The sequence below is a fragment of the Streptomyces sp. NBC_01546 genome (assembly GCF_045208355.1).
Lineage (GTDB): Bacteria > Actinomycetota > Actinomycetes > Streptomycetales > Streptomycetaceae > Streptomyces.
On record NZ_CP109379.1, the window covers coordinates 6,565,618 to 6,621,745 of the forward strand.

General features: G+C 72.6%; 54 protein-coding genes, 1 pseudogene and 1 riboswitch (2 of these 56 running past the window's edge). Of the genes and pseudogenes, 35 read left to right on the top strand and 20 right to left on the bottom strand.

Annotation, left to right across the window (positions count from 1 at the left end):
• From OHA89_RS30165 to OHA89_RS30175, 3 genes are all read left to right on the top strand, one after another.
• Positions 1-92, top strand: the final stretch of a protein-coding gene (locus OHA89_RS30165; protein WP_266610845.1) for a carbon-nitrogen hydrolase family protein. It extends 709 nt beyond the left edge of the window; only the last 92 of its 801 coding nucleotides appear in the window; the start codon falls outside the window, past its left edge; its stop codon occupies positions 90-92.
• 53 nt (positions 93-145) lie between these two features.
• A complete protein-coding gene (locus OHA89_RS30170) occupies positions 146-1,843 on the top strand; it encodes an NAD(P)/FAD-dependent oxidoreductase (RefSeq protein WP_266610846.1) in 1,698 nt (565 codons plus the stop codon).
• 169 nt (positions 1,844-2,012) lie between these two features.
• A complete protein-coding gene (locus OHA89_RS30175; RefSeq protein ID WP_406367520.1) occupies positions 2,013-3,206 on the top strand; it encodes a GDSL-type esterase/lipase family protein in 1,194 nt (397 codons plus the stop codon).
• Here OHA89_RS30175 and OHA89_RS30180 read toward each other — a convergent pair.
• The 3 genes from OHA89_RS30180 to OHA89_RS30190 form a co-directional block, all read right to left on the bottom strand.
• Entirely contained in the window at positions 3,193-3,846 is a 654-nt protein-coding gene (locus OHA89_RS30180) for a DUF5995 family protein (protein WP_215145344.1), read from the bottom strand. The genes OHA89_RS30175 and OHA89_RS30180 overlap by 14 nt on opposite strands.
• 76 nt (positions 3,847-3,922) lie before the next feature.
• On the bottom strand, positions 3,923-5,314 hold the full coding sequence (locus tag OHA89_RS30185; protein ID WP_406368641.1) for a uracil-xanthine permease family protein: 1,392 nt from the start codon (positions 5,312-5,314) through the stop codon (positions 3,923-3,925).
• Between the two features lie 59 nt (positions 5,315-5,373).
• A complete protein-coding gene (locus OHA89_RS30190) occupies positions 5,374-6,588 on the bottom strand; it encodes an MFS transporter (RefSeq protein WP_266610850.1) in 1,215 nt (404 codons plus the stop codon).
• Positions 6,589-6,643: 55 nt separating this feature from the next.
• On the opposite strand from OHA89_RS30190, the gene OHA89_RS30195 reads away from it, so the two are divergent.
• Positions 6,644-7,810: an ROK family transcriptional regulator gene (locus tag OHA89_RS30195; RefSeq protein ID WP_266610852.1), complete on the top strand. Its 1,167-nt coding sequence runs from the start codon at positions 6,644-6,646 to the stop codon at positions 7,808-7,810.
• Positions 7,811-7,819: 9 nt separating this feature from the next.
• Here the strand turns inward: OHA89_RS30195 and OHA89_RS30200 are convergent, their stop codons facing one another.
• Entirely contained in the window at positions 7,820-8,569 is a 750-nt protein-coding gene (locus OHA89_RS30200; protein ID WP_215145350.1) for an SDR family oxidoreductase, read from the bottom strand.
• 170 nt (positions 8,570-8,739) lie between these two features.
• Positions 8,740-11,100 (bottom strand): chitinase C-terminal domain-containing protein, encoded by a 2,361-nt coding sequence (locus OHA89_RS30205; RefSeq protein WP_406367523.1) that lies wholly within the window; start codon positions 11,098-11,100, stop codon positions 8,740-8,742.
• 279 nt (positions 11,101-11,379) lie between these two features.
• Positions 11,380-11,510: riboswitch (FMN riboswitch) on the top strand.
• Between the two features lie 150 nt (positions 11,511-11,660).
• Between OHA89_RS30205 and ribD the strand changes: the two genes are divergently transcribed.
• From ribD to OHA89_RS30255, 10 genes are all read left to right on the top strand, one after another.
• A complete protein-coding gene (gene ribD / locus OHA89_RS30210) occupies positions 11,661-12,815 on the top strand; it encodes a bifunctional diaminohydroxyphosphoribosylaminopyrimidine deaminase/5-amino-6-(5-phosphoribosylamino)uracil reductase RibD (RefSeq protein WP_406367524.1) in 1,155 nt (384 codons plus the stop codon).
• A 1-nt stretch (position 12,816) separates the two neighbouring features.
• Complete coding sequence (locus tag OHA89_RS30215; RefSeq protein ID WP_215145356.1) at positions 12,817-13,440, top strand: riboflavin synthase; 624 nt, start codon at positions 12,817-12,819, stop codon at positions 13,438-13,440.
• Complete coding sequence (locus tag OHA89_RS30220; protein WP_257557292.1) at positions 13,437-14,090, top strand: nicotinamide mononucleotide transporter family protein; 654 nt, start codon at positions 13,437-13,439, stop codon at positions 14,088-14,090. Before OHA89_RS30215 ends, OHA89_RS30220 begins: the two co-directional genes overlap by 4 nt.
• The gene (locus tag OHA89_RS30225; RefSeq protein ID WP_406367527.1) at positions 14,087-15,400 is read left to right on the top strand and encodes a bifunctional 3,4-dihydroxy-2-butanone-4-phosphate synthase/GTP cyclohydrolase II; all 1,314 of its coding nucleotides are present in this window, start codon (positions 14,087-14,089) and stop codon (positions 15,398-15,400) included. The genes OHA89_RS30220 and OHA89_RS30225 overlap by 4 nt, the downstream gene beginning before the upstream one ends.
• Positions 15,401-15,482: 82 nt before the next feature.
• Positions 15,483-15,968 (top strand): 6,7-dimethyl-8-ribityllumazine synthase, encoded by a 486-nt coding sequence (ribH, locus tag OHA89_RS30230; protein WP_007262951.1) that lies wholly within the window; start codon positions 15,483-15,485, stop codon positions 15,966-15,968.
• A 35-nt stretch (positions 15,969-16,003) separates the two neighbouring features.
• Positions 16,004-16,285, top strand: a complete 282-nt coding sequence (locus OHA89_RS30235) for a phosphoribosyl-ATP diphosphatase (RefSeq protein WP_215145359.1) — start codon at positions 16,004-16,006, stop codon at positions 16,283-16,285.
• 65 nt (positions 16,286-16,350) lie between these two features.
• On the top strand, positions 16,351-17,199 hold the full coding sequence (hisG, locus tag OHA89_RS30240) for an ATP phosphoribosyltransferase (RefSeq protein WP_215145361.1): 849 nt from the start codon (positions 16,351-16,353) through the stop codon (positions 17,197-17,199).
• A gap of 28 nt (positions 17,200-17,227) precedes the next feature.
• Positions 17,228-17,692 carry a PH domain-containing protein gene (locus tag OHA89_RS30245; protein WP_257557300.1) on the top strand — a complete coding sequence of 155 codons (465 nt, stop codon included), beginning with the start codon at positions 17,228-17,230 and terminating at the stop codon, positions 17,690-17,692.
• 205 nt (positions 17,693-17,897) lie between these two features.
• Positions 17,898-19,328 carry a hemolysin family protein gene (locus tag OHA89_RS30250; RefSeq protein WP_266610861.1) on the top strand — a complete coding sequence of 477 codons (1,431 nt, stop codon included), beginning with the start codon at positions 17,898-17,900 and terminating at the stop codon, positions 19,326-19,328.
• Entirely contained in the window at positions 19,325-20,368 is a 1,044-nt protein-coding gene (locus OHA89_RS30255; RefSeq protein ID WP_215145366.1) for a hemolysin family protein, read from the top strand. Before OHA89_RS30250 ends, OHA89_RS30255 begins: the two co-directional genes overlap by 4 nt.
• A 64-nt stretch (positions 20,369-20,432) precedes the next feature.
• On the opposite strand, the gene OHA89_RS30260 is transcribed toward OHA89_RS30255, so the two are convergent.
• Both OHA89_RS30260 and OHA89_RS30265 read right to left on the bottom strand, forming a co-directional pair.
• On the bottom strand, positions 20,433-22,343 hold the full coding sequence (locus OHA89_RS30260) for an AAA family ATPase (protein WP_406367529.1): 1,911 nt from the start codon (positions 22,341-22,343) through the stop codon (positions 20,433-20,435).
• Between the two features lie 345 nt (positions 22,344-22,688).
• On the bottom strand, positions 22,689-23,324 hold the full coding sequence (locus OHA89_RS30265; protein WP_215145371.1) for a uridine kinase: 636 nt from the start codon (positions 23,322-23,324) through the stop codon (positions 22,689-22,691).
• Between the two features lie 109 nt (positions 23,325-23,433).
• On the opposite strand from OHA89_RS30265, the gene OHA89_RS30270 reads away from it, so the two are divergent.
• The 7 genes from OHA89_RS30270 to OHA89_RS30300 all read left to right on the top strand — a co-directional run bounded on the left by OHA89_RS30270 (position 23,434) and on the right by OHA89_RS30300 (position 28,931).
• Positions 23,434-24,795 (top strand): peptidase C39 family protein, encoded by a 1,362-nt coding sequence (locus tag OHA89_RS30270; protein WP_406367531.1) that lies wholly within the window; start codon positions 23,434-23,436, stop codon positions 24,793-24,795.
• Between the two features lie 108 nt (positions 24,796-24,903).
• Positions 24,904-25,335 carry an SPW repeat protein gene (locus tag OHA89_RS30275; RefSeq protein ID WP_215145375.1) on the top strand — a complete coding sequence of 144 codons (432 nt, stop codon included), beginning with the start codon at positions 24,904-24,906 and terminating at the stop codon, positions 25,333-25,335.
• Positions 25,336-25,477: 142 nt separating this feature from the next.
• Positions 25,478-25,630, top strand: a complete 153-nt coding sequence (locus tag OHA89_RS30280; RefSeq protein ID WP_266610868.1) for an SCO1431 family membrane protein — start codon at positions 25,478-25,480, stop codon at positions 25,628-25,630.
• A 154-nt stretch (positions 25,631-25,784) separates the two neighbouring features.
• Complete coding sequence (locus OHA89_RS30285) at positions 25,785-26,174, top strand: GntR family transcriptional regulator (RefSeq protein ID WP_257557307.1); 390 nt, start codon at positions 25,785-25,787, stop codon at positions 26,172-26,174.
• Positions 26,171-27,085, top strand: a complete 915-nt coding sequence (locus tag OHA89_RS30290) for an ABC transporter ATP-binding protein (protein ID WP_406367532.1) — start codon at positions 26,171-26,173, stop codon at positions 27,083-27,085. Before OHA89_RS30285 ends, OHA89_RS30290 begins: the two co-directional genes overlap by 4 nt.
• Positions 27,082-28,122: a transporter gene (locus OHA89_RS30295; RefSeq protein WP_406367533.1), complete on the top strand. Its 1,041-nt coding sequence runs from the start codon at positions 27,082-27,084 to the stop codon at positions 28,120-28,122. Before OHA89_RS30290 ends, OHA89_RS30295 begins: the two co-directional genes overlap by 4 nt.
• A gap of 32 nt (positions 28,123-28,154) precedes the next feature.
• Positions 28,155-28,931: a class I SAM-dependent methyltransferase gene (locus tag OHA89_RS30300; protein ID WP_266610874.1), complete on the top strand. Its 777-nt coding sequence runs from the start codon at positions 28,155-28,157 to the stop codon at positions 28,929-28,931.
• Between the two features lie 327 nt (positions 28,932-29,258).
• Here the strand turns inward: OHA89_RS30300 and OHA89_RS30305 are convergent, their stop codons facing one another.
• Positions 29,259-30,197, bottom strand: coding sequence for a DUF6114 domain-containing protein (locus OHA89_RS30305; protein ID WP_266610876.1), 939 nt, complete (start codon positions 30,195-30,197; stop codon positions 29,259-29,261).
• Positions 30,188-30,802: a DUF6230 family protein gene (locus OHA89_RS30310; protein ID WP_266610877.1), complete on the bottom strand. Its 615-nt coding sequence runs from the start codon at positions 30,800-30,802 to the stop codon at positions 30,188-30,190. The genes OHA89_RS30305 and OHA89_RS30310 overlap by 10 nt, the downstream gene beginning before the upstream one ends.
• 98 nt (positions 30,803-30,900) lie before the next feature.
• Here OHA89_RS30310 and OHA89_RS30315 point away from each other — a divergent pair, with 98 nt between their 5' ends.
• The 4 genes from OHA89_RS30315 to OHA89_RS30330 all read left to right on the top strand — a co-directional run bounded on the left by OHA89_RS30315 (position 30,901) and on the right by OHA89_RS30330 (position 36,770).
• The gene (locus tag OHA89_RS30315; protein WP_406367534.1) at positions 30,901-31,596 is read left to right on the top strand and encodes a TetR/AcrR family transcriptional regulator; all 696 of its coding nucleotides are present in this window, start codon (positions 30,901-30,903) and stop codon (positions 31,594-31,596) included.
• A 147-nt stretch (positions 31,597-31,743) separates the two neighbouring features.
• On the top strand, positions 31,744-32,916 hold the full coding sequence (locus tag OHA89_RS30320) for an acyl-CoA dehydrogenase family protein (RefSeq protein WP_257557317.1): 1,173 nt from the start codon (positions 31,744-31,746) through the stop codon (positions 32,914-32,916).
• A 1,586-nt stretch (positions 32,917-34,502) separates the two neighbouring features.
• Positions 34,503-35,636, top strand: coding sequence for a hypothetical protein (locus OHA89_RS30325; RefSeq protein WP_406368643.1), 1,134 nt, complete (start codon positions 34,503-34,505; stop codon positions 35,634-35,636).
• Between the two features lie 42 nt (positions 35,637-35,678).
• On the top strand, positions 35,679-36,770 hold the full coding sequence (locus OHA89_RS30330; RefSeq protein WP_257557318.1) for a phosphotransferase family protein: 1,092 nt from the start codon (positions 35,679-35,681) through the stop codon (positions 36,768-36,770).
• 55 nt (positions 36,771-36,825) lie between these two features.
• On the opposite strand, the gene OHA89_RS30335 is transcribed toward OHA89_RS30330, so the two are convergent.
• A complete protein-coding gene (locus tag OHA89_RS30335) occupies positions 36,826-37,284 on the bottom strand; it encodes a hypothetical protein (RefSeq protein WP_266610882.1) in 459 nt (152 codons plus the stop codon).
• Positions 37,285-37,501: 217 nt separating this feature from the next.
• Here OHA89_RS30335 and OHA89_RS30340 point away from each other — a divergent pair, with 217 nt between their 5' ends.
• The 4 genes from OHA89_RS30340 to fxsA all read left to right on the top strand — a co-directional run bounded on the left by OHA89_RS30340 (position 37,502) and on the right by fxsA (position 41,443).
• Complete coding sequence (locus tag OHA89_RS30340) at positions 37,502-37,942, top strand: Lrp/AsnC family transcriptional regulator (protein WP_030011705.1); 441 nt, start codon at positions 37,502-37,504, stop codon at positions 37,940-37,942.
• A gap of 58 nt (positions 37,943-38,000) precedes the next feature.
• The gene (locus OHA89_RS30345) at positions 38,001-39,629 is read left to right on the top strand and encodes an amidohydrolase (RefSeq protein WP_266610883.1); all 1,629 of its coding nucleotides are present in this window, start codon (positions 38,001-38,003) and stop codon (positions 39,627-39,629) included.
• A 328-nt stretch (positions 39,630-39,957) separates the two neighbouring features.
• Positions 39,958-40,779, top strand: coding sequence for a polyprenol monophosphomannose synthase (locus OHA89_RS30350; protein WP_406367535.1), 822 nt, complete (start codon positions 39,958-39,960; stop codon positions 40,777-40,779).
• A gap of 79 nt (positions 40,780-40,858) precedes the next feature.
• The gene (gene fxsA, locus OHA89_RS30355) at positions 40,859-41,443 is read left to right on the top strand and encodes an FxsA family membrane protein (protein WP_266610885.1); all 585 of its coding nucleotides are present in this window, start codon (positions 40,859-40,861) and stop codon (positions 41,441-41,443) included.
• Positions 41,444-41,522: 79 nt separating this feature from the next.
• On the opposite strand, the gene OHA89_RS30360 is transcribed toward fxsA, so the two are convergent.
• From OHA89_RS30360 to OHA89_RS30370, 3 genes are all read right to left on the bottom strand, one after another.
• Positions 41,523-41,897, bottom strand: a complete 375-nt coding sequence (locus tag OHA89_RS30360; protein WP_031146696.1) for an RNA polymerase-binding protein RbpA — start codon at positions 41,895-41,897, stop codon at positions 41,523-41,525.
• Between the two features lie 313 nt (positions 41,898-42,210).
• Positions 42,211-43,602 carry an MFS transporter gene (locus tag OHA89_RS30365; protein ID WP_266610887.1) on the bottom strand — a complete coding sequence of 464 codons (1,392 nt, stop codon included), beginning with the start codon at positions 43,600-43,602 and terminating at the stop codon, positions 42,211-42,213.
• A gap of 68 nt (positions 43,603-43,670) precedes the next feature.
• Positions 43,671-44,441, bottom strand: coding sequence for a glycerophosphodiester phosphodiesterase (locus tag OHA89_RS30370; RefSeq protein ID WP_266610888.1), 771 nt, complete (start codon positions 44,439-44,441; stop codon positions 43,671-43,673).
• A gap of 192 nt (positions 44,442-44,633) precedes the next feature.
• Between OHA89_RS30370 and OHA89_RS30375 the strand changes: the two genes are divergently transcribed.
• Positions 44,634-46,136, top strand: coding sequence for a PLP-dependent aminotransferase family protein (locus OHA89_RS30375; protein WP_266610890.1), 1,503 nt, complete (start codon positions 44,634-44,636; stop codon positions 46,134-46,136).
• Between the two features lie 6 nt (positions 46,137-46,142).
• On the opposite strand, the gene OHA89_RS30380 is transcribed toward OHA89_RS30375, so the two are convergent.
• On the bottom strand, positions 46,143-47,732 hold the full coding sequence (locus OHA89_RS30380) for an ATP-binding protein (RefSeq protein WP_266610892.1): 1,590 nt from the start codon (positions 47,730-47,732) through the stop codon (positions 46,143-46,145).
• 70 nt (positions 47,733-47,802) lie between these two features.
• Positions 47,803-47,997, bottom strand: a complete 195-nt coding sequence (locus OHA89_RS30385; protein WP_030031218.1) for a hypothetical protein — start codon at positions 47,995-47,997, stop codon at positions 47,803-47,805.
• A 261-nt stretch (positions 47,998-48,258) separates the two neighbouring features.
• Between OHA89_RS30385 and OHA89_RS30390 the strand changes: the two genes are divergently transcribed.
• A complete protein-coding gene (locus tag OHA89_RS30390) occupies positions 48,259-48,681 on the top strand; it encodes an ankyrin repeat domain-containing protein (RefSeq protein WP_215150569.1) in 423 nt (140 codons plus the stop codon).
• Positions 48,682-49,024: 343 nt separating this feature from the next.
• Positions 49,025-50,422, top strand: coding sequence for a HEAT repeat domain-containing protein (locus OHA89_RS30395; protein ID WP_266610896.1), 1,398 nt, complete (start codon positions 49,025-49,027; stop codon positions 50,420-50,422).
• Positions 50,423-50,516: 94 nt separating this feature from the next.
• On the opposite strand, the gene OHA89_RS30400 is transcribed toward OHA89_RS30395, so the two are convergent.
• From OHA89_RS30400 to OHA89_RS30420, 5 genes and pseudogenes are all read right to left on the bottom strand, one after another.
• Positions 50,517-51,230, bottom strand: a complete 714-nt coding sequence (locus OHA89_RS30400; RefSeq protein ID WP_266610898.1) for a hypothetical protein — start codon at positions 51,228-51,230, stop codon at positions 50,517-50,519.
• Entirely contained in the window at positions 51,227-51,811 is a 585-nt protein-coding gene (locus OHA89_RS30405) for an RNA polymerase sigma factor (protein ID WP_266610900.1), read from the bottom strand. The genes OHA89_RS30400 and OHA89_RS30405 overlap by 4 nt, the downstream gene beginning before the upstream one ends.
• Positions 51,812-51,883: 72 nt before the next feature.
• Positions 51,884-52,750, bottom strand: coding sequence for a biotin-dependent carboxyltransferase family protein (locus OHA89_RS30410; protein WP_257557343.1), 867 nt, complete (start codon positions 52,748-52,750; stop codon positions 51,884-51,886).
• Complete coding sequence (locus tag OHA89_RS30415; RefSeq protein ID WP_266610902.1) at positions 52,747-53,364, bottom strand: allophanate hydrolase subunit 1; 618 nt, start codon at positions 53,362-53,364, stop codon at positions 52,747-52,749. Before OHA89_RS30415 ends, OHA89_RS30410 begins: the two co-directional genes overlap by 4 nt.
• Positions 53,361-54,133 (bottom strand): annotated as a pseudogene (locus OHA89_RS30420) (LamB/YcsF family protein). Before OHA89_RS30420 ends, OHA89_RS30415 begins: the two are co-directional and overlap by 4 nt.
• Positions 54,134-54,260: 127 nt before the next feature.
• Here OHA89_RS30420 and OHA89_RS30425 point away from each other — a divergent pair.
• The 3 genes in view from OHA89_RS30425 to OHA89_RS30435 are tightly spaced (each overlapping or abutting the next) and all read left to right on the top strand, a layout consistent with a single transcriptional unit that may run on beyond the window.
• Entirely contained in the window at positions 54,261-55,766 is a 1,506-nt protein-coding gene (locus tag OHA89_RS30425) for a hypothetical protein (protein ID WP_266610904.1), read from the top strand.
• Positions 55,763-55,939, top strand: a complete 177-nt coding sequence (locus OHA89_RS30430; protein WP_266610906.1) for a hypothetical protein — start codon at positions 55,763-55,765, stop codon at positions 55,937-55,939. Before OHA89_RS30425 ends, OHA89_RS30430 begins: the two co-directional genes overlap by 4 nt.
• Positions 55,936-56,128, top strand: partial view of a hypothetical protein gene (locus tag OHA89_RS30435; protein WP_215150585.1) — the beginning only. Its footprint extends 710 nt past the window's final position; only the first 193 of its 903 coding nucleotides appear in the window; the start codon lies at positions 55,936-55,938; its stop codon lies off the right edge, out of view. The genes OHA89_RS30430 and OHA89_RS30435 overlap by 4 nt, the downstream gene beginning before the upstream one ends.

Consider the following 56,128-nt stretch of genomic DNA (forward strand, 5'->3'; position numbering starts at 1 on the left):
GCGAGGCCGACCCCGAGCTGCTGAGCGCGTCGCGCGCGAACAACCCGTACCTGCGCGACCGCCGCCCCGGGCTCTACGCCTCCCTCGTCTAAGCACCCTCCGCTCCTCCGCTTCCCCCAGCCCTGCCGCAAGGAGACGTACCCCCATGACGTCCACGGTGCCCACCACCGCCGTCCCGCACAGCGACGGACAGCCGCCGATCACCATGTTCGGCCCGGACTTCCCTTACGCGTACGACGACTTCCTCGCCCACCCGGCGGGTCTGGGTCAGATACCGGCGACCGAGCTCGGCACCGAGGTCGCCGTCATCGGCGGCGGGCTGTCCGGCATCATCTCGGCCTACGAGCTGATGAAGATGGGCCTCAAGCCCGTCGTCTACGAGGCCGACCAGATCGGCGGCCGGCTGCGCACCGTGGGCTTCGAGGGCGCCGGCACCGAGGAGCTGACCGCGGAGATGGGCGCGATGCGCTTCCCGCCGTCCTCCACGGCGCTCCAGCACTACATCGACCTCGTCGGCCTGGTCACGGAGCCCTTCCCGAACCCGCTCGCCGAGGCCACCCCCTCGACGGTCGTCGACCTCAAGGGCGAGACCCACTACGCCGAGACCATCGCCGACCTCCCGCAGGTCTACCGCGACGTCGCCGCCGCGTGGAACGCCTGCCTGGACGAGGGCGCCGACTTCTCCGACATGAACACCGCGATGCGCGAGCGGGACGTCCCGCGCATCCGCGAGATCTGGGCGAAGCTCGTCGAGAAGCTCGACGACGAGACCTTCTACGGCTTCCTCTGCAAGTCCGAGGCCTTCCAGTCCTTCCGCAAGCGCGAGATCTTCGGCCAGGTCGGCTTCGGCACGGGCGGCTGGGACACCGACTTCCCGAACTCCATCCTGGAGATCCTGCGCGTCGTCTACACCGAGGCCGACGACCACCACCGCGGCATCGTGGGCGGCTCGCAGCAGCTCCCGCTGCGCCTGTGGGAGCGCGAGCCCGAGAAGATCGTCCACTGGGCCCAGGGCACCTCGCTGTCCACCCTGCACGGGGGCACCCCGCGCCCGGCGGTCACCCGCCTGCACCGCACGGCGGGCAACCGCATCACGGTCACGGACGCCTCCGGCGACATCCGCACGTACCGTGCCGCGATCTTCACCGCCCAGTCCTGGATGCTCCTGTCCAAGATCGAGTGCGACGACACGCTGTTCCCGATCGACCATTGGACGGCGATCGAGCGCACCCACTACATGGAGTCCAGCAAGCTCTTCATCCCGGTCGACCGCCCGTTCTGGCTGGAAAAGGACGAGGAGACCGGCCGCGACGTCATGTCGATGACGCTCACGGACCGCATGACCCGCGGCACGTACCTGCTGGACAACGGCCCGGACAAGCCCGCCGTCATCTGCCTCTCGTACACCTGGTGCGACGACAGCCTCAAGTGGCTGCCGCTGTCCGCGAACGAGCGGATGGAGGTCATGCTGAAGTCCCTCGGCGAGATCTACCCGAAGGTCGACATCCGCCGCCACATCATCGGCAACCCGGTGACCGTGTCCTGGGAGAACGAGCCCTACTTCATGGGCGCGTTCAAGGCCAACCTCCCGGGCCACTACCGCTACCAGCGCCGCCTGTTCACGCACTTCATGCAGGACCGCCTCCCCGAGGACAAGCGCGGCATCTTCCTCGCGGGCGACGACATCTCCTGGACGGCCGGCTGGGCCGAGGGCGCCGTCCAGACCGCCCTGAACGCGGTCTGGGGCGTCATGCACCACCTGGGCGGCACGACCGACTCCACCAACCCGGGCCCCGGCGACGTCTACGACGACATCGCCCCGGTCGAGCTCCCGGAGGACTGACCTCCGCCTCCCCCCCCGAGTCCGTCGGTGGTACCCCCACCCGGACCCCGTGACCACGGGCCGCCCCCGCGCAAACATCGCGGCGGCGGCCCGTACTCATACCCGGCGGGACCGCCCGCCTGCGCAAATGCGGGTGCGGACCGGGCCCGAGGGCGGCAGGGTGGTGGGCATGACTGCCCCGTTCGACCAAGCCCGCCCGGCCCCGTGGATCACCACCCCCGTCGAGGCGCACCTGCTGCGCGGCGCCCTCGACGTGGAACGCACCGCGCACGGCGTGCTCCCGCACCGGCTGCCCGCCCGCGCGCGCGAGCAGTTCCCCGACGCGAGCCTGGCCGCGATGGAGGCCCAGCCCTCCGGGGTGCGGCTGGCCTTCCGGACCGGGGCCACGGCCGTCGAGCTGGACGCGCTCCCCACGAAGACGGGCTACGAGGGATTCCCGGCCCGCCCGGACGGCGTGTACGAGCTGCTCGTCGACGGCCACCCGGCCGGCCGGGGCAGCGTGGCGGGCGGCAACGTCCGCGTCGTCGACATGGCCACCGGGTCCGAGGTCATGCATCCCGGCCCGCCCGGCACCGTCCGGTTCACCGGGCTCCCCGCCGGGATGAAGGACATCGAGATCTGGCTGCCCCATACGGAGGTCACCGAGCTCATCGCCCTGCGCACCGACGCCCCGGTAGAGGAGCTCCCGGACCGCGGCCGCCGGGTGTGGCTGCACCACGGCAGTTCCATCAGCCACGGCTCCTCCGCCACCGCCCCGACCGGCACCTGGCCGGCGCTCGCGGCCGCCCTGGGCGGCGTGGAGCTGGTCAATCTGGGATTCGGCGGCAACGCCCTGCTCGACCCGTTCACCGCGCGCGCCATCCGCGACGCTCCCGCGGACCTGATCAGCCTCAAGATCGGCATCAATCTGGTCAACCTCGACGTGATGCGCCTGCGCGCCTTCGTCCCGGCCGTGCACGGATTCCTCGACACCGTCCGCGAGGGGCACCCCACCACCCCGCTGCTGATCGTCTCTCCCGTCCTGTGCCCCATCCACGAGGACACCCCGGGCCCCACCGCGCCGGACTTCGAGGGTGGGGAACTGCGCTTCAAGGCCCTCGGCGACCCGGCGGACCGCGCCGCCGGGTCGCTGACGCTCGGCGTCATCCGGGAGGAGCTCGCCCGCATCGCCGCGCAGCGGGCGGACGGCGACCCGAACCTGCACTACCTCGACGGCCGCGCCCTCTACGGCGAGGCGGACTTCGCCGAACTGCCCCTGCCCGACCGGCTCCACCCGGACCCGGCCGGCCACCGCCGCATCGGCGAGCGCTTCGCGGAACTGGCCTTCGGCGAACGCGGCCCGTTCGCCGTCACAGGCGGCTGAGCCGGCCCGGGGTCAGCAGGCAGCGGCCCACCAGGCCGACGCCCGCGTCGAGGGATTCGCGGAACTCCTCGGCAAGCTCGGGGGAGCGGCGCAGGGTCCACAGCAGGCGGGCCGAGGCCCAGGCACCCGTGCGGGCGCGCTCCAGGCTCCACGAGCCGATCAGGTGGGTCAGCGGGTCGGCGATCTCCAGGAGGTCGGGGCCCGGCATCAGGTCCTCGCGGATGTGCTCCTCGAGGGAGACCAGGGTGTCGCCGACCCGGTCGAAGTCGGCTTCGAGGGCGCCCGGGTCGCAGTCCAGGGCGCGGCACGTGGACACCACCGCCACCGCCAGGTCGTGGCCGATGTGGGCGTTGATCCCCGCCAGCGCGTGCTGGAGCGGGCGGATGCCGGGATGGCGCCGGTACTGGAACAGGGGGCGCCAGCAGGCCGGGGCCCGGTCCGCGTCCACCGCCGCCAGGTACCGCTCCGCGAACCGCACGCTGAGCGTCTGCGCCCGCCTCGGCGCCGGGAACCCGCCGTGCTCGATCCGACGGTGCAGGGTCTCGGTCACCGTCAGGTAGACCCGGTTGAAGACGGCGACACCGTCCTGCGGCGGGAGCCGCTCGTCCAGGGCGCGCATCCGCGCCAGCACCGCTTCCATGGGAGGCAGAGTCGCAGGCACCGGCACGGATCCGGGGAACTTGGCCGTACGCTTCCCCGGTTCGGGCGAAACCCCGTCAACGCGGCGTGTCCCGGCCGCCCTGATCATCGTAGGCGGAGGTGCCCTCGTCGAGCAGGGGCTCCTGCTGCTTCAGGTGTGCCGGGGCGAGGTACCGCAGCGCGTGGTAGCCGGTGATCACCACGATCGTGCCCAGCGCGATACCGCCGAGCTCGAAGGTGTCGCTGATCTGCAGCGTGACCCCGCCGATGCCGATGATGATGCCCGCCGCGGCCGGCACCAGGTTCAGCGGATTGCGCAGGTCCACCCCGCCGTTGATCCAGATCTGGGCGCCGAGCAGGCCGATCATGCCGTACAGGATGACCGTGATGCCGCCCAGCACCCCGCCCGGGATCGCGGCGACGATCGCCCCGAACTTGGGGCACAGGCCGAAGAGCAGCGCGAAGCCCGCCGCGGCCCAGTACGCGGCCGTGGAGTAGACCCGGGTGGCCGCCATGACCCCGATGTTCTCGGAGTACGTGGTGTTCGGGGGGCCGCCGACCGCCGTGGACAGCATCGACGCGGCGCCGTCGGCCGCGATCGCGGTGCCGAGCTTGTCGTCCAGAGGGTCGCCGGTCATCTCGCCGACGGCCTTGACGTGACCGGCGTTCTCGGCGATCAGCGCGATCACCACGGGCAGGGCGACCAGGATCGCCGACCACTCGAACTGCGGCGCGTGGAAGGACGGCAGCCCGATCCAGTCGGCCGCGCCGACCCCGGAGAGGTCCAGGCGCCAGTGGTCCGTGACCTCGCCGCCCACCGTGGAGTGGATCTTGCCGAAGAGGCGGTCGAGGATCCAGGAGAGCCCGTACCCGAAGACCAGTCCCAGGAAGATCGCGATCCGCGACCAGAACCCGCGCAGGCAGACCACGGCGAACCCCGTGACCAGCATGGTCAGCAGCGCCGTCCACTGGTCCTGCGGCCAGTACGTCGAAGCCGTCACCGGCGCCAGGTTGAAGCCGATCAGCATCACCACCGCGCCCGTCACCACCGGCGGCATCGCCGCGTGGATGATCCGCGCCCCGAAGCGCTGCACGGCGAGGCCGGACAGGAACAGCGCCACACCGACGACGAAGACGGCGCCGGTCACCACCGCGCTGTCCCCGCCCGAGGCCCGGATCGCCGCCGCCACACCGACGAACGAGAGCGAGCAGCCCAGGTACGAGGGGACCCGGCCGCGCGTGGCGAGGAGGAAGATCACCGTCGCGACGCCGGACATCATGATGGCCAGGTTCGGGTCCAGGCCCATCAGGACCGGAGCGACGAAACTCGCGCCGAACATCGCCACGACGTGCTGGGCGCCGAGCCCCGCGGTCCGCGGCCACGACAGCCGCTCGTCCGGCCGCACCACCGCTCCGGGGGCGGGGGTCCGCCCGTCACCGTGCAGGGTCCAGCGCACGCCGAGGCCCATGTCCACCACTTCCGATCCGCCACTGATCAAGCATCAAGGCCGCTAGGGCCCCCGACATGTTACGGGCGGATACCGGCGGTTTCGTCCCGATTGACTGCGGAGGCCCCGGGCGCGGCCGGCGTCTGCCGCAGTACGGCGGCCCCCACCACCAGCGCGAAGGCCAGCAGGGTGACCAGCCCGAAGGAGACCACGAGCGAGGTCGCGTCCGCCACCGCACCGATCGCCGACGGGGCGATCAGTCCCGATGTGTACGTGATCGTCGCGACACCCGCGATGGCCTGCGCCGGGGCCGGTCCGCTGCGCGCCGCGGCCGCGAAGGCCAGCGGGACCACCACGGCTATGCCCAGCCCGATCAGCCCGAAGCCGGCCATGGCCGCCGCGGGTTCGCGGACCGAGACCACGATCAGCCCGCCCGCGGTGGCCAGTACGCCTCCCGCACGGACGGTGCGCACGGCCCCGAACCGGTCCACCACCCGGTCCCCGGCCAGCCGCGCGACGGCCATCGTGAGCGCGAAGGCGGTGGTCGACGCCGCCGCCAGACCGGCGTTCGTGTCCAGGACGTCCCGCAGGTAGACCGCGGACCAGTCCAGGCTCGCGCCCTCGGCGAAGACCGCGCAGAAGCCGATGGCGCCGATGAGCAGGGCCGACTTCGGAGGCAGCGCGAAGTGCGGCGGAGCCCCCGCCTCCTGGTCGCTCCTGAGGTCCAGCACCCCGCGTACGGCGACCAGTCCGGCCGCGGTGAGCGCCAGTGCGGCGATCAGGTGGTGCAGCCGGGCGTCGGCCCCGGCGTGCGCGGCGACCGTACCGGCGGCCGAACCGAGCAGCGCGCCCACGCTCCACATGCCGTGCAGCGAGGACATGACCGAGCGGCCCAGCCGGTTCTCCGTCTCCACGCCGAGCGCGTTCATCGCCACGTCCGACATGCCGGAGGTGGCTCCGTAGACGAAGAGCGCGAAGCAGAGGGCGGGCAGGTTCGGGGCGAGGCTCGGGAGGATGAGGGAGAGGGTCCACAGCGCCAGCAGCGCCCGCAGCGCGGCGCGGGCGCCGAAACGGTGGTTGACCCGCCCCGCCAGCGGCATCGCGAGCGCCGCGCCCAGGGCGGGGAAGGCGAGGGCCAGACCCAGGGTGCCCGCGCTGAGCTCGGCGTGCTCCTGGATCCAGGGGATGCGGGTGGCGAATGAGCCGGTCACGGCGCCGTGGGCGCAGAAGACGGCGGCGATCGCGAAACGGGCATGGCGCAGCCGCGCCGGGCTGAGGTCGGTTTCCCCGGTCATGGGAGCTAAACTATCAGGGACCCTGCCTGATAGTTAACTGCTTTGACTGCCTAGGATGGGCGCCGTGACTCCTGCCCTCACTTCGACCACTTCGGCGCCGGTACCGTCCCCCGCCTCACCCAGCACGGCGCGGGCCATCAACGACCGCCTCGCCCTGCAACTCCTCCAGGAGGCGGGGCCGCTGACGGCCACCCAGCTCAAGGCCAGGACCGGCCTCTCCCGCCCCTCGGTCGCCGACCTCGTCGAGCGGCTCACCGAAGCCGGGCTGATCGAGGTCGTCGGGGAGTCCGGGGAACAGCGGCGCGGCCCCAACGCCAAGCTCTACGGGATCGTCGCCCGCCGCGCCCACCTGGCCGCCCTCGACGTCCGGACCGACAGCGTGACCGCCGTGGTCACCGACCTCCTCGGCCACCCCCTGGCCGAGGCCGCCCTGCCGGTCGGCGCCCCCGAGGACGCGGTCGAGGCGCTGCTGCGCACCGCCCGCGAGGCCGGGGCCGGCGAACTGCACACCGTCGTCATCGGAGCCCCCGGCCTGGTCGGCCCGGCCACCGGTGAACTCCGCGACACCGAAGGCCTCCCGGCCTGGCACCGGGACCTGGTGGCGGCCCTGCAGCGGAGCCTGCCCGCCGTGGTGGTCGTCGAGAACGAGACCAACCTGGCCGCCCTCGCCGAACAGCGCCTGGGCGCGGCCCGCGACCTGGACTCCTTCGTCCTCCTGTGGCTCGGAGCGGGGGTGGGCGCGGCCGTGGTCCTGGACGGGCGGCTGCGCCGCGGCGCCTCCGGCGGGGCCGGCGAGATCGGCTTCCTCCCCGTCCCCGGCACCGGCGGCCTGCCCTCGGCCACCGACTGCGGGGGCGGCTTCCACGCCCTGGCCGGCCGGGAAGCCGTGACGGCGCTGGCCCGCGAACACGGCTTCGCCGGTCCGGCGGAGGAGGCCGTGGCGGGAGCCGCGGGGGAGGCCTTCCTCGACGCCCTGGCCGAACGACTGGCCCTGGGCGCGGCGGCGGTGACCGCGGTCCTGGACCCGGGATGCGTGGTCCTGGCGGGCGAACTGGGCCGCGCCGGCGGCCCCGCCCTGGCCTCCCGGGTCGCCCGCCGGCTGACCACCCTGACCCCGGTCCCCACGGAGGTCCGCGCCACTACCCTGGGCGGCCCGGCGGTCCTGGCGGGAGCCAGACTGGCGGCTAGGGAGGCGGCCCAGGAGGTGCTGTTCGGCGGGTAGGCCTGCGGTCTACCGCGCCCGTCGGGCCAGGAACTCCGCGAACGTGACGCGGCCCGCCGCGTGGGACGGGGCCAGGTGACCGCCGCGGCGGAAGCCCGCGTACGCCTTGCCCCACAGCGGCAGGGGGACCACCCGGCGGCGGCGTCCCGTCGCCGACAGGTAGGCGCGGCCCAGGTCGGGCAGCGTGCGGATCTCCGGGCCGCCCATGTCCGGGACGCGGCCCGACGGGGTCGGGACGGCCAGTTCCGCCAGGCGGTCCGCGACCTCCTCGACCGCGATCGGCTGCACCCGGACCCCGTACGGCAGAGGCACGACCGGCAGCTTCGCCGCCATGGCCACCACCTGCTCCACCAGGTCGTGGAACTGCGTCGTACGCAGGATCGTCACGCCCAGCCCGGACTCCTCCAGCAGCCGCTCCACCTTCAGCTTCACCTTGTAGTAGCCCAGGGGGACCACATCCACCCCGACGATCGAGATGTAGACCACGTTCGAGACGGTCCCCGCCCGCCGGGCCGCCTCGATCAGGTGCCCGGCAGCCACGTCGTCGCCCTTGCCCTGGGCCCGCGTGCTGCTCGCGCAGTGCACGACGACCTCCGCGCCCGCCATCGCCGCGTCCAGCCCGCTGCCGTCCCGCAGGTCGACGGGGTGGTCCGCGGAGTGCCGGCTCAGGACGCGGACCTCGTGGCCCGTGTCCCGGAGCCGGGTGACGACGAGCGAGCCGAGGGTTCCGGTGCCTCCGGTGACGAGGATGGTGCTCATGGGGTCCTGCCCTTCGCTGGACGCGTTTGCCTTCGCCAGCATGGACCGGACAGCCCCCGGAAACGTGACAACCCGGCGCCCGATGGATCTGCGCGCATGCGCCGCACGTGCGAGGACCCGGTGGCCGCCGGGCCACCGGATCCTCACGCCTTCAGCTCACCCAGGGGGTGTCAGCAGGCGCCCTGGTCCTTCCAGACGCCCCATTCGCCCGTGGTGCCGGGCTCCTCGTTCTGCGTCCACCACTGGGCCTTCCAGGTGTGGCCCTTGTGGGAGACGAGGCTGCCGCCCGCGTAGACCTGACCCGCCACGTACGCCGGGCCGGTGCACGCACCGCCCGTCGGCGGGGTCGTGGTGGGCGGGGGAGAGGTCGGCGGAGTCGTGGTCGGCGGCGGTGTGGTGGGCGGAGTCGTGGTGCCCGGCTGGACCACCGTGACACCGCGCGCCAGGTCACCGGCGAGCGCGTACGTCGTGCCGGAGATGTTCACCGTCCAGTTGGAGGGCGTGGAGACCGGCAGGTAGTAGTTGAACGCCAGGTCGACCGAGGCGCCCGGCGCCAGCGTCTGCCAGGCGGGGAGCTTCAGGGAGACCCGGTGGAAGTCGCCCTTCAGGCCGCCGACGTTGCTGCCGGTGTGGTCGCTGCTGATCACCTTCGTGCCGAAGCCGGACTGGTCGGAGGCGTTGTTCGGAGCGGCGGTGGAGTAGTCGAACTGGAACTCCGTGCCACCCGGCAGCGTCGCCTGGGTGTTGTTGGTGATCTTGAGCTTCGGGGTGATCGGGTAGTTGGAGTCGCCCAGCTTGAACTCGGTGAACTCCGTCTTGATGGCCACGGCCTGCGCCGGCAGCGCGGTGTTGGACTTCTTCGCGCCGTACGGGGCGGCCGCCTTGAACTTGTCGTACATCAGCGAGGTGAGCGTGTCGCCCATCTCGTACTGGCCCTTCGCGGCGTTCCAGGCGTAGTCACCGGCCATCTCCCAGACCATGGTGCCGCCGATGCCGCGGTCGACCACGTAGTCGGCCTTGGCCGCCACCGACTGCTCGTCCTCGGTGGACAGGAAGACCTTCTTCTGCGCGTTCCACAGCCACGGCGCGACCAGCGTCGCGTCGTACTTGCGGGCGTAGGTGCCGGTCAGCGTGGTGTTCGCCGGGAAGCCGTACTTGGTGACGTAGTCGCCGACGATCCCCTTCTCCAGGTTCTTCGCGTGCCACATCGGGTTGGAACCGGCCGGCGACTCGGCGCCGTTGGTGTCCTTGTCGTGCCACAGGTTGTCGATGCCGACGGCGCCGTCACCGCACTTGGTCAGGCCCGCGCCGGCCGGGCAGGCGGTCGCCGGGGCCTTGCCCCACAGGCCGTCCGTGCCGCCCTGCACGTTCTTGTGCCCGCGGGTGTAGTACGGCAGGCCGATGTTGATCCGGCCGGCCGGCATGGAGCCGCGGAAGTAGTGGTACGCCCAGTCGGTGTTGAGGTAGCCGATGTTCCCGTACTGGGAGCTGCCGTAGACGTTCGCGGCGGCCAGCTCGGCGTCCTTGCCGTCGTCGAAAAGCGAGGCGTTCGGCCCGACGAACTCGTTCCAGGCCCCGTGTAGGTCGTAGGACATGATGTTGACGTAGTCCAGATACTTCTGCATCTGGAAGGTCTCCATGCCGCGCAGCAGGTAGCCGGAGGAGGGCGCGGCGACGGTGAGCAGATAGTGCTTGCCGTCGGCGGCGCCGGCCCGGTCGAGCCTCTCGCGCAGGCTCTTCATCAGGGCGTCGTACCCCTGGACGAGTCCGGCCCGGCGGGCGTTGGACAGCTGCCAGTCCAGCGGATTGCCCGCGTCCTTCATGGTGGTCGGGTACTCGTAGTCGATGTCGACGCCGTTGAACCCGTACTTGCGGATGAACTCGACCGAGGAGTCCGCGAAGGTGTCGATGCCCGCCTGGTTGACCGATCCGTCGGCGTTGGTGGCCATCGAGTAGAAGCCGCCCGAGGCGACCCGGTTGCCGTCGTCCCCGAAGTAGCCGCCGGTCTCCGCCCAGCCGCCGACCGAGATCAGCGTCTTGACGTTCGGGTACTGCTTCTTGAATTTGGTCAGCTGGTTGAAGTGGCCCTTGTACGGGAGGGCCGGGTCCATCTCGGCGCCCGCGACGCCCGGCCAGGTCATACCGGTGGCGGCGTTGTTCGCGTTGTCCGCGCCGACGGAGATCTTGTTGTCGGCGCCCACGTGGGCGAAGGCGTAGTTCAGGTGGGTGACCTTGGACCACGGGATGTTGCCGGCGAGGTAGGCGGGGGCGCCGTCCTTGCCCGTGCGCCAGCCGGTGAAGTATCCGATGACCCGGCGCTGGTGGTCGGCGCCCATCTTCTCGCGGCCTTCGGTGTCGTACACCGAGCAGTACGGGACGTCGGCGCCGGCCGTCTTGTACAGCCCGTCGGGGCGACAGCTCTCGTTGTCGGCGGCGTGCGAGACGCCCGTCGAGAGCCCGGCCACCAGCAGTCCGGCGATTGCGGCGCCGGATGCCAGGAGCATCGCTCTCGTACGTGTGGGGGACAGCATTGTGCCTCCTGGGGAGGGGAGGATGGCATGACACAACAGGACACAACATGCGGAAATGTGAAGCGTGTTGGCCCGTGACGTGCGCACATCTGACGGGCTGTTCCCGGGGAAGATGAAGGGAACGTTAAGAGGACTAGACCACCCCGTCAATAGGTCTGGACCAACCCCGCGTCCACTGGGCCGGGTCCGCCCGTGCGGGCCTCCGTGTGAGCCAGGCCACACCCCCTCACCCGCATGGCCGCCGATCACCCGTGGCAAACTGGCTGGAGTACCAGTAAGCAGCGCACTCCGGGGTCGGTGTAATTCCGAACCGGCGGTTATAGTCCGCGACCCGTCCGCAGCCAGCGGCCGGTTGACCAGGTGAGATTCCTGGACCGACGGTTAAAGTCCGGATGGGAGGCAGTGCGCGGCGGGCCAGTGACCGGTACGCCGCCGTCGGCGGTTCCTCGCCACATCCCTGCGGATGTGGCGGAGCGGACCGTTTTTCCGGCCTCGGCGTCCCCGTGTGAGCTGTTCCGCTTCATCTGTCGTATCCCGACAGGCCCCGGAGTCCGTGCCCGATGAGGCAGGAGGACCCGGTGGCGACACACGCCGCGCACGCAGCACCCGACGCGGACACCCGCGCCATGCGCCGAGCCGTCGAGCTCGCCGCCCGCGGACTCGGCTCCACCAGCCCCAACCCCGTCGTCGGCTGCGTCATCACCGACGCCTCGGGCACCGTCGTCGGCGAGGGCTGGCACGAGCGGGCCGGCGGCCCGCACGCCGAGGTCCACGCCCTGCACGCGGCGGGCGGGGCAGCCCGCGGCGGCACCGCCTACGTCACCCTGGAACCCTGCAACCACACCGGCCGTACGGGGCCCTGCGCCCGCGCCCTCCTCGAAGCCGGGATCACCCGCGTGGTGTACGCCGTCTCCGACCCGAACCCGCAGGCCCGCGGCGGCGCCGACACCCTGCGCGACGCCGGGGTCACCGTGGAGGCCGGGCTGCTCGCGGACGAGGCCGAGGCGGGCAACGCCGCCTGGCTGACCTCCGTACGGCTGGGACGCCCCTACATCCTGTGGAAGTACGCCGCCACCCTCGACGGCCGCATCGCCGCCGCCGACGGCACCAGCCGCTGGATCAGCTCCCCGGAGTCCCGCGCCGACGTCCACCGGCTGCGCGCCGAGGCCGACGCCGTCGTCGTCGGCTCCGGCACCCTGCGCGCCGACGATCCGCACCTCGCCGTCCGCGGCATCGAGGGGGCCGTCCAGCCCCTGCGCGTCGTCCTGGACACCCACGCCACCATCCGGCCCACCGCCCGCGTCCTGGACGAGGCCGCCCCCACCCTGATCGTCGTTGCCGAGAGCCTCGAAGAGGCGGCCACCCGCCACCTGGAGGGCGTGGAGCTGGCCCGGCTCCCCTACGACAAGTACGGGATCTCCGTGGACGCCCTCCTCGGCGAGCTGCACCGGCGCGGGGTCCGCTCCGTCCTCCTCGAAGGCGGCCCGACCCTGGCCGGCGCCTTCGTCGCCGCGGGCGCCGTCGACAAGGTCGTCGGCTACCTCGCCCCCGTCCTCCTCGGCGCGGGCCCCGCCGCCCTCGCCGACGCCGGCATCGGCACCCTCACCGACGCGCTCCGGCTCCGGATCACCGAGACCGTCCGCATCGGTACGGACATCCGCATCACCGCCGTCCCCACGGCTCCCTCCGTCCCCGCAGCCCCCAAGGAGCACTGAAGTGTTCACCGGAATCGTCGAAGAACTGGGCGAGGTCGCCGCGGTCGAGCAGCTCGAGGAAGCCTCCCGCTTCCGCCTGCGCGGCCCCCTCGTCACCGAGGGCGCCAAGCACGGCGACTCCATCGCCGTCAACGGCGTCTGCCTGACCGTCGTGGACACCGCCGACGGAGAGTTCACCGCCGACGTCATGCAGGAGACCCTCAACCGCTCCAGCCTCGGCGCCCTGACCGAAGGCTCCCGGGTCAACCTGGAGCGCCCGATGGCCCTCGGCGGACGGCTCGGCGGCCACCTGGTCCAGGGCCACGTCGACGGCACCGGCGAGATCCTCTCCCGCACCCCCTCGGAGCACTGGGAGATCGTCAGGATCGCCCTCCCGGAGAACCTCTCCCGCTACGTCGTCGAGAAGGGCTCCATCACGGTCGACGGCGTCAGCCTCACCGTGGTCGAGGCCGCCGCCGACTGGTTCACCATCAGCCTCATCCCGACCACCCTCGCGCTGACCACGCTGGGCATCAAGCAGCCCGGCGACCCGGTCAACCTCGAGGTCGACGTCCTCGCCAAGTACGTCGAACGCCTGCTGGCCGCCGGCGTGAACCCGCTGCACGCGACGGGAGACGACCAGTGAGCGCCCTGACCTGGCTCAACGCCGAGGCCTTCACCGTCTTCGGCCAGAAGGTCATCTGGTCCGACATGATCGGCAACCTGATGGGCCTCGCCGCCCTCGCCCTCGGCTGGCGCCGCTCCCTGTGGACCTGGCCCGCCCAGCTCCTCTCCGGCCTGATCCTCATCGCCGCCTACGCCTCCGCCCACCTCTCCGGCGGCGTCGGCAAGCAGCTGCTCGTCATCGGCGTGGCCGTATGGGGCTGGCGTGCCTGGCAGCGCGGCCGGCAGCAGGCGCAGGACGGCTCCATCGCCGTGCGCACCGCCACCTGGAAGGAGCGCGGACTGCTCCTCGCCGGTGCGGCGCTGGGCACCCTCGCCGTCGGCGGCCTCTTCACGGCCTTCCCGCACCTGTCCTGGAGCCCGTGGGCGGACGCCTACATCTTCGTGGGCACCATCGTCGCGATGGTCGCCCAGGCCCGCGGTCTCGTCGAGTTCTGGTTCGCCTGGCTCCTCGTCGACCTGGTCGGCGTCCCCCTCGCCTTCAACAACGGCCTGGCCTTCTCCGGCCTCGTGTACGTCGTGTACTTCGCCCTCGTGCTGTGGGGCGCATACGACTGGTACCAGCGCTCGCGCACCACCACCGCCCCGGCCCTGGAAGGAGCAACGGCATGACCAGCCTCAAGCCCGTGCCCGCCATCCCCGAAGAGAACCTCGAAGGGGGCTTGGAGGAGACCTTCCGCCTCGACCCCGTCGAGCAGGCCATCCGCGACATCGCCGCAGGCCGGCCGATCGTCGTCGTCGACGACGAGGACCGCGAGAACGAGGGCGACCTCGTCATCGCCGCCGAGAAGGCCACCCCCGAGATCATCGCCTTCATGATGAGCGAGTGCCGCGGCCTGATCTGCGCCCCCATGGAGGGCACCGAGCTGGACCGGCTCGAGCTCCCCCAGATGGTCCAGAACAACACCGAGTCGATGAAGACCGCCTTCACCGTCTCCGTCGACGCGAGCGCCGCCCACGGCGTCAGCACCGGCATCTCGGCCGCCGACCGCGCCACCACCCTGCGGCTCCTCGCCGACGGGGCCAGTGAACCCGGCGACTTCGTCCGCCCCGGCCACATCTTCCCGCTGCGCGCCAAGCCCGGCGGCGTCCTGGTCCGCAACGGCCACACCGAGGCCGCCGTCGACCTCGCCCGCCTCGCGGGCCTGCGCCCGGCCGGCGCCATCGTGGAGATCGCCGGTGAGGACGGCGTCATGCTGCGCCTGCCCGAGCTGATCCCCTTCGCCCGCAAGCACGGCCTGACGATCATCTCCATCGAGGACCTGATCGCCTACCGCCGCTCCGCCGAGCCGACCGTGCGCCGCGAGGCCGAGGTCAGCCTGCCGACCGCCTTCGGCGACTTCACCGCCTACGGCTTCCGCTCCACCGTCGACGGGGTCGAGCACGTGGCCCTGGTCCACGGCGAGATCGGCGACGGCACGGACGTCCTGGTCCGGATGCACTCCGAATGCCTGACCGGCGACATCTTCGCCTCCCAGCGCTGCGACTGCGGCCCCCAGCTGCACGCCTCCATGGAGCGGATCCAGGCCGCCGGCCGCGGCGTCGTCGTCTACCTGCGCGGCCACGAGGGCCGCGGCATCGGACTGCTGTCCAAGCTGCGCGCGTACGAACTCCAGGAGCGCGGACGCGACACCCTCGACGCCAACCTGGAACTGGGCCTGCCCGCCGACGCCCGCGACTACGGGGCCGGCGCCCAGATCCTCGCCGACCTCGGCGTGCGCAGCGTCCGGCTGCTGACCAACAACCCCGACAAGTCCGCCGCCCTCGTACGACACGGCATCGCGGTCACCGGCCGGGAGCCGATGCCGGTGGAGGCGGGCGAGCACAATCTGCGGTACCTGCGCACCAAGCGGGACCGGATGGGCCACGACCTGCCCTGGCTGGACGGGGCCGTGACCACGTCCGCCTGCGGCAACCAGTAACACTGGCAACCCCGGCAATCCCCGTAACCCCAGTAACCCCAGTAACCACACACCCGAACACGAACCACCGAGGAGCAGAGCTGTGAGCGGCAAGGGCGCACCCGAACTGAGCGTGAAGAACTGCGGAGACCTGCGCGTCGCCGTCATCGCCGCCCAGTGGCACGAGAAGGTCATGGACGGACTGGTCGACGGCGCCCTGCGGGCCCTGCACGAACTGGGCATCGACGAGCCGACCCTGCTGCGCGTCCCCGGCAGCTTCGAGCTCCCGGTCGTGGCGAAGGTACTGGCCGGTCGCGGTTACGATGCCATCGTCGCCCTCGGTGTGGTCATCCGCGGCGGCACCCCGCACTTCGACTACGTCTGCCAGGGCGTCACCCAGGGCCTGGTACAGGTGTCGATCGACACCGGAGTCCCCGTCGGCTTCGGCGTACTGACCTGTGACAACGACGAGCAGGCGCTGGACCGCGCCGGGCTCGAAGGGTCGAACGAGGACAAGGGGCACGAAGCGGTCACCGCCGCCGTCTCCACCGCCATGACCCTGCGGACGGTCAGCGAACCCTGGCGCTGAGTGGCGTGGGGGAACCCCGTATTCTGAGGACCATCATGGCGAACGAATCCTCCAAGAGCTTCGAAGAGCTCTTCACCGAGCTCCAGCTCAAGGCCGCCAACGGCGACCCCAGCACCTCCCGTACCGCCGAGCTGGTCGCCAAGGGCGTCCATGCCATCGGCAAGAAGGTCGTCGAGGAGGCCGCCGAGGTCTGGATGGCCGCCGAGTACGAGAGCAAGGAAGCCGCCGCCGAGGAGATCTCCCAGCTGCTCTACCACGTCCAGGTGATGATGGTGGCGCGCGGGATCTCCCTCGACGACGTCTACTCCCACCTCTGATCTCCGGCACGAACACCCCACCCGCATCCCTGTATCCGCGTATCCCACGCACCAAAGGAAGCCCCATGCTGCGCATCGCCGTCCCCAACAAGGGTTCACTCTCCGGACCGGCGTCGGCGATGCTCCATGAGGCCGGCTACCGGATGCGCAAGGAGTCCAAGGAGCTCGTGGTCGTCGACCCCGAGAACGAGGTGGAGTTCTTCTACCTCCGCCCCAAGGACATCGCGATCTACGTCTCTTCGGGCCGGCTCGACATCGGCATCACCGGCCGTGACCTGCTGCTCGACTCCGGCGCCAGCGCCGAGGAGATCCTGGCGCTGAACTTCGGCCGCTCCACCTTCCGCTACGCGACCCTCCCCGGCACCGCGAAGGGCCCCGAGGACTTCCACGGGATGACCATCGCGACCTCGTACGAGGGAATCGTCGCCAAGCACCTCGCCGAGAAGGGCATCGACGCCTCCGTCGTCCACCTCGACGGCGCGGTCGAGACCGCCATCCAGCTCGGCGTCGCCCAGATCATCGCGGACGTCGTCGAGACCGGCACCAGCCTGCGCAACGCGGGCCTCGAGGTCATCGGCGAGCCGATCCTCACCTCCGAGGCCGTCGTCATCCGGAGCAACGGCACCGACGCCGACGACCCGCGCGCACAGCAGTTCCTGCGGCGTCTCCAGGGCGTCCTGGTGGCCCGCAGCTACGTGATGATGGACTACGACTGCCGCGCCGAGCACCTCGAGCGCGCGGTCGCCCTCACCCCGGGCCTGGAGTCGCCGACCGTCTCCCCGCTGCACAACGAGGGCTGGGTCGCGGTCCGTGCCATGGTCCCGGCCAAGGAGGCCCAGCGGATCATGGACGACCTGTACGAGCTCGGCGCGCGCGCGATCCTCACCACCTCGATCCACGCCTGCCGTCTCTGACCCCCTCTCGCAGAACCGAGCGCACACCATGACCGAGTCCGCCGCCCAGCCCGTACCGCCCGCCCTGCCGGTCACCTTCCGGCCGACCCGCACCCGGGCGGTCCTGCTGAGCGTCGGGCTCGCCATGTTCGCCACCATCACGGCGATCGCCCTCCTGCTGGAGACCCTCAGCACGGGCGAGCGGATCAGCTTCGTCTTCACCGCGGTCCTGCTGACCTCCGTCCTCGTCCTGCTCAGCCGCCCCAAGGTGGTCGCGGACGAGGCCGGCGTCACCGTCGTCAACCTGACCACCACCCGCCGCCTGGAGTGGGCGCAGATCCTGCGCGTCAACCTCCGCCCGGGCGACCCGTGGGTCTTCCTGGACCTCAGCGACGGCACCAGCCTGCCCGCCCTCGGCATCCAGCCCGGAGTCGCCCGGGCCCAGGCGATCGGCGACGCCCGCGCCCTGCGCGCCCTCGCCGAGACCAGGGGAACCGGCGCAACCGACCACTGAGCCCGCCGAACCTCGTGGCTGCGTACCGTTGCGGCCGCGATCTCAATGACTACCCTGGTGGCGGGGCGCAGCTGTGCGCCCTCCCGCCTGCCCCGGGACCCCGGGGCCTGCCTGCGGGCACCCTGCGACTTGAGGAGTGACTCCCTCCAGCAATGGACGGATCGTCCGGTAATACCCGCGCCGCCCTCCCCACGGAGGCGGCGGCATGACCACCCCGCTACTCCTGCTCGGCGCGGCTTTCGTCCTGATCCTCGCCAACGGTTTCTTCGTGGCAGCCGAATTCGGGCTCGTCACCGTGGAGAAGCCCGAGGCCGAGCGCGCCGCAGCCGACGGTGACCGCCGTGCCCGCACGGTCGTCAAGGCCCTGCGGGAGCTGTCCTTCCAGCTCTCCGGCACCCAGCTCGGCATCACCATCACCTCCCTCGTGGTCGGCATGCTCGCCGAACCCGCCCTGGCCGCACTGCTGGCCGGGCCGCTCGCCGCGACCGGCATGTCCGGGGGCGCCGCCTCCGGCGTCGCCGTGGTCATCGGGATGCTGCTCGCCTCCGCCGTCCAGATGGTCGTCGGCGAGCTCGTCCCGAAGAACTGGGCCATCTCCCGGCCGCTCCAGGTCGCCCGCTTCGTCGCCGGCCCCCAGCACGCCTTCTCCCGCGCCTTCCGGCCGGTGATCGCCGGCCTCAACGCCGTCGCCAACCGGCTCGTACGGGCGCTCGGCGTGGAGCCGACCGAGGAGATGGCCTCCGCCCGCACCCCCGGCGAACTGGTCTCCCTGGTCCGTCATTCGGCCCAGGCCGGCGCCCTCGAACAGGACACCGCCGACCTCTTCGTACGGACCCTCTCGCTGGGCGAGCTCACGGCCCAGCACGTCATGACCCCCCGGGTGAAGGTCAGCGCCCTGATGCACACGGCCACCGCGGCCGACGTGCTCAACCTGACCCGCGCCACGGGCAAGTCCCGCTTCCCGGTCTACCGCGACCGCATCGACGAGATCACCGGCGTGGTCCACCTCAAGGACGCCCTCGCCGTGCCCGAGCCGGAGCGCGCCCGTACCACCGTGGGCCGGATCAGCGTCGCCCCGCTGCTGGTGCCCGGCTCCCTGCCGGTGCAGCCGCTGCTGGAGCGGCTGCGCAGCGAACAGCCGATGGCCGTGGTCGTCGACGAGTACGGCGGCACCGCCGGTGTGGTCACCCTGGAGGACATCGTCGAGGAACTCGTCGGCGAGGTCCGAGACGAGCACGACCTCGCCGAGGACGACGGACCCGAGCTGGCCGCCGTACCCGCCGAGGACGGCCGCCCCTCCTGGGAGGCCGACGGCAGCTGCCGGGTGCAGACCCTGCGCCGGATAGGCCTGGAGGTGCCCGAGGGCCCGTACGAGACCGTCGCCGGCCTCGTCGCGGACCTCCTCGGCCGGATCCCCGCCCCCGGGGACCGCGCGGAGCTTCCCGGCTGGCGGCTGTCCGTCCGTCAGGTCGGCCGCAACCGCGCGGAGCGGGTGCGGCTGGTCCGGCTCACGGCGGTCCCCGCGGCCGGTTCCTACGGGACCGCTCCCGAGGCCGGGCGCGCGGCACTGCGCGGCGCCGGCCGGCCCGACGCCCCGGCCCCGCAGCCGGCCGAGCTGGAGGGCGCTGCCCGATGAACGTGCTCCAGCTCCTCTTCGCCCTGCTGCTGGTCCTCGCCAACGGCTTCTTCGTCGGCGCCGAGTTCGCACTCGTCTCCGTACGGCGCAGCCAGATCGAGCCGCTCGCGGCGAACTCCAAGCGGGCCCGTCAGGTGCTCCACGGCCTGGAGAACCTGCCCCGCATGATGGCCGCCGCGCAGTTCGGCATCACCATCTGCTCGCTCACCCTCGGCGCGGTCGCCGAACCCACCGTGGCCCGGCTGCTGGAGCCCGTCTTCCACGCCGTCCACGTACCCCAGGGCCTGATCCACCCCCTCGGCTACGCCTTCGCGCTCGCCGCCGTGGTCTTCCTGCACCTGGTCATCGGCGAGATGGTCCCCAAGAACCTCGCGATGGCCGCCCCCGAGAAGACCGCCCTGTGGTTCAGCCCCGGCCTGGTGGCCTTCGCCCGTCTGTGCGGGCCGGTCACCAGGGCGCTGGGGGCCTGCGCGCACCTGGTCCTGAGGCTCTTCAAGGTCGAGCCGAAGGACGAGGTCGAGGCCGTCTACACCAGCGCCCAGCTGGGGCGGCTCGTGGAGGACTCCCGGCAGGCCGGGCTCCTGGAGCCCGGTGAGCAGGAGCGCCTGGAGGACGCGCTCGAGCTGGGCAGCCGTCCGGTCACCGACGTGCTCCTCTCGCCGGGCCGTCTGGTCACGGTCGGCCCCTCCGCCACCCCGCGGCAGATCGAGCAGCTGACGGTCCGCACCGGCTACTCCCGCTTCCCCGTCCGCTCCGAGAACGGCGCCTTCATGGGCTACCTGCACGTGAAGGACGTGCTGGACCTGGAGGACCGGGAGCGGGCCGTGCCGCAGCGGGTCTGGCGCCGGATGACCACCCTGTCCGCCACGCTCCCGCTGGACGACGCCCTCAGCGTCATGCGGAGGGACGCCACCCACCTGGCCCAGGTCGCCGATCCGGGGGGCCGGGTCCTGGGCCTGGTCGCCCTGGAGGACGTCCTGGAAATGCTGGTCGGCGAGGTCCGCGACCCGTCCCACCGAGTCCCGATGGCCCGCGCCTAGCCCGCGCGCCGGCGGGGCTGGATTGCCCAGAAGGGCGATTCCGGCCCCGCCGGCGTTCGAGCGGTCACAGCGGCGGCGGCTCCGGGCGGTCCTGGGGGCCGCGGCCCGACAGGACTTCCCCGTAGGCCTGCATCAGGTCCGGCAGCCGCAGCGTCGCCAGGTCGTCGCGGGACGGCTCGCCCGGGAAGCCGGCCAGCCGCAGATCCCGGTACGCGCAGCTCTTCTCGTACAGGGTGCGCAGGAACCGGCCGTTGCCGAGTTCGTCGATCCAGCCCTGCTCCACCACGTGCCCGCTGATGCTGCGCAGTTCCTCCAGGGCCTCCTCGTCCCAGCCGTCCCCGTTCGCCTCCGCCAGCACCCCGCCGATCGCGGTCAGTTCCAGCGGCCGGTAGCTGGGGAAGTCCACCCGGGAGGTGAACCGGGAGGACAGCCCCGGATTGGCGGACAGCAGCCGGTCCATCCCGGCCGGATAGCCCGCCAGGATCACCACCAGGTGGTCCCGGTTGTCCTCGGCCCGCTTCAGCAGCACCTGGAGGGCCTCGTCCCCGTACGCGTCACCCTTGCTGTAGCCCGAGTTGGAGAGGCTGTACGCCTCGTCCACGAACAGCACCCCGCCGATCGCCGAATCGATCAGCTCGTTCGCCTTCACGGCGGTCTGGCCGAGGAACTCACCCACCAGGTCGGCGCGTTGGGCCTCCACCAGATGATCGCCGCCCAGCAGGCCCAGCGCGTAGAACACCCGGCCCAGGATCCGGGCCACCGTCGTCTTGCCCGTGCCGGAGGGCCCGGAGAACACGAAGTGCCGTTTCGGCGGCTGCACCGGCAGCCCCTGCCCCGCCCGCAGCCGCGCCATGTGCAGCTGCGCGGAGAGCGCCTTCACCTGCCGCTTGACCGGCTCCAGCCCCACCATCCGCTCCAGCTCCGCCAGCGCCTCGGCGAGCGCCTCCGGGTCGGCCGGTCCGGCCGGCAGCCCCGTGGGCGCGCCCTGCGGCGGCACGGACACCTTGCGCCGTGCGCCCTCCACCCGGCCCGCGGGGGGCGGCGAGGTCAGCGGGTCGGGCTCCGCCTGGCCGTCCGCCGCGATGTCCTGGACGGGACCGCCGCCGCCCAGCGCCACCGCCGCGAAGTCCCCGCCCGCCGGGGGCGGGCCGTGCCCGCCGTAGCTCCCGAATCCGGAGTACCCGGTCATCCCGGCCATGCCGTCGGTGTCGTCGCCGTCCTCGATGGCCGTCAGCCGGGCCGCGGTGTCCATGAACGCCGGGTCCACCCGGTGCACCGCCCGGTACAGCGGCAGCGCCGCCGCACTGCGCCCGGTGCCCTCGTGCGCCCGCGCCAGCCAGTAGCGCAGCTCCTTGCGCTGCGGCTGCTCGCTGCGGCACCGCATCAGCGCCGCCGACAGCATCGGCTCCGCCTGCCCGTACATCTCCAGCCGGACCCGGGCCATCCCGCCGAACAGCCCCGCCTCGATGCCCAGCAGCGGATCGTCCACCAGCGGCTCGGTCTGCCGGACCAACTGCTCCCAGTCCTTGACCAGATAGGCCCGGCAGGCGTGCAGGAACCGCACCTGCGGATCGGTGTCCACCGGGGGCAGGGCGGCGAGTGCCTGGTCCAGCTCGGGCACGTGGCGGCCGTCCAGCCAGTGCGAGGCGTGGGCCAGCAGCAGGTCCCGCCGGCTCTCCAGCACCGGCTGCACCCACCAGCCCAGCCAGTACCAGGAGTTCAGGGTCCGCCGGTGCCGGGCCCGCTGTTCCCCGAAGCGGTCCCGGTGCGCGTACATGCGCAATAACGCGTTGGTGGTGTCGACCCGGAGCGCGTGCAGGCCCAGCCAGGCGTCGGCCATCGCGGGATCGAGTCCTACGGCCGCCCGGAACTCCTCCTCGGCCTGCGGATAGGCGCCCATGGTGCAGGCGTCGACCCCGCGCAGCCAGGCGAGTTCGGCCGGGGCGTGCGTGCTGCCCGGCGTGCCGAAATCCATCACGTCCCCCACAAGCGTGCCCCCGTGGTGCGCGGCAACCCCCGCTTCGAGTGCGTGAGTTGCCCATTGCGCCGATGAAATCAGGGCTGCATCGTACCTGCGGTTTCGCACCTTACGTAGGGTGCGACGGGCCCGGTTCGGGGGTGTGTCCCGGGCGTGCCCGGTGACTCTGTGTGAAGCTGTGGGTGATCGGGGGCAGCACGAAGCCCCCGATCACGGGGGAACGACCGGGGGCTTCGTGTGTGCGGCGGCCGGTAAAAGCCCCGCATTGAGAACGTAAGGCCGGTGCGGGCCCCAGGTCAAGCAGGTCGGTGGAGCCCCGGCGGAGCGGAATCCCGGGACCGCTCAGGCCCGGGGGAGCCCGTCGCTCTCGGTGACGGAAGCGGGTGTTCGGGCGGTCGCACTGGTCCCGGAAGACCACTCGTATCCCGTACCGCTCTGGCGTACCAGGGTGTCGGCGAAGGGGCGCGAAGGGTCGTCCGAGAAGTGCGCGAGCTCCGCGCGCTCCCATCCGTCCCAGAAATCGGAAAGTTCACGCCCGTCCCGGTTTCGCCCCCGCCCCCAGGACTTCTCGCGCGGCGTCTCCATCCACAGCAGCCGCGCCAGATGCGGGCGCAGCGCCCGCCGGCCGGCCCCGACCCCCTCGACGAGGAGCACCGGCGCCGGCTCCAGCACCCGCTCCGGGCCGAAGCGGCGCTCCACCCAGTCGTACGGGGCCCAGTGCGCGGGCCGCCCGGCCGCCAGCGGCTCCAGCACCTGCGTCCGCAGCCGCTCCTGCCAGCCGAAGAGCTCCTCGTGGGTGGCCACGTCATCCAGGTGCAGCACCGGGGCACCGGCCAGGGCTTCCGCCAGCCGCTCGGCGAAGGTGCTCTTCCCGGAGCCGGCGTGCCCGTCGATCCCGACGAGCCGTACCGGGCCGAGGGACGGAGGCAGCGCGGAGAGGTCCCGCGCGAGGGACTCGAGTGACAGGTGTGGCTCCACCCGACCAGCGTAGACAGGGCCGACACGAGGCGCGGCTTCGGCCCGCGGCTGCCGGGAACTGGAAGGGTGAAGCCACCGAAGCACCCACCCACCCTGGGGGAACCCCGCGATGACCGCACCCACGCCGCGCAGGGCCGTACTCGTCGCCGCACTCGCCGTCGCCACCGCGGCCACCGCGGCCACCGTCTCCGGCGGCGGTGCCTCCGCCGCCGCGGCGTCCGCCCCCCGGGGCCCGGGCCGGAATGTCGACAACCGGTTCTGGTTCTCGTACGAGCACTGGCTGGCCGGCGCACACGAGGGCACCGCCGCCGCCGGAGGCGCCCGCCCCGGCCTGGAGATCAGGACCGCGGCGGGCCGTACCGAGTACGCCGACCCGCACACCGGGAGGAAGAGCGTCTGGGAGTACGCCACCTGGACCTCCCCCGTGCACCGCTCGGCCGTCCCCGCCACGGAGGCCATCGCCTCCTGGAACGCCCGTACCCCCGCCGGGACCTGGATCCAGATCGAACTGCGGGGCACCTACGAAGACGGCACCGCCACCCCCTGGTACGTCATGGGCCGCTGGGCCTCCGGGGACGGCGACATCCGCCGCACCTCCCTGGACGGCCAGACCGACGGCCTGTCCACCGTCTGGACCGACACCCTGGCCGTCGACGCCCCCGCGGGCGGCCTGCGCCTCACCGACTGGCAGCTGCGCCTGACCCTGTACCGCAGGCCGGGCGCCGACCGCGGGCCCACCGTGTGGCTGGCCGGGGCCATGGTCTCCGACGTCCCGGACCGGTTCACCGTCCCCGCCTCCACCCCCTCCGGGCAGGCCCACGAGCTGAAGGTCCCGCGCTACTCGCAGGAGGTCCACACCGGGCGGTACCCCGAGTACGACAACGGGGGAGAGGCCTGGTGCAGCCCCACCTCCTCCCAGATGGTCATCGAGTTCTGGGGCCGCAGGGCCGACGCCGACTCCACGGCGTGGGTCGATCCGCGGTACTCCGACCCCCAGGTGTGCCACGCGGCCCGCTCCACCTACGACGCCGCCTACAAGGGCTGCGGCAACTGGCCCTTCAACGCCGCCTACGCCGCCACCTACCGCACGCTCGCCGGCGTCGTCACCCGCCTCGCCTCCCTCGCCGACCTGGAGGCCCTGGTCCGGGCCGGGATCCCGGTCATCACCTCGCAGTCGTTCCGCGCCGAGGAACTCACCGGCGCCGGCTACGGCACCGCGGGCCACCTGATGACCGTCATCGGGTTCACGGCCGCCGGGGACGTCGTCGTCAACGACCCCCACTCGCCCGACAACCCGTCCGTACGCCGTGTCTACAAGCGCCGCGAGTTCGAGAACGTCTGGCTGCGCACCAAGCGGCACAACGCGGCCGGGAAGGCCGTCTCGGGCGCCGGAGGGGTCTGCTACCTCTACGCTCCGGCCGTGCCGGGCCCGGCGCAGATCGTGGCGCTCCGGGCGGTCGGGGTGCTCTGACACATGCTTCGAAACTTCGAAAACACACCTTTGACCTGGCGGCTCGTATGGGTGGAACATATTGGGGTAAACGGCAGATAAAGGCTTCTCAAGGAGAGGCGGCCAGCCATGACCACCCATTCGAGCATCGAGCACCACCCCGACCTCGCCGAGATGCGCACGCGCTTCGAGCGGGTGACCAGCACTCCCGCTGCGCAAGCCGTGGAGGCGTTGTCCCTGGTCACCGGCCTGTACCTGGCGGCCTCTCCGTGGATCGCCGGGTTCAGCACCCTCACCCCGCTGGCTGTCAACAACCTGATCGCCGGCCTGGCGTTCTGCCTGTGCATGGGCGGTCTGGGTTCTGCCTACGAACGCACCCACGCCATGGCGTGGACCGCGGTCGCCCTCGGTGCGTGGACGATCATCGCCCCGTGGGCCATCGCAGGCGAGATGGACACCACCCGCACGGTGGTCAGCAACGTCATCACCGGAGCCGTCGCCCTGTGCCTCGGCCTCGCGATGGCGGGCATGGCCGGCCGCAACCGGGAGGCCCGCCTCTGACCGGGACGCCGTGAGGATCCTCATCGGCCGGGCCCCGGCCGCACTGGTACTCCAGGGCGGTCGGGGCCCGGCGGCGTGACGCGCGCCACCCGTGACCATCGTCTCTACCGCGAAGGCCGCGAACGCTGGCACATTGGACACCATGACCGCCAACAGCGCCGCACCCGACGCCCCCGCCCGAAGCCTCATCCGCACCGGGGGCCCCGAGGACGATTCCTCCTGGCTGGAGCACGTGCTCGGCTGGACGCTCGTCGTGGTGGTGGCCATGTTCGTCACCCAGGTCGGCTGGCTGTAACCCTCCCCGGCCCTCCCTGGCCGCCCCGCACCCGCGCGCCCGTCACGTTCCTCGTGGCGGGCGTTTTCACGTCCCCCGACGGCGTGCCTGTTTGACGGAAGTGGATCACGCCTGCACTATTCCACTAATCAGATAGTGGAATGAGGTGAAGGGCATGGAATTCCGGGTCGACCGGCGCAGCGGCGTCGCCACCTACCTACAGCTCGTCACCCAGGTCAAACAGGCGCTGCGACTCGGCGTACTGGAGCCCGGCGACAGGCTGCCCACGGCCCGGGAGGTGGTGGAGGCCACCGCGATCAACCCGAACACCGTGCTCAAGGCGTACCGGGAGCTGGAGCGCGAAGGACTCGTCGAACCACGCCCCGGCGCGGGCACCTTCGTACGGCGCTCCCTCTCCCGCCCCGAGGCCGCCGCGGACTCACCGCTGCGTCTCGAACTGTCGGCCTGGATGGCCCGGGCGCGCGAGGCGGGCCTGGACCGCGAGGACATCACGGCGCTGATCACGGCCGCCGTGGACGCAAACTTCAGAGAGGACACCACGTGAGCGACCCGACCGTCGCTACGGCACTGCGGGCGACACGGCTCGGAAGGGCGTTCCGGGGCCGCAGCGCCCTGAGCGACTGCGATCTCGCCCTGCCCGCCGGACGCGTCACCGCACTCGTCGGCCCCAACGGCGCCGGCAAGAGCACCCTGCTCCAGCTCGCGGCCGGCCTGCTGCGCCCCACCAGCGGGGAGATACGGGTCCTCGGCCACGTCCCCGGCTCCCGCGAGGCCCGTGAGCGCACGGCCTTCCTGGCCCAGGAGAAGCCGCTCCACCCGCGGTTCACCGTCGCGGACACCCTGCGCCTGGGCCGCGAGCTCAACCGCGGCTGGGACCAGGCCGTCGCCGAACGCCTCGTACGGGCCGGAGGCATCCCCCTCACCGCGCGCGTCGGCTCCCTCTCCGGCGGAAACCGCACCCGCGTGGCCCTGGCGCTCGCCGTGGGCAAACGAGCCCGACTCCTCCTCCTGGACGAGCCGCTCGCCGACCTCGACCCGGTGGCCCGGCACGACGTCACGGCCCTGCTCATGGCCGAGGCCGCCGAGCGCGGCGTCACCATCGTCATGTCCTCGCACGTCCTGTCCGAGCTGGAGGACGTCTGCGACCACGTCCTGCTCCTCAAGGACGGCGCCGTACGCCTGGCCGGCGACGCCCAGGAACTCTGCGCGGCGCACACCCGCCTCACCGGCCGCTCCGACCCGATGGAAACGGACGGCCTGCCCCGCGCATTCGACCGGAGCGGCGTCGTCCACGCCGTCACCGCCGGACGTCAGGTCACCGCCCTCGTACGCGGCCCCGCCGGAGCGGCCCTCGGGGACGAGGACCGCTGGATCAGCGAAACCCCCTCCCTGGAGGACCTGTTGCTCGCCCACCTGCGCGCTCCGCGCACCGACCGTACGGAGGCAGCCGCGTGAGGGGCGTCCTGTGGCTGGCCTGGCGCCAGCAGCGACTGATGATCACCACCGGCATCGTGCTGCTCGCGGCCACCGCGGCCTGGGCCGCGTACCGGCGCTCCGAGCTGATGACGCTGATCGACGACTACGGCTTCGTCCCCTGCAAGGGCTGGAACGGCGGCTGCGAGAGTCTGGGCTCCTTCCTCGTCCTGGACGCCAGCACCGGCTCGATCCGAGCCCTCGGCACCCTCGGACTCGCCCTCCCCGCCCTCATCGGCGTCTTCTGGGGCGCCCCGCTGCTGGGCCGCGAAATGGAGACCGGAACCTTCAAACTGGCGCTCACCCAGGGCGTCAGCGGCCGCCGCTGGTTCGCCGCCCGCTTCGGCCTCGCCGCGCTGTTCACCGTACTCGCCGCCGGCGTCGTCGCCGCCCTCGTCGCCTGGTGGTGGGCGCCCGTGTCCAACACCCTGAACGGCCTCTACTGGTACGACGCGTACATATACAACGCCACCGGACCCGCCTCCGTGGCCTGCGCCCTGTTCGGCCTCGCCACCGGTACGGCCGTTGGCCTGCTGGTCCGCCGCACCCTGCCCGCCATGGCCGTGACCTTCGCCGCGATCGGCACCGCGACCCTGCTCACCAGGATGCTGCGGAGCAGCTGGATCGCCCCGGAAATGCGCGTCACCCCGGGCATGACCCCCAAGACGATGGTCGGCAGCGCCTGGTCCACCGGCGAGTTCGGCTACCTCACGCCCGACGGGCGGCAGCACGACATCAACACCCCCGTCTGCCAGACCTCCGGCGAGGAGCTCAGGCAGTGCATGGCGGAGCACGGCTTCGTCGCCCGCTACCACAAGGTCTATCCCAGCAGCGACTTCTGGACCTTCCAGTGGATCGAGACCGCGATCTACCTGGGCGTCGCCGCCGTACTGGTGGCCCTGGTCCTGTTCGTCCTGCGCCGCCCCGCCGCGACGGTCCGGGCCGCGACGGTCCGGGCTGCGACGGAACGCGCCGCGACGGAACGCGCCGCGCGCGCCGCCACGACCACCGGAGTCTGAACTCCCTCCACACCACTCACAGGGGACCCCTCATGGCCACGAAGAAGAACCTTCAAGCCGACCGCACCAGCGTCACCCACAAGGTCCGCTACGCGCTGAGCAACCCGACCCGCATCGCCCCGTACGTCCGCCGCGCCGCGCGGGACGCCTGGCTGCGCCACAAGCACCCCGACCACGTGTCCTACTACCGGGCCGTCATGGCCTCCGACACCGGCCGCAACCCCGAGGCCGCCGTCGGCAGCCAGACCCACGACCGCTGGCTTGCCCTGGGCAAGATGCAGTTCGACTACCTGCTGGAACACGGCCTCACGCCCGCCCACCGCATGCTCGACATCGGCTGCGGCAACCTGCGGGCGGGCTGGCGCTTCATCGAGCACCTCGACGCCGGCCACTACTACGGCATCGACATCTCGCCCGACATCCTCATCTCCGCCAAGGAGACCCTCACCGGACAGCGACTGCAGCACAAGCTGCCGCACCTGACCATCACCCGGGACCTCACCCTGGACTTCCTCCCCGACCGCCACTTCGACGTCGTGCACGCCCACAGCGTCTTCTCCCACTCGCCGATCGAGGTCATCGACGAGTGCCTGGCGCACGTGGAGCGCGTACTGGCCCCGGGCGGCTGGTTCGACTTCACCTTCGACCGCACCGAGGGCACCGAACACCAGGTCCTGCGGGAGGACTTCTACTACCGCACCGAGACCCTGGTGGACCTCGCCGCCCGGCACGGCCTCACCGCCCGCTTCATGGACGACTGGGAGCGGCTCGGGCACGGCCAGTCCAAGATCCGCGTCACCGCCGGCTGACCCGCCGCCGACCGGGGAACCGTCAGGGGAACCGTCCGGACCGGCGCGTGACACTCACTGCGGCTCGACCCGCCAATGCCGGTCCGGGACCCCCACCAGCACGTACACCCCCGCCCCCGCGATCAGCACCGCGAGCACGCGGGGCACCTTGAGGTCCTCGGCCGCCCCGGGCAGCCGCCGGTACCCGGTACGGATCGGCCGCGCGGCTCCTCGTACGGACCCCCTCGCCCCGGACCGAGCGCTCCCACCACTGGAGCTGGCGCCCGGCCGCCACCGCGAAGGTCGCCCCGATGCCGTAGGCCCACAGCGGCGCCGCCTGGACGGGGATCATGAGGCTTCCAGCCGCAGTCCGTCGGTGACGATCACATCGGAGGTGACGAGCGCCTGCTCGGCCGTGACCCGGGTCATGAAGACGAACGGCGGGATCACCGGGGGAGCCGGCAGCCCGTCGGGGCTGAAGGTCACGCACAGCAGCCCCTCGATGCACCCGCTGAACCTCGTCAGGTAGAGGGTCACGTCGCCGCGCAGATCGAGGGACGTGGCGGCGAGCCCGTACTCGTCCCGCCCGTCGCGCGTGCGCAGCCGGTAGTCGCGGAGCGAGGCAGCGCGCATCTTCAGCACGAGCACCTTGAGCGGGCCGTCCACCGTAGGCACGTGCGTGACCCCCGCGAACGCGAAGCCCTGGGGTGCGAACAGCGAGGTGGTGACGGTCGGGGGAGTCCGCGCCGCCGACGGCGGCCCCGCGGCGGGGGCGGCCTGAGCCCGCGGGGCTCCCGTCGCCAGCGCCGCCAGCAGCACCACGGGCAGTACGACGGCCAGCGTCCGCGGACCGGCGCCGTCCAGGCTGGGCACTCCCCGGGGAGCCTCCTCGCCCGCCCCCTCGTCGGGCAGCGGGGTCCAGCCGAAGGCCAGCGCGCTCCCGGCGATGCCGAGCGCCATCCCGACCACGAACCCGCCGAGGTTGGTCGCCACGAAGGAGAGCGCCGACAGCAGCAGGGCGTGCAGCGACACGTACACCCGGGCCTGCGGCAGGAACCACAGGAACAGCCCCGCCAGGATCAGCGCGAGGCCGATCCCGATGGCGGCGATCCCGCCGAGTCCCAGGCTCACCAGCACGGTCAGCGGGGAGAGCGGGACCAGCAGCAGCTCGGTCCCGCCCAGCACCAGCAGCAGCCCGCCCCAGAACGGCCGGGTCCGGCGCCAGGCACGCAGCCGGCTCCGGTGCTCCGGCAGCGGGAGCCGCGGCTTCCGGATGCCTAGAAGCACTTCGTGCCGTCCAGGCTGACGCTCAGCTTCAGGCCCTTGAGCCTGAAGTTGCCGCCGGTCGCGGACCAGGCATGGGACTTCACGCCCACCACCTCGATGTCCCCGGCCTGCAGGCCGAACTTCCCCGGTTCGCCCTTGACCCCGCCCACCTGGTCCAGGGTCGAGGCGTCCCGGCCGATCTGCGCCGTGCCGAAGGTGGCGTCGCCGTTGAGGTCCTCGCCGTCGATCACCAGGTTGGTGGCAGTGACCTCCCCGGCCGGGCCCCCGGCGGTCAGTTTGAAGACCACCGTGCCGAGCGGGGTCCCCACCTCGGCGGCCTGGCAGATGTCGGTGAGGGTGGCCTCGCCGATGCCGAGGAGCGCGACGGGATGCCCCTTGCCGTCGACGGAGCGGTCCGTCTGCACGTAGGAGGCCAGGCCCTTGCTGCTCAGCTTGGAGGAGGAGACCTGGAAACTGGTTCCCGAGACGGCGAAGGAGGCGGCGAGCGCGCCCTGCGCCATGATCATGGCCATGGCGCCGACCGCGGCGACCGCGGGCATCGCGACGACGGCCGTCTTCTTCCAGTGGACCCGGCCCTCGCGGGGCCGTCCCGTGCCCTTGCTCATGATGGTGCCTCCCGTACGTCGTCCAGTGCGCAGGGGAAGTGCTGCCAGGGGCTGCCATACTTCAGCCATCCGGTGGCAGTTCGAGGCTAGGGCCGAATTTGAATAATAGTCAACAGCGCGGCACGACCGGGCGTTCGCAGGTCCGCAGGGCCGAACTCATAGCGACCGGACGCAAGTTGTTCGCCGACACCTCGTACGACGCACTGTCCATGGACGACATCGCCAAGCAGGCCGGCGTCGCCAAGGGGCTGATCTACTACTACTTCAAGAGCAAGCGCGGCTACTACCTCGCCATCGTCGAGGACTCCGTCGCCGAGCTCGTCGCCCGCGCCGGCGGAGAGACCGACCTCCCGGCCGCCGAGCGGGTCCGGCGCACCGTCGACGGCTACCTCCACTACGCCGAGCACCATCAGGCCGCCTACCGCACCGTCGTCACCGGCGGCGTCGGCTCCGACGCCGAGGTGCTGGCCATCCGCGACGCCGTCCGCGAGGAACTGGTCGCCACCATCGCCGAAGGAGCGTACGGACACCGCGCGCTCCCGCCGATCGCCCGGCTCGCGCTCGTCGGCTGGCTCTCCTCGGTCGAGGGGATCACCCTGGAGTGGACCGGCGCCCTCGGTGCGGGCGCGGCCGACCAGCCCGACCGGGACCGGCTCGGGGCCCTCCTGGTGCGCCAGCTGCGCACGACACTGAACGTCATCGAGGAGTTCGTCCCGGAGTGCCCCGCTCCGCCCACCCCCGAGGAAGCGGACGAACAACGAGATGATCTTGCGCCGGTGACGGGAGGCCCCTGATCGGGCATACTCGACCCGCCGCAGCCGCTGAGCAGCCCCTTCCGTGATCCGGGAGGGCAGCATCGGCTGTAAGAGCACCGAGATCCGGCGGCGCGTCCCACACCTCACGCGTCGCCGCCGTGCCCGACCAGGGAGGAGAGCGCCGCCATGACTGACCGCGCCCCGCAGCCGGTGGACCGACAGCTGCCCACCGAGGAGTCCCGGGACCTCCTCGCCCTCGTACGCGAGATCGCGCAGCGCGAGATCCGCCCCAAGGCCGCCGAGGAGGAGGACTCCGGGCGGTTCCCGCGCGAGGTCTTCACCCTGCTCTCCGAGGCGGGCCTGCTGGGCCTCCCCTATGCCGGAGAGTTCGGCGGCGGCGAGCAGCCGTACGAGGTCTACCTCCAGGCCCTGGAGGAGCTGGCCGCGGCCCGCCTGACCGTCGGCCTCGGCGTCAGCGTGCACTCCCTGGCCTGCCACGGACTGGCCGGCTACGGCACCAAGGAGCAGCAGGCCGCCCACCTGCCCGACATGCTCGGCGGCGGCCTGCTGGGCGCGTACTGCCTCTCCGAGCCGGCCGCGGGCTCCGACGCCGCCTCGCTGACCACCAAGGCGGTGCGCGACGGCGACGACTGGATCATCACCGGCACCAAGGCGTGGATCACCCACGGCGGAGTCGCCGACTTCTACACCGTCCTGGCCCGCACCGGCGTCGAGGGGCCCAAGGGCATCACGGCCTTCCTGGTCCCCGGGGACGCGGCGGGACTGACCGCGGCCGTGCCCGAGAAGAAGATGGGCATGAAGGGCTCGCCCACCGCCCAGCTGCACTTCGACGGCGTACGGGTGCCCGACTCGCGCCGCATCGGCGAGGAGGGCCAGGGCTTCACCATCGCCCTGGCGGCACTGGACGCCGGGCGCCTGGGCATCGCCGCGTGCGCCATCGGCGTCGCCCAGGCGGCGCTGGACGAGGCCCTGGCGTACGCGCTGGGCCGCAAGCAGTTCGGGCACCCGATCGCGGACTTCCAGGGGCTGCGCTTCATGCTGGCCGACATGGCCACCAAGATCGAGGCGGGCCGCGCGCTCTACCTCGCGGCGGCCCGGCTGCGGGACGCCGGCAAGCCGTTCTCCCGGCAGGCGGCGATGGCCAAGCTGTTCTGCACGGACGCGGCGATGGCGGTCACCACGGACGCGGTCCAGGTCCTCGGCGGCTACGGCTACACCGCGGACTTCCCGGTCGAGCGGCTGATGCGGGAGGCGAAGGTGCTCCAGATCGTCGAGGGCACCAACCAGATCCAGCGCATGGTCATCGCCCGCCACCTCGCGGGCCCGGAGACGCGCTAGGCCGGCGGGGGCTTCGGGGTCGGCTATCGGTCGGCTCCCGTCTCAGCCTCCGAAGAGCGGGCCGTTGGGCCAGATGGGGGAGGAAGCGATCCGGGACCATTCAGGATCGCGCCGCCCCGGCACGGTCCGGCCGTCCTCGGTCCAGCGGGCGATCAGCGCACTGTAGATGGGCGGATCGGGAAACCGCTGCCGGAGCCCGGGCCCCGACCCCTGCTGAACCGATTCTTCGTAACCGGGCGGCACCTGCCGCCGTCGGCGTCCTGTCCGTGGCATGGAAGTCTCAACCGTGGTCATGCCGGGGCAACGCGGCACGACGCCGACGGGTAATCGCTTCGCGGGCCCGGGGATCCGTTCGAGGGGTACCCGGGGGCGTAAGCGGGGGCGTAAGGGTGGGCGTAAGGGCGGGTGGGGGCTTCGGGGGTCGGGGTCTCAGCGGGGCGGGATCAGGGAGGGTTTGGGGGTTTCCCGTCAGTCCCACTGTCTCCCCGGGGCGGGCCGGCCTGTAAAGGGCGCTCCTCCTTCGTCGTCGCGTCGCTTCGCGATGGCCTTCGGCCACCCTTGACAGACCGTCCCGCCCCGGAAAGACAGGACTGTCGGGAAGCCCCCAAAAGAACGGTCCACCGGTTCACGATTCAGACCGGGGGACATCAGGGACCGAATGCTTGGCTGTCGTGGGCGGGCATGCGCCCGGGCCGATCGGGAGGGAATCCGGGGTCGGTGGGCGCATCAGATCGCTACACACTTGCTCGTTGTCTGGCGGCTGCGGGCCGTCTGGGGCTGGGAATAGGCCGCCCACTGGTCGCTGCCCGCCTGAGGTGGTCTGGCGGCGATCAGACCGGCATGGGCTGGACAATAAGCCGCCCGAGACCGTCAGTTGACGCTCTTGGAGGGCGTCTGCGGGCGGTTGGGGCGGAGAAGACGCTCTGGCGGAGTGTGGTGCCGGACTTTTGGGTCTCTCACTCCGGGAAGTGATCGATTGGCTCTCAACTCGCCGTCAAATAGGGACAAACAGCCCGCAGTCGCGTGATGGAGACGTGTGTGCCGGCCGTGGGCGGCTTATGTCCAGCCCCAGACGGGCGCCGGACGCCATGGGCGAGAAGTGTGTAGCGATCCGATGCGCCCACCGACCCCGCATCCGTTCCCTACGGGCCCGGGCTCAGACGCCGCCCCAGGGGTCAGGGAGCAGGTCCCTGATGGCCCCTGCTCATTCCTGGAACCGGTGGACCGTTCTTTTGGGGGCTTCCCGACAGTCCTGTCTTTCCGGGGCGGGACGGTCGGTCAAGAGTGGAGCGCAGCGACATCGCGAAGCGACGCGACGAAGGAGCGCTCTTGAGGGACCGGCCCGACCCGGGGAGACAGTGGGACTGACGGGAAACCCCCAAACCCTCCCTGATGCCGGTCAACCGGGACCCCGACCCCCGAAGCCCCCGCCCCACATCCCCGCCCAACCGTGCCGCCCTGTCAGGTTGTGCCAGAAGTCTGGCCCCGGATCGGGATTCTGACGTACCGTCATATCCGCTCGAGCCATGCCGCCGCGGTACCCCGACCTGCCCCCGACCAGCCCCGACCTGTCCCGGAGGTTCGCCATGCCCGCCGATCGGCCCGTCGCCCTTGACGAGTACCCCATCCACCAGGCACCGCTGTCGATGAAGCACCTCGTCAGCGGTGACCGCAACGCCTACGACCGCTGCATCTTCCACGTCTTCGACCACGCCGGCCGCGCCGTCCTCATCCTCGGCCTCGGGGTCTACCCCAACGCCGGGGTCATCGACGCCTACGCCACCCTCCGCGTCGGGGACGAACTGCTCGCCGTCCGGGCCTCCGACGCCCTCACCGACGACCGCATGAACCTCTCCGTCGGCCCGCTCTCCGTCACCGTCGACGTCCCGCTCCGGCAGCTGACCCTGCGCTGCGCCGCCGACCCCGACGACCCGGACGGGCTCTCGTACGACGTCACCTGGACCGCCGAGTTCCCCGCCGTCTGGGAGCCCCACCACATCCAGCGGCGCGGCGACCGCCTCATGCTGGAAGGCCGCCGGTTCGTCCAGGCCGGCAACGTGACCGGCACCATCCGGGCCAAGGGGGAGGAGTTCACCCTCACGCCAGGGGAGTGGACCGGTACCCGCGACCGCAGTTGGGGCGTGCGCCCGATCCCCGGTGAGGACGGCGGCCGGGCCGCCGAGGAGTACCGCCCCGAGGGCTTCCACTGGCTCTGGATACCGGTCCGCTTCGAGGACCGGTTCGTCATGGTCATCGCGCAGGAGGACGCCGACGGACACCGCACCCTGAGCGAGGCCCTCCAGGTCTTCCCCGAGGGCAGCGGCCGCCACGACGTGCAACTCGGCTGGCCGCACACCGAGATCCGCTACCGGCCCGGCACCCGGCACCCCGAGAGCGCCGTCGTCCACCTCACCGACCCGGCCCGCAAGCCCCTCGAACTCGGCGTGCAGATCCTGAACTCCTCCCCGCTCGCCGTCGGCGCCGGCTACCCGCCCGCCGCCGACTGGCAGCACGGCACCTGGCAGGGACGGGGCTGGGCCGACCGCCGCGTCTACGACCTCTCCGATCCCGCCGCCCACCCCATGGCCGCCTTCGGGGTCACCGACCACTCGGCCCGCTTCACCCTCGACGGACAGGTCGGTCACGGCATCTTCGAGCACGGCAGCTTCGGCCGCCACGACCCCAGCGGCTTCGCCGACTACTCCTCCGTAGCCCAGTAAGCCCGCCAAGCCCAGTCGGACCCGTAGGAAAGGGGCTCATCCATGGCCACCGCACCACGTCCGCGCACCTCCACCCGGGAACCCGAGGAGCTCGGCCGGCGCCTCGCCGCCTGGCTGGACACCAAACTTCCCGGCGCGAAGGTCACCAACGTCTCCGTCCCCGGGTCCAACGGCATGTCCAGCGAGACCCTGCTCTTCGACATAGACCACCCCGACACCCCGCTCCGCGCCTGTGCGTTGAGGCTCGCCGCCGACCCGGCCGCCTACACCGTCTTCCCGACGTACGACATGCCGCGCCAGCACCGCGTGATGAGCCTGGTCGCCGAGCACACGGACCTGCCCGTCCCGCGCGTGCAGTGGCTGGAGGAGGACCCGGGGCCGCTCGGGGCGCCGTTCTTCGTGATGGCCCGCGCCGAGGGGCGGGTGCCGCCCGACGTCATGCCGTACACCTACGAGGGCAACTGGCTGCACGCCGCCACCGACGCCGAGCGCGCCGCGCTCCAGGAGGCGAGCATTTCCCTGCTGGCCCGCCTGCACGACCAGTTCCCGGGCAAGGAGGCCGAGTTCCTGCTCCCCGAAGGCACGGGCAGCCCGCTGCGCCGGCACGTGGACGCCCAACGCGCCTACTACTCCTGGGTGGTGGGCGGACTCGCCCCGTCCCCGCTCATCGAGCGGGCGTTCGCGCGCCTGGAGGAGCTGTGGCCGCGGGACGAGGGCCCGGCGGTTCTCAACTGGGGGGACGCCCGCATCGGCAACGTCATCTACGACGGCTTCACGCCGGCGGCCGTCCTGGACTGGGAGATGGCGGCGTACGCCCCGCGCGAGGTGGACCTCGGCTGGACCGTCTACCTCCACCGGTTCTTCCAGGACCTCACCGTCGGGTTCGGCCAGCCCGGACTGCCGGATTTCCTGCGCCGCGAGGACCTGGAGCGCCGCTACGCGGAACTCACCGGGCACACTCCGCGCGACATGGAGTTCCACACGCTCTATGCGGCGCTGCGGCACGGGATCGTGATGCTGCGCATCGCCTACCGGCAGGCGCACTTCGGCGAGGTCGAGATCCCGGCGGATCCGGACAGCCTGATCCTGCACCACGCCAGTCTGGCCGCCATGGTGCAGGGAACGTACTGGTAAGAGGCCTGGCAGAGGTCAGGGCAGGAGCCCTGGCAGGAGCCCGGCAGCAGCCGGTTCAGGCCGCCTGCGCGTGCTCCCGGCGCGTCTGCGGCAGCAGCGGGCCCATCACGCGCACCGGACGCGAGCCCGGACCGCCGACGTGCGAGAAGGGCTGCGTCCGCCAGTCGAGCCCCTGCGGCAGGCTCATCAGGATCACGGGCTCCAGTTCCTGCACCTCCACCGGCTGGATCATGCCGACGGTGGGCAGCGCGTCGCCGACGGGGCGCCCGGTGCCCGCGCACACCGTGAGCCCGAAGGGGTTCCACGGGGTCAGGCAGAGGGCGTGCTGCGGCAGGTACTCCTCGTCGGCGACGAGGGCGATCGACTGGCCGCAGTCGGGGCAGACCGCGTGGTGGATGTCGAAACCCTCGCTGTCGTCGAGGTATTCGCCGTCTTCGGCGTACGCGCCGTCTCCGGGATCGAGCGGTTCCAGGGGCTCCGGTTCGGTGCGACCGGCGCGCTTGGTGTTCAGCATGGATGTACTCCCCCTTGGATGGGCCGGGCGGGCAGGTTCTTCGGCCTCGGCCACAGCAAGCACTTCCCGTCGCGCGGCACGAGTAACCACAACAGCCCGCCGGACGCCCGCATACGCTTGTGGCCTTGGTCACATGCCCGGCGCAGATGCCTCCAGTGGGCGGACAGCACTGTGCCTGGAGAGCCCTTGGGCCTTAGGTTGAGCGGCTATGAGCGCAATGGAGGAGCTGGACCGCCAGATCGTTGATCTGCTCGTGCGGGACGGGCGGATGAGTTACACGGATCTGGGCAAGGCCACCGGACTGTCCACGTCGGCGGTCCATCAGCGAGTACGCCGGCTGGAACAGCGCGGTGTGATCCGCGGCTACGCGGCCGTGGTCGACCCCGAGGCCGTCGGCCTGCCGCTGACCGCCTTCATCTCGGTCAAGCCGTTCGACCCGAGCGCCCCGGACGACATCGCCGACCGGCTGGCCGGGGTGCCCGAGATCGAGGCATGCCACAGCGTCGCGGGCGACGAGAACTACATCCTCAAGGTCCGCGTCGCGACCCCCCTGGAGCTCGAAGACCTCTTGGGCCGCCTGCGCGCCCTCGCGCACGTCTCGACGCGCACGACGGTGGTCCTGTCCACCCCGTACGAGGCACGCCCGCCCCGCGTGTAGCGGGACTGGAGGGACCCGGCGGTCGGGCGGGGTCCGGCGACGCGCGAGACTGGTCCGCATGACTGACCGCACCGCCCACTCCGCCGACGCCGCCGGAGCACCGACCAGGACCGTCCTCCTCCGCGGGGGCGAGGTGCACAGCCCCGCGGACCCCTTCGCCACGGCGATGGTGGTCGAGCGCGGTCACATCGCCTGGGTCGGCTCCGAGGGCGCGGCCGACGCCTTCGCGCAGGGCGTGGACGAGGTCGTCGACCTCGGAGGGGCGCTCGTCACGCCCGCCTTCACCGACGCCCACGTCCACACCACCTCCGCCGGCCTCGCGCTCACCGGGCTGGACCTCTCCGCCGCGCCGTCCCTGACCGCCGCGCTGGACCTCGTACGCGCCTACGCCGCGAGCCGTCCCGCCGACCGGGTGCTCCTCGGGCACGGCTGGGACGCCGCGCGCTGGCCCGAGCGGCGGGCCCCGCGCCGTGCCGAGCTCGACGAGGCGGCCGGGGGCCGGCCGCTCTACCTCAGCCGCATCGACGTGCACTCGGCGGTGGTCACCACCGCCCTGCTGGACCTCGTACCCGGCGTGACCCCGGACGGCGACGAGCCGCTGACCCGTGACGCCCACCACGCCGTGCGCGCCGCCGCCCTGGCGGCCGTCACCCCCGCCCAGCGCGCCGAGGCCCAGCGGGCCGCCCTGGACCGGGCCGCCTCGCTCGGCATCGGTTCCGTGCACGAGTGCGGCGGGCCCGGGATCTCCTCCGCCGAGGACTTCGCCGCCCTGCTGGCGCTGGCGGCGGAGCGGCCCGGGCCGCGCGTCTTCGGGTACTGGGCGGACCGGGACCTCGACCAGGCCAAGGCGCTCGGTGCGGTCGGCGCGGCCGGGGACCTGTTCGTCGACGGGGCCCTCGGCTCGCACACCGCGTGCCTGCACGCCCCGTACGCCGACGCCCCGCACACCGGTACCGGCTACCTGGACGCGCGCGCGGTCGCGGAGCACGTCGCCGCCTGCACCGAGGCGGGCCTCCAGGCCGGGTTCCACGCCATCGGCGACGCCGCCATCACCGCCGTCGTGGAGGGTGTTCGCGCCGCCGCCGAGAAGGTCGGCCTGGCCCGGGTCCGCGCCGCCCGGCACCGCGTCGAGCACGCCGAGATGATGACCCCCGCCACCATCGCCGCCTTCGCGGAGCTGGGCCTGACCGCGTCCGTGCAGCCCGCCTTCGACGCGGCCTGGGGCGGCGAGGACGGCATGTACGCCGACCGGCTGGGCGCCGAGCGCGCCCGCACCCTGAACCCGTACGCGGCCCTGCTCAAGGCCGGTGTCCCGCTGGCCTTCGGCTCGGACGCGCCCGTCACCCCGCTCGACCCGTGGGGCACCGTCCGGGCGGCCGCCTTCCACCGCACCCCCGAGCACCGCATCTCCGTCCGGGCCGCCTTCACCGCCCACACCCGGGGCGGCTGGCGTGCGCTGGGCCGCGACGACGCGGGGGTCCTGGTCCCCGGCGCCCCGGCCGACTACGCCGTCTGGCAGACCGCCGAACTGGTCGTCCAGGCCCCCGACGACCGGGTCGCCCGCTGGTCCACCGACCCCCGCTCCGGGACCCCCGGACTGCCCGACCTGACCCCTGGCGCCGAGCTCCCGGTGTGCCAAGCGACCGTGGTCGGCGGGCGGGAGGTATTCGTACGCCCACAGGGGTGATCCGGCGAGCCTCGGTTCGGTGCGGGCGCCCGGACCCGGATAGGTTCGGCCGGGTCCACCACAGGACGTCCGTGCCGGACGGATCCGTCTGCTCAGCGCGCCCGCGCCTCGGGGGCGAGGGAAGGTTTCGCCGGTGGGGGCACCCCCAGCGCTACCGGGGGAGGGTGGCCCCAGTTCGGGGCCCGGCGGTCCAGTAGACAACGGTCACGGCGGCCCGCAGCCAGTGGGAGTCCGACCGGCCCGAAGGACCGCGGGCCCCGATCACTGTTCTAAAGTCATTGACTGCGACCAGACCTACAGGACGTGCAAGAGCACAAAAGGGGACTCAGTGAGCGACGGCGGACAGCGGACCTACGGGCCGCTCGGTACGGCCTTGGTGATCATTCCGACCTACAACGAGGCGGAGAACATCGGGCTGATCGTCGGCCGCGTCCGCGCGGCGGTGCCCGAGGCCCACATCCTGGTCGCCGACGACAACAGCCCGGACGGCACCGGCAAGCTCGCCGACGAGCTGGCGGTGGGCGACGACCACGTGCACGTCCTGCACCGCAAGGGCAAGGAGGGCCTCGGAGCCGCCTACTTGGCCGGCTTCGTCTGGGCCCTGGAGGCCGGCTACGGCGTGATCGTCGAGATGGACGCCGACGGCTCCCACCAGCCGGAGGAGCTGCCGCGCCTGCTCACCGCGCTGACCGGCGCCGACCTGGTGCTGGGCTCCCGCTGGGTGCCGGGCGGCCGCGTCGTCAACTGGCCCAAGAGCCGCGAGATCCTCTCGCGCGGCGGTTCCACGTACTCCCGGCTGATGCTGAACGTCCCGATCCGCGACGTGACCGGCGGCTACCGGGCGTTCCGCCGCGAGACCCTGGAGGGTCTGGGGCTGGACGAGGTGGCCTCCGCGGGCTACTGCTTCCAGGTCGACCTGGCCCGCAGGGCCGTGCAGAAGGGTTTCCGCGTCGTGGAGGTCCCGATCACCTTCGTCGAGCGCGAGTTCGGCGACAGCAAGATGAGCAAGGACATCGTGGTGGAGGCCCTGTGGCGGGTAACCCAGTGGGGCCTCAAGGCCCAGGCGGCCAAGCTGCTCCCCGGCAAGGCCTCCAAGGCCGCCCCCAAGGCCGCCCCCAAGGCCGCGCCCAAGGACACCGACAAGGCCTGACCGGCCGGACACCCCTTAGGGGATGTCCGGTACCTCCGGCTGAGGCTGCTTTTACGCAGACCCAGGCACACTGGAGGGTATGACGACCGGCGTTCCCACTACCCCGACGGCCCCCCGGCAGCGGCGCTCACCCGCCCGTACGTTCCTCCCCCTGGCGGTCGCCGCCTGGCTGATCCTGGAGATCTGGCTGCTCGGCCTGGTCGCGGGCGCAGCCGGCGGGCTCACCGTCGCCGCGCTGCTCGCGGGCGGGATGGTTCTGGGCGTGGTGGTCATCAAGCGCGCGGGGCGCCGTGCCTTCAAGAACCTGACCGACACCTTCCAGCAGGCGCAGCAGGGCGTGCAGCCCACCCCGCAGCAGCCCGGCCGGGGCAACGGCCTCACCATGCTGGCGGGCCTGCTCCTGATCGTGCCGGGCCTGCTCTCCGACGTGGCGGGCCTGCTCTGTCTGCTTCCGCCCGTCCGCGCGTGGATCGGCCGCCGTGCGGCCCGCTCGCTGGAGCGGAAGATGGCCTCGGCCCCCGCCGGGACCTTCGGCGACGCCTTCCAGCAGGCCCGCATCCACTACCCCGACGGCAAGGTCGTCCAGGGCGAGGTCATCCGGGAGGACCGGCCCGGGCAGCAGCAGGGGCCGGACACGGGCTATCGCCCGCCGCTCGCCCCGTAGCCCCGGAACGACAAAACAGCCGAGGGGCCCCGCCACACGGTGTGTGGCGGGGCCCCTCGGCTGTTGTCTCGTCCGGCTGTCAGGCGGACTTGCGGCTGTCCCGCGGATGCACGGCAATGTTCATGGCGCCGGAACGAAGGACCGCCAGCCTCTCGGCCAGCACTTCCTCCAGCTCCTCGCGGGTGCGCCGCTCCATGAGCATGTCCCAGTGCGTTCGCGCAGGCTTGCCCTTCTTCTCTTCGGGCCCGTCCCCGTCCACCAGGAGTGCCATGGCGCCGCACGCCTTGCACTCCCACTCCGGCGGAATGTCTGCCTCAACCGAGAACGGCATCTCAAATCGATGTCCGTTCTGGCATGCGTACTCCACCGCCTGGCGCGGGGCCAGATCGATGCCGCGGTCCGTCTCGTAGCTGGTAACCACGAGGCGCGTACCGCGGAGAGCTCGCTCACTCATGAATCGTGCCTCCCGGGCTTGTCGCCCACAGGACAGGTGTCGCTGTCGTCGTCATCCGGTCAACGTCCGGTCGGCGGTATAGATTCCCGCTCCGGGTCACGCGTCGCCCGTCGTGCCGCCCCTTGTTGTACCCACCAATGCCCGTTTTGTCACATCTGGCAGCAGATGTCACCCAACGTCTACACTTCTTTAGCGCGCAGTAACGGTCCGCCTGGCAGGCCAAAGGCGTACACTACCGGCCCTTGGCTTCAACGTCTAAATCCGTTCGGAATTCGTTCGTGGATCCGGGCCGTGCGCACTCGCGGATCCGCTCTCAGACCCGTTCAGGTACAGGATTGCCTGCCGCCTCCACCGCGCGCCGCACCGGCACTCTGGCCAGCAGCACGAATCCCAGTGCGAAGAAGACCACCAGCGAGATGATCGCGTCCCGGTAGCTGCCCGTGACCTGGTACGTGAGGCCGAAGACGAGGGGCCCCACCCAGCTCAGCCCGCGGTCGCTCATCTCGTACGCCGAGAAGTACTCGGCCTCCTTGCCCGCCGGCACCAGGTGCGAGAACAGCGAGCGCGACAGCGCCTGGCTGCCGCCCAGCACCAGCCCGATCATGGCCGCGAGTGCGAAGAACCACACCGGGGTCCGGGCCGGCAGGAAGTATCCGGCCGCCAGCGTGACCGCCCAGGCGGCCAGCGAGCCCAGGATCGTCCGCTTGGCGCCGTAGATCCGGGCCAGCCGCCCCATCCCCAGCGCGCCCGCCACCGCCAGGACCTGCACGAGCAGCACCGCCCCGATCAGGGTGGACTGTTCCAGCTCCAGCTCCTCCGAGCCGTAGATCGAGGCCTGCGAGATCACCGTCTGCACGCCGTCGTTGTAGATCAGGTACGCCAGCAGGAACGACAGGGTCAGCGGATAGCGCCGCATGTCCTTCAAGGTGGCGACGAGCTGCTTCCAGCCGCTGACGGCCGGGCCCGCCCCGGGCTCGCGGACCACGGCCCGGTCCCGCAGCCGGCGCAGCGGGATCAGCGCGAAGGCCCCCCACCACAGGCCCGCCGAGGCCAGACAGATCCGTACCGCCTCGCCCTCGGAGAGGCCGAAGGAGTCGTGGCCCGTGTAGAGCACCAGATTCATGACGAGCATCAGGGAGCCCGCGGTGTAGCCGAAGGCCCAGCCCCGCGAGGACACCGTGTCCCGCTCGTCCGGAGTGGAGATCTGCGGCAGATAGGCGTTGTAGAGCACCATCGAGACGGACAGCGCGGCGTTCGCCACGACCAGCAGCAGCCCGCCCAGCAGGTAGCGCTCGCCGCCCAGGAAGTACATCCCGGCCGTCGCCGCGGCGCCCGTGTACGCGGCCACCGCCAGCAGCGGCTTCTTGCGCCCGGTCCGGTCGGCGACGGCGCCCACCAGCGGCATGAGCACGACCGCCAGGATCACCGAGGCCGAGACCGAGTAGGCGAAGAAGGAACCGGCCCGCACCGGGATGCCCAGCGGGTGCACGAAGCCCTCGGCGTCCGCGGCGGCCTTGGCCACCGAGGTCAGATAGGGCCCGAGGAACACCGTGAGCACGCTCGCCGAGTACACCGAGACCGCGAAGTCGTAGAAGTACCAGCCCCGCTGCTCGCGCTTGCGCGCGGCCGCCGTCACCGCCGCCGGTCTGCCGTCCTCGGCCCCCGGTTCCGCTTCGGCGGTTTTGCCGCCGTCTCGCCCACTCATGGAGTGCCCCCTCGCTGGTCCCCGTGGCGCGCGGCCCCCCGGAGTCCGCGCGGGGACCCGCGGCCTTGTCAGGCCCAGGCCCCGCGCCGGTCCAGCACCGCGCGCAAGATGTCGATCCGGTCGGTCATGATGCCATCGACTCCCAGGTCGAGGAGAGACTCCATACGTTCCGGTTCGTTCACGGTCCAGACGTGCACCTGCAGGCCCCGCTCGTGCGCGGTCCGCACGAAGCGCCGGTCGACCACGCGGATGCCCGCCTGGGTCTCCGGAACCTGGGCCGCCACCGCCCCGACGCGCAGCGCCGCGGGGATCGCGTACGAGCGCAGCCGCAGGCCGAGCACCCCGCGCACGCCGTACGAGGTCGCCAGCCGGGGGCCGGCGATCTTCTGCGCCCGGGCCACCCGGCTCTCGGAGAAGGAGCCCACGCAGACCCGGTCCCAGACCCCGGCCCGCGCGATCAGGTTCACCAGCGGGTGCAGCGCGGACTCGGCCTTGATGTCGATGTTCCAGCGGGCGTCCGGGAACTCCTCCAGCAGGTCCTCGAAGAGGGCCAGCGGTTCGGTGCCCCCGACCCGCGCCTCGCGGATCCGCTTCCACGGCAGCTCGGCGATCCTGCCCTGTCCGTCGGTGACCCGGTCCAGGGTGGAGTCGTGGAAGGCGACGAGCTTCCCGTCGGCCGTGGCGTGCACATCGGTCTCGAAGTACCGGTAGCCCGCTTCGGCGGCCCGCCGGAAGGCGACGGCGGTGTTCTCCAGCCCGTCAGCGGCCCCTCCCCGGTGTGCGAAGGGGATCGGGGCCGGGTGGTCCAGATACGGATGGCGAAGGCGTACGTGCGTCACGGCCGCAGTATCCCCCGGGGCGAGGGGTGATGGTGGTCCGCAAGGTGAACGGGGGACGAGTGCGCCCCCTCCGCGCAGGCCCCCTGGTGCAGGTGGATCGGCGCGTGACAGTCTGTCTGCGCAGACTTCAATCCAATCCCGGCCTCCGGCGCGCCCAGTCGAGGCCAATTCGACGAAGGTGGACCGGACGCAATGGCCGAATGGACCTCAGCGGTCGGTGCCGCGCAGCTCGCCCGTCTGATCGGCTCCCAGCAGGACCGTCCCGCCGCGCCCGGCTCCCGCAAACTGCCCGCGTACCGCACGCTCGCCGACGGGATCCGCCTCCTCGTCCTCGAAGGCCGCGTTCCGGTCGCCGCCCGGCTGCCCGCCGAGCGCGAGCTGGCCGCCGCCCTCTCCCTCAGCCGCACCACCGTCGCCGCCGCGTACGAGGCCCTGCGTGCGGAGGGATTCCTGGAGTCCCGCCGGGGTGCCGGCAGCTGGACCTCCGTACCGGCCGGGAACCCGCTGCCCGCCCGCGGGCTGGAACCGCTGCCGCCCGAGTCCCTCGGCTCCATGATCGACCTCGGCTGCGCCGCCCTGCCCGCCCCCGAGCCGTGGCTCACCAAGGCGGTCCAGGGCGCCCTGGAGGAGCTGCCGCCGTACGCGCACACCCACGGCGACTACCCGGCGGGCCTGCCCGCACTGCGCCGGATGCTCGCCGACCGCTACACCGAGGCGGGCATCCCCACCATGCCCGAGCAGATCATGGTCACCACCGGCGCGATGGGCGCGATCGACGCCATCTGCAGCCTGTTCGCCGGGCGCGGCGAGCGGATCGCCGTCGAGTCCCCCTCCTACGCGAACATCCTCCAGCTCATGCGCGCGGCCGGGGTGCGCCTGGTACCCGTCGCGATGGCCGACGGGCTGGCCGGCTGGGACATGGACGTCTGGCGGCAGGTGCTGCGCGACTCCGCCCCCCGCCTCGCCTACGTCGTGGCCGACTTCCACAACCCGACCGGAGCCCTGGCTTCCGAGGAGCAGCGCCGGGCCATGGTCGAGGCCGCCCGGTCCGCGGGCACCGTCCTGGTGGTCGACGAGACCATGCTGGAACTCCGGCTCGACCCGGACATGGAGATGCCCCGCCAGGTCTGCTCCTTCGACCCGTCGGGCAGCACGGTGATCACCGTGGGCTCCGCCAGCAAGGCCTTCTGGGCGGGCATGCGCATCGGCTGGGTCCGCGCGGCCCCCGACGTGATCCGGAGCCTGGTCGCCGCCCGCGCCTACGCCGACCTCGGCACGCCGGTGCTGGAGCAGCTCGCGGTGAACTGGCTGATGCGGACCGGGGGCTGGCAGGAGGCCGTCGGGATCCGCCAGGAGCAGGCCAGGGAGAACCGGGACGCGCTGGTCGCGGCGGTGCGGCGGGAGCTGCCGGACTGGGAGTTCGAGGTTCCGAAGGGCGGGCTGACGCTGTGGGCCCGGGCGGGCGGGCTGTCGGGCTCGCGGCTGGCCGAGGTCGGGGAGCGGGTCGGCGTACGGGTCCCCTCGGGGCCCCGGTTCGGCGTGGACGGGGCCTTCGAGGGCTATGTCCGGCTGCCGTTCACCGTGGGCGGGCCGGTGGCCGAGGAGGCCGCCTCCCGGCTGTCGGCGGCCGCGGCCCTGGTCGGCACGGGTGCGGGCGGCAGCGGCGCCGAGCCCCCGCGCACGTTCGTGGCGTAACGGCGCTCAGGGGGACGGCGCCTCGACGGCCGGGCCCTGGGCCTGGGCCGGGGGCTGGCCCTGGATCCGCTTGGCCGGGGTGACGTCGCCCTGCCGTTCGGGCAGCAGCTCCAGCACGGCCTGGCGGAACGCCGGGTGGGCGGCGTCGTCGTACGGGTCCGGGGTGGCGGGCACCTGGAGCCGGTGCACCGGTCCCGAGCCGAGCCGGGCGTATCCCCGGCCCGGCGGGACCTGGGCCGGCGGGGTGGTGTGCGGCGGCAGCCCCAGGACGTCGGCGACCTGCTGGATGGCGGCGGGACCGAGCACGACGCGGGCGCGGGTGTGCTGCCAGACGGCGTCGTGGAGCAGTTCCAGGTGGTCGAACTGTTCGGCCACCACCACGGTGATGTGCGCGGCCCGTCCGTGCCGCAGCGGCACCTGGAGCTGGGCCAGCGGGTCGGGTCCGCCCTCGGCGGCCGCGAGGTGCGCCAGCACGCTGGGCCGGTCCAGCAGGATCCACAGGGGGCGGCGGGTGTCCTCGGGCGCCTGGCGGCCGGCCTCGCGGGCCCGGTGGGTGGCGATGAGGCGCCGCTCGGTCTCCGTCGCGGCCCACTCCAGGGTGGCCAGCGCCCCGACCGGCCCGCATTCCACGGCGAGGACGCCGCTGCGGCCGGACAGGCAGGCGTACTCGCCGCTGCCGCCGCCCTCGACGATCAGTACGTCGCCGCCGTGCCGCAGGGCCTGGAGGGCGATGGAGCGCAGCAGGGTGGAGGTGCCGCTGCCGGGCTGGCCGACGGCCAGCAGGTGGGGCTCGGTGGAGCGGGGACCGGTGCGCCAGACGACCGGCGGCACGTCCCGCGGCTCGTCGCCCTCCAGGACGGGCAGGGTGCGCTGGACGCTTCCGGCGTCGGTGAAACCGAGGACGGTCTCGCCGGGGGAGGTGACGAAAGGCTGGACGGCGATGCCCGTCGGCAGCGCCGCCAGCACACTCAGGTCGAGCTGGTTGCCCTCCTCGTCCCAGTCGAAGAGATACTCCCGTCCGCGCCCGGACTTGGCGTGCAGCAATGCCTCGATCCGGGCCCGTGAGGCGGCCTCGCCATCGGTGAAGTAGGCCGGGTAGCGGATGTGGAGCCGGGTGACGCGGCCCGCCTCGTCGAACTCGTAGCCGCTGAAGGCCTTGTCCCAGTCCCCGCCGTGGGCGAAGAGCGGGCTCGGGTCCTCCGGGGTGGAGAAGTACGGCACGAGTGCTTCGTAGAGGGAGCCGAGCCGTTCGGTCTCGGCATCGCTGGGCCCGGTCTTCACCGGAGTGCGGTCGCGTCCCTGCCAGGCAGCCGCCGCCATGAGGGTGATCAGGGCGAGGAGCGGACCGTAGGGGACGAGTGCGACCACGAGGACGCAGGCGGCTCCCAGGAACAGCGCGGGACCACGCTTGTCCTTGGGGGTTTCGGACCATTTGCGCCGCCCGGCCGAGGCCAGGACGCGCAGGCCGCGTCCGATGGTGAGGAGCGGATGGAGGACGTCCGTGGCGCTGTCGGCGGCCGTGCGAGCGAGGTCGCGGCCCCGTGCCAGCGACGTGGAGCCGCTGTTGAGGATGCGGGGAAGTGGGCGCCGGGCCACGGGCGTCTCCTGGAGTTGTGGGTGTTCGGGTGCTTCGGGTGGGGCTGGGTGTCGCCGTGCCTCGGCCGGGCTAGAGCTTGATCCCGCCGAGAAGGCTCGCGAGGCTCGCGGTGCTCGCGGTGATGCTCGGAGCGATGGCGGAGCCGGCGAGGAAGAAGCCGAACAGGGAGCAGACGAACGCGTGGGTCAGCTTCATCCCGTCCTTCTTGAAGAACAGGAAGCAGATGATGCCGAGCAGGACGACGCCTGAGATGGACAGGACCATGAGGGGTTCTCCTGGTGGGTGGGGACAGTCACCATCAGTTCTTCCAGGCTCACAGGAAGTATCAATGCGACAAAAGGTGCATACGGGTGAATCCAGGAGTTTTTCACTGGCCTCGGCCTGGCCCCGACATGTGCAGGTCCGGGCGCTACCCTGACGATTCACCCGTACGGACGCAGTGCCGTGCACCCCCCTGCCCGCCCGGCCGGGGGACTGTCCACCGGGACGGGCCATGCCAGCAGCGAGTGAAAGGCGGTACGAACGATGAGCGAGCACACCGAAGGCGGCTCCGGTTCCCAGGACGTCCCCGACGAGGACGTCATCGAACTGGCCACCAAGATCTTCGACCTCGCCCGTCAGGGCGAGACCGAGACGCTCGCCGCGTACCTCGACGCCGGAGTGCCGGCGAACCTCACCAACGACCGCGGCGACACCCTCGTCATGCTGGCCGCCTACCACGGCCACGCCGACGCCGTCACGGCCCTGCTGGCCCGCGGCGCCGAGGCCGACCGGGCCAACGACCGCGGCCAGACCCCGCTCGCCGGAGCCGTCTTCAAGGGCGAGGAGGCCGTCATCCGGGCCCTGCTCGCCGGAGGGGCCGATCCGACGGCCGGAACCCCGTCCGCCGTGGACACGGCGCGCATGTTCGCCAAGGCCGACCTGCTGGAACTCTTCGGAGCCGAGTAATCCGCTTTTTTGCCGGGATCTGGCCGGGCCCGGCCGGTTCCCGACCTCACAGGTTGGTCACGGCGGCCGTAAATGTGGTCGCGGCGCACAAACCGGCTGGGTCATCATGGCGACGGATTCGATTCGCGAACATGACGGACGGGCAGGAGCGGGCTGGACACGAAGGGTGTCCACACCCACCCCCTGCCGCACCGGCCGCCATGGTGGCGAAGCACCGACGAGAGTGAGAAGGCAATGGTCTACATCGAGCGGAACCTGACGGCGAACGTCCTCACATGCTGTTACGCGGCCCTGTGAATCCCGATTCCCGGTTGCGTCCCCAGCTTGATTTGAGGCCATTCCCATGTTCGAACCAGTCATAGCGCCGAGCGGCACGCTGCTCGGGCTGCTCCAGCGGGGCCGTGGCGACGGCACGCTGCACGCCCTCGCGGCGCCCAGGGCGGAGGCCCTGGAGGCCCTCGACCAGTGCGTGCTCCGCGACCCGCGCCAGGACTGGCAGGTCGAGAACCGCTCCTTGTACTACGCCCGGCTGTACCTGGATCTCGACGGCCCCCTCGGCGCGATCGAGGCCCACCTCTTCGGCGCCGAGGACCTCCTCGACGAAGCGGACCACCGGACGGGCCTCGCCCTGTCCGTACTGGGCCACCTCGCCTCCTACGGCCGCGACGACGCGCTCATGCTGCTGCGCGGCTACGCCGCCTCCGGAGCGAACTGGGCCTGGGCCCTCGACGAGCTCGCCCTGCGCGACGACGACGAGGGGCTGCGGTCCCTGGCCGAGCCGGTCATCGCCCGCTTCCCCGCCACGGTGGAGGGCGAGGCGCGGCTGGCCGCCGCCATCCGCGACGCGTACGAGCCGAGGCCCTGGTGCCTGTGGGAGGAGTCACCGCGGTACGGGGAGCGCCTGCGCGCCGCCCGTCAGCAGGGCTCCTTCGACCGCTGGCAGCGCCAGCTGACCCCGAGCGGCCCCCGGCCCGGCTGGGGAGTCCAAGCCGTCTTCGACTGGGCCGCCGACGGACTGCGCCGCGGCACCCCGCTGCACGTGCCCGCCGCGCGCTGTCTCGCCGCCGTGGCCCAGCCCGAGGACCGGCCCGCCATCCTCGCGGCGGCCGCCGGAGCCTCCGGCGAGGCGGCCCGCGCCACCGCCCTGCACCACCTGGTCCTCGCGGAACCGGAGAACCCGGCCGTGCTGGACCTCATCGAAGCCGCCGCCGACGAGCCCGCCGTGGCCGCGTACGAGCGCATGTGCGGCCCCGGGGCCGTCGAACGCGCCCGCCGCTGGATCCACCGCCCCGACGCCCTGGGCGCGGCCGCAGCGGCCATCCTGGCCGCCCGGGGCGGAGCCGAGGACGCCGGCCTGGTCCTCGGAGCCCTGCGCTCCACCGTCCGCGGCGAGGGCCCCGACACCCGGGCCCTGTACGCCCTGGTGGACGGAGCGGGCCGCCTCGCGATCGCCTGCGCGGCCCCCGTGCTGCGGCACATCTACCGCGAAACGGCCTCGTCCCACCTGCGCGGCCGGGCCGCCCGGGCCCTGGCCAGCACCGACCCCTCCTTCGCGGCGGGCTTCGCCGTCGAATGCCTGTGGGACTGCGAGGAGACCACCCGCGAGGTGGCGGCCCACCACGCCGAGACCGCCGACGCCCGCGTGGCTCCGCGGCTGCGCCGCCTGGCCGCCGATCCGGCGGAGGAGGAGGACGTCCAGTCGGCCGTCCGGAGCCGGATCGCGCCGGAATCGGCGGTGTAGCGGAGACCACGACGGGCGGCAGGGCGGGGCGGACGCCGACCCGGGCCTGACGCACCTCGCCCCGGCCGGTGCGGCCGGGGCGAGGCGTTCGCGGTTACCCCTTGGGGGCGTCCGGGTGCTCCGCGCGATACTTCTCACGGATTTCCTTCAACCGCGCCTCCTCCTGCCGCCGCGCCTCCAACTCGTCCGGCGACAGCGTCCGGTGCGGCTGCGTCCCGTCGTCGGCCGGCGGCGGCGGGTCCTCGGGGACGCAGGGCGGCACCTTCGACGCTTCGACCACTCCGAACCCCATGGCGCCGGGGTGCCTGGCCAACCGGGTCTCCGAGGGCATTTCGAGTATGAGGGTGTGCCCCGCGGGGAGAGTCTTCGCGTTGATCCTCAACACGATTCCGTTCTCGTTGGCGCTGGTCAGAGGTTCCCCGGGAACGTCGATCGCCGCCCCGGCGTACGTGGGGCACTCCGACTTGGGCTTCCCGTAGACCATCGCGACGCTGAAGCCCAACCCCCGGAGCTCACGCTCCAGGCCGGGCAGGCCATCGGGATGGAACAGCTCGACCAGGATGCTGCCGTCGTCAGCCCTGGTCAGCGTGTAGGCGTGGGCGGGGGACGCGCCGCCGCTGTCGCCGAGGACGGGGAGGGCGATGAGGCCCGCGGCCGTCGCCGCCACCGCGCCGAGGGCGAGCGACAGACGGTACCGGCGTGCCGGAGAGCGGCGGACGGGGGCGGGCCCGGGCGCGGGCCGATCCGGCATCCGCACCAGGAGCTCCGCCTTCAGCCGCTGCTCGAACGCAATGGGCCTGTTGCTCATCGGGCCACCTTCAACTGGTGTTCGAGGGCCGTCCGCTGGACCTGCTCCGGGGCGTGCAAGGCGCGCCGGGCGCGGTGCAGGCGGACCCGGATCGTCGCCTGGGTGACGCCGAGGACCTGCGCGGCCTCGGCCGGGGTGAGACCGTCGACGACGACCAGGTCGAGGGCGGCCCGCAGCGGCTCGGACAGGGCGGCATGCCGATCGGCCAGGGCCCGGAAGGCCCGCTGGGCGTCGATCCGTTCCTCTATCGCGGCGACGTCCTGGTCGTCGAGGAGCCGTCGGCCGCTGAGACGTGCGAGGGCGCCGCTCTCGCGGGCCACGCCGCGGGCGTGCCCCGACAGGATGTTGCGGGCTATCCCGTACAGCCAGGCGATCGGCACTCCCCGGTCGGGCCGGTAGCCGGCGGCCGCCCCCATCGCGGCGAGGAAGATGTCCGCCGTCAGGTCCGCCGCCAGGTGCGGGTCGGCGACCCGGCGGGTGACGAAGCCGAGGACGGCGTCGACGTGTTCCTCGTAGAACGCCCCGAACCCCGCGGGTGTGGTGAGATCCGGGGGTCCGGTCTCCTGTCGTGGGCTGCGCACCCGGTCCTCCCGTGAGTTCGGGACCTGGACGGTCCCTTCAACCAGTTCTTGACCGAAGGCCTTTCGAACGTTTCATCGGGAGCGCGTGAACCGTACGGGAACCCCCGGCCGCGCCTGCGCCGCCGCGTCCAGGGCCCGGCCCGGCGGGACCACGCCCACCACCGGGTAGCCGCCCGTCACCGGGTGGTCGGCCAGGAACACCACCGGCAGGCCGTCCGGCGGGACCTGGACCGCGCCCAGGACCATGCCCTCGCTCGGCAGTTCGCCCTCCCGGGCCCGGACCAGCGGTGCCCCCGCCTCCGTGCGCAGGCCGATGCGGTTGGACATCGGCGACACCCGGAACACCGAACGCCACAGCCCGGCCAGCGAAGCCTGCGTGAACCAGTCCGCCCGCGGCCCCAGCCGCAGCGGGAGCAGCAGTTCCGAAGGCGCCGCGGGCAGTCCGCAGGCATCCGCCGCCGGGACCGGGTCCGGGCCCGGCGGGGCGACCGGCAGCAGGGTCCCGGCCGACAGGACCGGCGGCCCCAGGCCCGACAGCAGGTCCGTCGAGCGACTGCCCAGGACCGGCGGGACGCCCAGGCCTCCCCGCACCGCGACGTAGCTGCGCAGCCCCGACTCCGCCCGGCCCACCTCGAGCTCCGCTCCGGCCGGCAGCCTGACCGCGGCTCCCCAGGCCACCGGGCGGCCGGCCGCTCGTACGGAACAGGGCGCGCCCGTGACCGCCACGGTGACCGGAGCCAGGGCCCGGAGCCCGACCCCGTCGAGGGTCGTCTCCAGCGCCGCCGCGTCCGGGGCGTTGCCGAGCAGCCGGTTGGCCAGCGCGTACGCCGCCGTGTCCAGGGCTCCCGAGCGCGGGACCCCGAGGTGCGCGTATCCCGGGCGGCCCCGGTCCTGGACCGTGGTCAGCGCTCCCGGCCGCACCACCAGCAGCCCGGTCATCGGCCCGCCTCCGTGAACCGCACCCGCACCCCCGGCGCGAACAGCGCAGCCGGATCCCGTTGCGGGTCCCAGAGCACTGCGTCCGTGGACCCGACCAGCTGCCAGCCGCCGGGGGAGGAGCGCGGGTACACCCCCGCGTACTCCCCGGCGAGGGCCAGCGAGCCCGCCGGGACGGCCGTACGGGGCGTGGCCCGCCGGGGCAGGCGGAAGCGCTCCGGCAGCCCGGTCAGATAGCCGAAGCCGGGCGCGAACCCGCAGAAGGCCACCCGGAAGACGGTGTCGCCGACGATGCCCGCGACCGCCCGCGGGGCCACCCCCCACAGCCGCGCCACCTCCGCCAGGTCCGGCCCGTCGTACCGCACCGGGACGGTGATCAGGGGGCCCTGCGACTCCGCGAGCGGCGGCACCTCCCAGCGGGCGATCCGGGCGCCCAGCTCGGCGGGGTCCCGTACGCCGTCCAGCAGTACCGTCCGCGCGGCGGGCACGAGGTCCCGTACGGGACCCAGTTCGCCCGCGTCCCGGCGCCGCAGCAGTTCGGCGTGGAGCGCGGCCACCTCCGCGGCCGAGTCCACCTCGATCAGCAGCGCCTCCCCGCCGGCCACGAGGGTCCTCACGCGAAGGCCTCCACCCGGACCCCGGCCGCGCCCAGCGCCGCGCGGACCCGGCGCGCGAGGTCCGCGGCCCCGGGGTGTCCCCGTGCAGGCACAGCGAACGGGCGGCGACGGGGACCGGGGACCCGTCGGCCGCCGTGACCGTCCCCTCCGTCGCCATCCGTACGGCCCGCGCCACCACGGCGTCCGGATCGTGCACCACCGACCCCGGCTCGGTGCGCGGCACCAGCGTCCCGGCGGGCGTGTAGGCGCGGTCCGCGAAGGCCTCCGGCACGGGGGACAGCCCCGCCTCCGCGGCGGCCGCGAGCAGCAGGGAGCCCGGGAGGCCGAGTACGGGCAGGGTGCCCCCGGCCGTCAGGACCCCCGCGACCACCGCGGCGGCCTGGCCGGCGTCGTGGACGGTGCAGTTGTAGAGCGCGCCGTGCGGTTTCACGTACGACACCCGGGAGCCGGCGGCCCGCGCGAACACCTCCAGCGCCCCGATCTGGTAGGCCACCTCGTCCGCGAGCTCACCGGGCGGCACGTCCATCGAGCGCCGCCCGAAGCCCGCCAGGTCGCGGTAGGAGACCTGCGCGCCGATCCGTACGCCCCGCTCGGCCGCCAGCTCGCAGACCCGGCGCATGATGGACGGGTCCCCGGCATGGAAACCGCAGGCGACGTTGGCGCTCGTGACGACGGACAGCAGGGCCTCGTCGTCCGTGAGAGTCCAGCGCCCGAAGCCCTCGCCGAGGTCGGCGTTGAGGTCGATCGCCGCCTCGGTGGGTGTGATCATGGAAGCCATGCGGTGAGCGTAGAACAGGCCTGCCGTCGTGATCCCGGTAGCCGGGGACGATCCGCGGACGATCCGGCCGAACCATGCCGTTTGGGATGTTGTCAGGGTCAGCGCCTAGTCTTTGTCCGTGACTCTCCCCGCCCCGGCGAAGACCCTTCCGTCCCCGGCGCCGGGCCCGGCCGCCGACGAGGGCCTGGCCCGGCGGCTGCGCGCCCTCGCCTGCACCGCACCGCTGCACGACCTCGACGTACGCAAGGCCAATCTGGCGGGCGAGTACGGGGTCTACGCGATGGCGGAGGTCGCGCTGGCCGCGATCGACCTGGTCACGCTCAACATGGACTTCGACACCGGCGCCGACCACGAGCAGATAGTGGCCAGACTGCTCCCGCGCGTCGCCGCCCAGGCCCCGGCCCGGCTCGCGGCCGAGCACGAGCGGGTGGCCCGCTGGGTGCTGGAGAACCTCATCAACGTCGGCAGCGTGGACCGCGGCTTCCGCGCGATCTACGGCACCTTCGGCCCGGACGGCGTCTACGTCCGGCGCGACTACGACTTCAAGCTGATCGAGGAGGTGCCGGGGTACGGCGGCGCGGTGTACCTGCGCACCACCGACGAGGCCGTCAACGTGCTGGTCGGAGCCCTCGACACCGACGTGACCAGCGCCCAGATCGCGGCCGAGGTCAAGCTGGAGGTGCTGATCAGCCGCGGCCGGCTGGCGGACGCCCAACTCGCCGCCGAGCAGGCCCGGTACCGGACGGTCCAGTACGCGGAGACCCTGCGCCGCACCCTGGACGCGACGCGGCGCAACGTCCGGGCGGTGGACTGGCTCCAGTCCGTCCCCGACATGATCGACGAGGCCCTCGACCACGTCGCCGACCGCTACCGCCACGAGAACGCGATCCTGACCAACATCCGCAGGGCGCGCGACGAGGCCGAGGAGCCGGAAAGCAAGCGGCGCGCCGCCGAACTCGTCGACATCGTCAAGGACTGCATCCGCCGCCACACCCAGCTCCAGTCCCGGCTCCTGGACGCCGGGCCGCTCTTCCGCGCCGAGCAGGACCGCCAGGCCTTCGCCGCCCCCGCGCCGCGCTCCGGCATCGATCTGTACGGCCAGCTGGTGGCCCCGCTGCTGCCGCTCCCGCTGGAACGGGCGCGCCGGGTGACGGACGCCTTCTTCGCCTCCGGCGCGGGCCTGCGCACGCCGGTCTCGGTGCGGGTGGGGGACCTGGTCGACATACTGCTCACCCCGCCCGTGGAGCGGGAGCACCTCGGTGCGGAGATGCCCGAGCCGGATCTCATCGCGACCCCGGACGACAGCCGCTTCAGCGAGGAGCAGCTCGCCGCCGCGATGGAGCTCCTGGACCTGCCGCACGACGCCCCGCGCCGGCTGTCCGGCCTCCTCGCGGAGGCCCGCCGCAGCGACCCCGACCTGCCGTACCTGGTGGCCCTGCTGGCGGTCCACGCGGCGAGCCCGGCCGTCGGCACGGCCTACCGCCAGGGCGAGGAGCGGCTGCTCTTCGCGGTGGACGACGGCACCCCGCTCGACGACCCCGAGTTCGGCGGCGCGGACCTGATCGTCGGCACCGCCCTCCTGGACGCGGCCGGGATGGCCGCCGACCGCTCGGAGGCGGCATGACGGCCGCCGCCGCCCCGGCCGGGCGGTGCGGGGGAGCCGTCCTGCCCGCCCGAGCGGCCCTGCCCGCCGGAGCCACCTTGCCCGCCGGAGCCGCTCCGCCCGCCCTGCCCGCCGCGGCCCTGCCCGCTTCGCCGTACACAGCCACCCCCACCGCCGAGGAGACCCACCCGTGAGCGACCACCACGCCGAGCACCCCGCGTGGAGCGAGCCCGACGCGCCGTCGGCTCCCGTCGCGCCCGCCACCGCAGGGACCCTCACCCCGGCCGATGCCGCCGACGCGGCCCGGCTCGTCGCCTTCGGGCTGCAGCCCAAGCTCCTCCCCGCCCGTGACGCCGAGTACGCGGAGCTGCTGCGCCGCTACC

Excerpts from the sequence above, each read along its gene's own strand:
- OHA89_RS30170 (WP_266610846.1), top strand. The coding sequence starts at position 146 with ATGACGTCCACGGTGCCCACCACCGCCGTCCCGCACAGCGACGGACAG.
- OHA89_RS30175 (WP_406367520.1), top strand. The coding sequence starts at position 2,013 with ATGACTGCCCCGTTCGACCAAGCCCGCCCGGCCCCGTGGATCACCACC.
- OHA89_RS30180 (WP_215145344.1), bottom strand. The coding sequence starts at position 3,846 with ATGGAAGCGGTGCTGGCGCGGATGCGCGCCCTGGACGAGCGGCTCCCG.
- OHA89_RS30185 (WP_406368641.1), bottom strand. The coding sequence starts at position 5,314 with ATGGGCCTCGGCGTGCGCTGGACCCTGCACGGTGACGGGCGGACCCCC.
- OHA89_RS30190 (WP_266610850.1), bottom strand. The coding sequence starts at position 6,588 with ATGACCGGGGAAACCGACCTCAGCCCGGCGCGGCTGCGCCATGCCCGT.
- OHA89_RS30195 (WP_266610852.1), top strand. The coding sequence starts at position 6,644 with ATGGGCGCCGTGACTCCTGCCCTCACTTCGACCACTTCGGCGCCGGTA.
- OHA89_RS30200 (WP_215145350.1), bottom strand. The coding sequence starts at position 8,569 with ATGAGCACCATCCTCGTCACCGGAGGCACCGGAACCCTCGGCTCGCTC.
- OHA89_RS30205 (WP_406367523.1), bottom strand. The coding sequence starts at position 11,100 with ATGCTGTCCCCCACACGTACGAGAGCGATGCTCCTGGCATCCGGCGCC.
- ribD (WP_406367524.1), top strand. The coding sequence starts at position 11,661 with ATGAGGCAGGAGGACCCGGTGGCGACACACGCCGCGCACGCAGCACCC.
- OHA89_RS30225 (WP_406367527.1), top strand. The coding sequence starts at position 14,087 with ATGACCAGCCTCAAGCCCGTGCCCGCCATCCCCGAAGAGAACCTCGAA.
- OHA89_RS30235 (WP_215145359.1), top strand. The coding sequence starts at position 16,004 with ATGGCGAACGAATCCTCCAAGAGCTTCGAAGAGCTCTTCACCGAGCTC.
- hisG (WP_215145361.1), top strand. The coding sequence starts at position 16,351 with ATGCTGCGCATCGCCGTCCCCAACAAGGGTTCACTCTCCGGACCGGCG.
- OHA89_RS30245 (WP_257557300.1), top strand. The coding sequence starts at position 17,228 with ATGACCGAGTCCGCCGCCCAGCCCGTACCGCCCGCCCTGCCGGTCACC.
- OHA89_RS30250 (WP_266610861.1), top strand. The coding sequence starts at position 17,898 with ATGACCACCCCGCTACTCCTGCTCGGCGCGGCTTTCGTCCTGATCCTC.
- OHA89_RS30255 (WP_215145366.1), top strand. The coding sequence starts at position 19,325 with ATGAACGTGCTCCAGCTCCTCTTCGCCCTGCTGCTGGTCCTCGCCAAC.
- OHA89_RS30260 (WP_406367529.1), bottom strand. The coding sequence starts at position 22,343 with ATGGATTTCGGCACGCCGGGCAGCACGCACGCCCCGGCCGAACTCGCC.
- OHA89_RS30270 (WP_406367531.1), top strand. The coding sequence starts at position 23,434 with ATGACCGCACCCACGCCGCGCAGGGCCGTACTCGTCGCCGCACTCGCC.
- OHA89_RS30275 (WP_215145375.1), top strand. The coding sequence starts at position 24,904 with ATGACCACCCATTCGAGCATCGAGCACCACCCCGACCTCGCCGAGATG.
- OHA89_RS30280 (WP_266610868.1), top strand. The coding sequence starts at position 25,478 with ATGACCGCCAACAGCGCCGCACCCGACGCCCCCGCCCGAAGCCTCATC.
- OHA89_RS30285 (WP_257557307.1), top strand. The coding sequence starts at position 25,785 with ATGGAATTCCGGGTCGACCGGCGCAGCGGCGTCGCCACCTACCTACAG.
- OHA89_RS30300 (WP_266610874.1), top strand. The coding sequence starts at position 28,155 with ATGGCCACGAAGAAGAACCTTCAAGCCGACCGCACCAGCGTCACCCAC.
- OHA89_RS30310 (WP_266610877.1), bottom strand. The coding sequence starts at position 30,802 with ATGAGCAAGGGCACGGGACGGCCCCGCGAGGGCCGGGTCCACTGGAAG.
- OHA89_RS30320 (WP_257557317.1), top strand. The coding sequence starts at position 31,744 with ATGACTGACCGCGCCCCGCAGCCGGTGGACCGACAGCTGCCCACCGAG.
- OHA89_RS30325 (WP_406368643.1), top strand. The coding sequence starts at position 34,503 with ATGCCCGCCGATCGGCCCGTCGCCCTTGACGAGTACCCCATCCACCAG.
- OHA89_RS30330 (WP_257557318.1), top strand. The coding sequence starts at position 35,679 with ATGGCCACCGCACCACGTCCGCGCACCTCCACCCGGGAACCCGAGGAG.
- OHA89_RS30335 (WP_266610882.1), bottom strand. The coding sequence starts at position 37,284 with ATGCTGAACACCAAGCGCGCCGGTCGCACCGAACCGGAGCCCCTGGAA.
- OHA89_RS30340 (WP_030011705.1), top strand. The coding sequence starts at position 37,502 with ATGGAGGAGCTGGACCGCCAGATCGTTGATCTGCTCGTGCGGGACGGG.
- OHA89_RS30345 (WP_266610883.1), top strand. The coding sequence starts at position 38,001 with ATGACTGACCGCACCGCCCACTCCGCCGACGCCGCCGGAGCACCGACC.
- fxsA (WP_266610885.1), top strand. The coding sequence starts at position 40,859 with ATGACGACCGGCGTTCCCACTACCCCGACGGCCCCCCGGCAGCGGCGC.
- OHA89_RS30360 (WP_031146696.1), bottom strand. The coding sequence starts at position 41,897 with ATGAGTGAGCGAGCTCTCCGCGGTACGCGCCTCGTGGTTACCAGCTAC.
- OHA89_RS30365 (WP_266610887.1), bottom strand. The coding sequence starts at position 43,602 with ATGAGTGGGCGAGACGGCGGCAAAACCGCCGAAGCGGAACCGGGGGCC.
- OHA89_RS30375 (WP_266610890.1), top strand. The coding sequence starts at position 44,634 with ATGGCCGAATGGACCTCAGCGGTCGGTGCCGCGCAGCTCGCCCGTCTG.
- OHA89_RS30385 (WP_030031218.1), bottom strand. The coding sequence starts at position 47,997 with ATGGTCCTGTCCATCTCAGGCGTCGTCCTGCTCGGCATCATCTGCTTC.
- OHA89_RS30390 (WP_215150569.1), top strand. The coding sequence starts at position 48,259 with ATGAGCGAGCACACCGAAGGCGGCTCCGGTTCCCAGGACGTCCCCGAC.
- OHA89_RS30395 (WP_266610896.1), top strand. The coding sequence starts at position 49,025 with ATGTTCGAACCAGTCATAGCGCCGAGCGGCACGCTGCTCGGGCTGCTC.
- OHA89_RS30400 (WP_266610898.1), bottom strand. The coding sequence starts at position 51,230 with ATGAGCAACAGGCCCATTGCGTTCGAGCAGCGGCTGAAGGCGGAGCTC.
- OHA89_RS30410 (WP_257557343.1), bottom strand. The coding sequence starts at position 52,750 with ATGACCGGGCTGCTGGTGGTGCGGCCGGGAGCGCTGACCACGGTCCAG.
- OHA89_RS30430 (WP_266610906.1), top strand. The coding sequence starts at position 55,763 with ATGACGGCCGCCGCCGCCCCGGCCGGGCGGTGCGGGGGAGCCGTCCTG.